This window comes from Stenotrophomonas sp. Ste96, assembly GCF_024519495.1.
Lineage (GTDB): Bacteria > Pseudomonadota > Gammaproteobacteria > Xanthomonadales > Xanthomonadaceae > Stenotrophomonas > Stenotrophomonas bentonitica_A.
Map to the genome: position 1 here is coordinate 340,810 of NZ_JALJRX010000003.1, position 54,870 is coordinate 395,679.

A 54,870-nucleotide genomic window follows, 5' to 3' on the forward strand; every position below is an offset into this window, starting at 1 on the left:
CAGGAACGAGGCATTCATCACTTCGGTGACATACACCGGCGAACCCGGGACCAGCACGCGGCGCACTTCGTTGAGCACCCGCGCCGGCGAAGGCACATGCTCCAGCACCCAGCACAGGAAGGCCGAATCGAACTCGCGCGCACCGAACGGCAGATTGCCGGCGTCGGCCTGCAGCAGGGTGTAGCGCTCGCGGCACCATGGGGTCTTGGCCAGGTTGGTGGCGGCAGTGGCCAGCTGCGCTTCGCTCAGGTCCACGCCGGTGACGTGCAGGTCCGGGAACCGCCGCAGCAGGATGTCCGTCTGTGCGCCCACGCCGCTGCCGACTTCCAGCAGGCGCGTTGCGCCGCCGTAGTCGATGCCGCTGAAGATGCTCGATTCGAACAGGCGCGACTGGGTGACCAGGCGATGCTGCTCGGTATCGGAAAAGCCGTGGAGATAGGTCGGTGCGGTGATCGGCGGGTTCATGACAGAAGGCTCAGGCAGCGGACGACAACGGCTCGCCGGCGGCGAGGGCGTCGAAATAGTCGGTGGTCAGGGCGACCTGGCTGGCGGCATCCTCGGCGCGGTTGACCACCGCACGGAAGGCGGCGTTCTCCGGCCGGTCCTTGGCGTACCAGCCCAGGTGTTTGCGCGCGATGCGCACCCCCTGCTGCTCGCCATAGAAATCGTGCAGCGCGTGCAGGTGGCCCAGCAGCAGATCGCGGACCTCGGTGACCGAGGGCGGCGCCAGCAGCTCGCCGGTGGCCAGGTAGTGCGCCACCTCGCGGAAGATCCAGGGCCGGCCCTGGGCGGCGCGGCCGATCATCACCGCGTCCACGCCCGTCTGCTTCAAGACCTGCGCCGCTTTCTGCGGTGAATCGATGTCCCCGTTGGCGACCACCGGAATGCGCAGCGCCGCCTTGATCGCGGCGATGGTGTCGTATTCGGCGGTGCCGGTGTAATGCTGGTCGCGGGTACGGCCATGCACGGCCAGCGCGGCGATGCCGCTGTCCTCGGCGATGCGGGCGATCAGCGGGCCATTGCGGTGATCGCAGTCCCAGCCGGTGCGGATCTTCAGCGTGACCGGCACGTCCACCGCGTTGACCACTGCGGTCAGGATGCGCGCGACCAGGTCTTCATCGCGCATCAGCGCCGAGCCGGCCCAGGCGTTGCAGACCTTCTTGGCCGGGCAGCCCATGTTGATGTCGATGATCTGCGCACCGTTGTCCACGTTGTAGCGTGCTGCCTCGGCCAGCTGCTGCGGCTCGGTCCCGGCGATCTGCACGCTGATCGGGTCCGGCTCGCCGGCATGGTCCATGCGGTGGAGCGACTTGCGGGTGTTCCAGAAGCGCGGGTCGGAGATGGTCATCTCCGAGGCGGCCAGGCCCGCGCCCAGCTGTTTGCACAGCAGGCGGAAGGGCTTGTCGGTGACACCGGCCATCGGTGCCAGCACCACGTTGGGCTGGATGTTGTACGGGCCAATCTGCATGTGCGCATTGTAGTGCCGGCCGCTGGCCGCCAACCACGCAGGTACCGCTACCTGTTCAGGCCGATCCGGAAGGGCCTGATGCGCTCCGGTCATGAGCATATGCTTGACGATTGGTTCCGCCGCCCCCAGCGGCGGCGGATGCTGGGTGGTTACCGATCGTGCCGACCGCTGGCCGGAAATCGCATGATCAGGCGGGGCCTGCCGCGATTCCGGCGATCGTTCAGGGCGCCGGACCACACGCATAGGCCAACACCGCCAGATGCCGCCGCGGGTCGAGCCCGAGCAGGGCCAAGAGGGCGGCGTCGTCGAACGAGCCGATGGCGCAGCCGGCGGCGTTCATCGACGCCACCTGCTGCCCCAGCGCCCCCAGCCAGACTCCAGCCTCGATCAATACGAAGCGGCCGCCGCGCTCGCCGTATTTGGCCAGCGTCCCGCCTGGCTCGGCGATCAGGAACAGCACGGCCGCCGGCCGCTCCGGCCAGTCCACGCCCAGCAGCCCGGACAGCGCCGGCCATGCGGGGCAGGGCGCCACCGGTACCAGCGCGTGCTCGAGCGGGTCGTACCAATGGATGCCCGGCGCTGATGCGATCGCATCGTCGATGCCGTACAGCGCGGCATAGGCCTGGATCGGGTACTTGGCCCCACCGGACGGCAGACGCCGCGTGTCACTGTCGCCGGGCCGGGCCCGCAGCGGGGCCAGCACGCGCCCCAGTTCCTGCGCGCCCCACTGTGCATCACCGAAACGGCGGCCACTGCGGCGCTGCGCGAGGGCATCGCCGGGGCGTACCGGGTCCGGCAAGGCGACGCCGGCTGCTGCATGCAACGGCCGTGGCGGCGACCAGGCGCGTGCGGCATCTTCGGCGATGCGCGCGTGCATCACGTCTGCGCGCGCGGGATTGAGCTCGCCGTTGTGCCAGAACAGATGGAACAGCGGGGCATCGTCCCAGGGGGAAGGCGGTGACGGCATGCGGTCCTCGGGGATCAGCCCAATGGATGCGGGAAGGGGTTGGGAAACGCGCCGGCGTGCGGCACGCCGGGATAGCGCCATGCCACGTCCCGGCAGCGGCCACCAAGGAACGGCGCACGTTCGTCGGCATGCAGACCGCTGAGCTGTGGCGACAACACCCGCATCACCCGCAGGCCCGCCGCGGCCACATCGGCGGTGGTCAACTCGCGGTAGTACAGCGCGATGCCGGCACGGCCCAGCCGGCGCCGCAGCTGATCGAGCTCGCCCATCGCGCGCGGCGCGGCCGGGCGATCCGCTGCGCCGGGTGGGGGCAACTGCAACGTGCTGCGGCCCGCCTCCCGCAGCAGCGGCAGCTGCGGCCACAGCTCCGGGCGCAGGGTGTAGAAGGCGGCATGCTCGTCGAAGCTGCGCAGCGCTGCGGGTTCACGCGGAAGCCGCGCGCTTTCGCGGCCACACAGATGCGCGGCAAAGGTCAGTGCCTGCTGCCATTCCAGCAGCGCCTTGTGCAGTGCCTCGCCGGGGTCGGCGCGGCAGGCGATGCCGAGGACGTAGCGGGGGCGGCCTTCGAAGGGAATGCCACCGGCGACCGCGATGACCGGGTGCGGATTCCAGTGCTGGGTCAGGTCAAACGCCTGCAGTTCACCACCGCGCGCGTCCACATGGGCGTGCCATTGCGCCGGCAGCGCGATTCGCCGGCCGGCCACGCCATTGAGCCATGTCACTGCCAGCGCATCGCGCTCCAGCAGCTCCTGGGCCGCGCGCAACAGCGCCAGCCAGGCGCCATCGCGCCCATCCCGCCAGGCCGCCAGACCACTGGACGTCGATGGCAATCGCGCCTGGCCGCTGCGCGGCCCCAGTCCCACCAGCTCTTGCGGCACCCAGGCGACCCGGTTGTCGTCCAGCGCATGCACCGCTGCGAACAGGTCTTCGTCGCGTTCGGGCATCGGCCACGGGAAGTCCGGCATGGCGCGTTGGCTCGCCGAGAACAGCGCGAATGCCGATTCGTCCAGACATTGTGCGGGCGTCAGCGCATCGCGACGACGCACTTCCAGGCTCGCCTGCGCCGCCGCCAGCCGCTCCAGCGCCTCGGCGACCGCGCCGTCGGCGGCCGCAGCGGCCTCCAGCGCAACCGCGCCCGAGACGCCCTGCCAGGGATTGGCCGGGTCGGCCGGCGTGGCGGCATTGTGTACGCGCCGTCCCTCGAACAAGGGGCCGGTTGCATCGCACGGGTTGGCCTCGATCGGTTGGGCCGGGCGCACCAGGCCACAGCGCGGACGCGCTGCGCCGTGCAGCAGGTGCGACGACAGCGTGGGCATATCCGGCTCTGCCGCCTGCACGGCGGCGCGGCTCATTTCATCACGCCCAGCCAGAGCATCATCTCGAGCGCGCCCACGGCGAACAGGCCCAGCAGCAGCCCGATGGCGATGCCGATGCCGCGCCCGAGCGAACGCCCCGCGCGCTCGTAGACCAGGGCATAAATGCCGAGATACAGCCCGACGGCGACGAACAGCCCGAATATCGGGTTGGAGGTGCTGATGAAAATGCCGCCGCCGATCGCGGCCAGCGGCAAGGCGAACAGCCCCAGCAGTATCCGGCTGGTGCGGCTCAGGCCGGCTGCAGGGATCACCGGTGCCGGTGCCGCGGGATGATCCGGAGTGACGGCGCTGGGCGGTTCCTGCGGCAACGCAGGTGGCTGGCCGTGGCGCTCGGTGGGGGTATCGACGGTGACGGGGGGGATGTCTGCGGCGCTGCTGATGGCGGCGGGCGCGACGGGTTCCAGCCTGCCGAGCACCACTGCCGACAGTACCGAGGTGCCGAGCAGGGTGACGACGCAGGAACTGCAGGTAGTCGATGTCGAGCCGCCACCTGCCGCAGCAAGGTCCTGGCGCGAGGCACTGGCATCGAACTGGGTCGGCAGGCGATACATGGGGTCACTCCGTTGACCGAGGCGGAAACGCCCGGCGCACGGCCCACATTATCACGGGCGCCCGGTGTCCCAAGGCAGCGGCAGCGGTGCAGGCATCGACATCTCACCGCCCTGGCAGGCGGGGCACCACGGCAGCCGCAGCACCCGGTCGCGTTCCCCATGCAGGCGATGCAGGTCGAGCCAGACGCTGCGTTCGAGATAGCCCAGCAACAGGTGCGGCTGATCCAGCAACGGCGCGACCAGCGCCGCGATCCGTGCCGGTTGCGCTGCGACTTCCGGCAGCGCGGGCACCACCGCTTCGCCCCAGCGGCGCAGTACGCGGTTGCCCAGGCAATACACACAGGCAGTCTGGCCGGGCACCACATAGGGTCCAAGCGCGAGGGTGTGGTGATAGCTGAGGTCCAGCAGCAGATGCGGCTGTGCCGGCATATGTGACACGTAGCGGGCCAAGGCCTGTTCCCAGCCGAGCCCGTGGCGGACCAGCACGAGGAGGTCGGCATCGGCGGCGGCATCGACGCGCTGCAGATCCGCGCTGGCATGCTGGTCGAAGGCCTCGGCCAGCCCAGGCAGCGGTTCCCCGAGCCAATCCAGTGCATAGCGGCGCACAGGCCGCACCGCCTGCGACGGCACCAGTACGCCGAGGCGCATCAACTGGCGGACCGCCGGGCCACAGTCGGCATCGTCCTGCACAAGCGCCAGTGTGTCGTCCTGCCAATGGCCGAGGATGCGTTCGATGAGCGTCGGGGTATCGGCCTCGTCGACCACATACAATTCGTCGGCGCCACCGGACACCAGCAGCAGCGGGCGCTGCGCATGGGTCTGCGAAAACAGGGCCCAGGCCGGATTGCGCGTCCAGCGCGGTGTGTCCGCGTGCGTACCTGCGTGGTGCTGACTGCCTGCTGCTGCCACTGCGTACAGTCCCGGTATCCGCGAAAGCGCAAGGATAGCGGCAAACACGCTTGCCACGTTCTGCTACGGTGCGCGCGTGCCCACCCCGCCTCATGCCAACACTCCGCTCCCGCATCCGCCCTGGCGCGAGGCCATGCTGTGGATGCTGCTGCTCGGCGCGATGTTCATCCATGGCTACAGCTGGACCAATCAATGGGCTGCCAGCCAGGCTCATACCTACAGCCTGCACGGTCGCTGGGACGAGGCGATCCCGTTCTGGCCATGGACGATCTGGCCGTACCTGGCGCTGAACCTGCTGTACCCGCTGACGTTCTTCCTCTGCCCGACCCGATCCGCCCTGCGCCGCCATGCGATGGCCATCGCGCTGGTGCAGGCCGCCTGCATGCTCGCCTTCGTGTGTTGGCCGACCGGCAACGTGCGTGTTTTGCCGCAGCCGGATGGCGCGAGCGGACTGGTGTTCGCCCAGCTGCGCGCGTTCGAGGCGCCGTTCAACATGGCGCCGTCGCTGCATGCCGCGGTACTGGTGGTGGTCTGGCAGGCATGGCGGCGCTGGCTGCTGGCCGATACGGCGGCGTTGCGCTGGCTGTGGCACGGCGCCTGTGGGCTGATCCTGGTCTCGACGCTCACCACCTGGCAACACGATCTGCTGGACGTGCTTGCCGGCCTCGTAGTGGGCGCGCTGGCGCTGTGGATCACCGCGAGCTCAAGGGCCCCGTAGCGACCGGTAGGCCCCTCGGCAAATGTCCCCCGGCCGCCGCCTCACAGCGACGACCTCCTCCTTGATTTTGCCCAGGGGCCTACCGGCCGCTACGGCGCTCCGGCTCGCGGTAGGCAGAAGAGAAGCCGTGCTTTCCATGCAGCGCCAGTGGTCTGGACACGTGGGGCGCGATGCCCTTGTGGGCGAAATAAAGGAGGAGGGGGCGGCCGCAGGCCGACGCCGGGGGACATTCGCCGGCAAGGGCATCGCGCCCCAGCGCTCGACCTACTCGAGGCCTCGCCCGGAAAGGCTCAGAGGGCGCTTCTTGATTTCACGCAGATGGGAGCAGAACAAAAAAAGGCCAGCGCGAACGCTGGCCTTCCGATATCCACGCCGGTGACGCTTACTTGTTCTCGGCATCACCCGGGGTGAAGTGCGGCATCGCCGCAGCGGCGCCTTCCTTCTCGGTCGAACGACCGGCGAACTGGTTGGCGAACCGCACGTGACGGGCGAAGGCCGCCTCCGGGTCCTGCGCGATCGAGGCCACCAGCGCACCGTTGAACGCATCGCCGGCACCGGTGGTGTCCAGCACCTGCACCTGCTCGGCGCCCACGCGGTAATACGGCTGGGTATCGCCACGCAGGTTCTCTTCGGCGTGCGACACGAACACACCCACCGAACCCAGCGTCACCACCACCGTGCCGTTGCCGACCAGCTTGCGGCACAGCGCATGCAGGCTGGCGCCATCCAGCGCGGCGACATCGTTGGCATCCACGCGCTCGCCGACATGACGGCCGAGCAGGGCGGCGAACTCGGTCTCGTTCGGGGTCAGCACATCGGCCAGCTTGAGCAGGCCGATGCTGGAGGGCGCATCGGCAGGCGCGACGTTGAGCACGGTGGTGGCACCGGCCTCGCGTGCGATGGCCAGGGCCGCCTCGATCGTTTCCACCGGCGATTCCAGCTGCGCCAGCACCACCTTGGCACCGGCCAGCAGCGCGCGCTGCTGATCAACGAAACCCAGGCTCAACGCGGCGTTGGCGCCCGGGCCGATCACGATGGTGTTGCGGCCGCGGCTGTCGACATAGATGCCGCCGGTGCCGGTCGGCTCGCTGCTGGCCTCGGCGGTCAGCGCGAAACCGTCCTGCTCGGCCAGGCCGCGGGCCATCGCACCGCCGGCGTCATCGCCCAGCGCGCACAGGAACGTGGTCGGCGCGCCGGCACGGCGGGCGGCCACGGCCTGGTTGAAGCCCTTGCCGCCGGGACCGGTGCTGTAGCGGCCGGCAATGGTCGCACCCGGGGCCGGGAGCGACTCACAACGCCAGACATGATCCACATTGAAGGAACCGATTACGACGACACTGCTACTCATAAAGACTGTTTCTCAGGGAACGGATATCAGCTGAAATGCGTCAGCACGCCGGCGATGGTCGCCGTCATGAAGGTGGCAATGGTACCGCCCAGCACCGCACGCAGGCCGAACTTGGCCAGATCGTGGCGGCGCTCCGGTGCCAGACCACCAATACCACCGATCTGGATCGCGATGGAGCTGAAGTTGGCAAAACCGCACAGCGCGTAGGTCGCGATCAGGCGGCCCTCGTCGGAGAGCACCATGCCCGGCACCTGGCCGTTGACGATCTTGGACAGCTCCGAGTACGCCACGAACTCGTTGATCACGACCTTCTGGCCGATCAGCGAGCCGACCGTGGTGGCATCGGCCCACGGGGTACCGATCACCCAGGCGATCGGGGCCAGCAGGTAGCCGAACAGGGTGGACAGGTCGGTCGGGCGGCCGATGATCGCGGCCAGGCCGGTCACGTCACCCAGCCAGGTCAGCGGGGCGTTCAGCAGCGCGATCAGCGCGATGAAGGCCAGCAGCATCGCACCGATGTTCAGCGCCAGCTTCAGGCCGTCGCCGGCACCGGCCGCGGCGGCGTCGATGATGTTGCTGGAGGTCTTCTCCACTTCCATCTTGACCGTGCCGCGGGTCAGCGGGGTGCCGGTTTCGGGCACCAGCAGCTTGGCCACCACCAGGGTCGCCGGGGCGGCCATGATGCTCGCCGCCAGCAGGTGCTTGGCGTAGAAGGCCTGCTGGGCCGGGTCGCTGCCACCGAGCATGCCCACGTAGGCGGCCAGCACGCCGCCGGCGATGTGCGCCATGCCGCCGATCATCATCGTGATCAGCTCGGACTGGGTCATCTTGGCGATGTACGGGCGCACCGTCAGCGGTGCTTCGGTCTGGCCGATGAAGACGCTGGCGCAGACGCTGGTGGTTTCCGCACCGGACACGCGCATGATCTTGGTGATCGCCCAGGCCATCGCACGCACGATCGTCTGCATCACGTTGAGGTGGTACATGACCCCCATCAGCGCCGAGAAGAAGATGATGGTCGGCAACACCTGGAAAGCGAAGATGAAACCGAACTGCTCGGTGTTCATCAGGCTGCCGAAGATGAAGCCGGAGCCCTCGTTGACGAAGCTCAGGATCTTGACGAAGCCCTTGCCCAGCGCATCGAACACATCACGGCCACCCGGCACCAGCAGCACCACCGCCGCGAAGGCGATCTGCAGTGCGATACCGGTGACCACCAGGCGCCAGTCGACGGCCCGCTTGTTGTTCGAGAACAACCAGGCAATGCCGATCAGCACTGCCAACCCGAACAGGCCGAAGCCAATCCTGCCCAAACCTTCGACCATGAGACTTCCCTTGGGGCGCCGCGAAAAACGGGAAGCCTAGAGCAGCGGCAAGGGCGGGGCAAGGAAAAGCAGCGTCTGCGAGCCGATCGGTCGTGATCGGGCCTGTATCGACAAGGCATGGCCAGCGTGGCGCGTGGTGTGTCACGGGCCGTGAGATCGCCGCGGCCGGCCTGCGCGCGCTGCGCGCCACCCTCTACACTTACCGGCATCGATCCGGCCCGGTCGCGGGCTCGCAGCAGGAGAATCACATGCTCTATCGCCGTCTTGGCTCCACCGGCCTGAAGCTCTCGGCCCTGTCCTTCGGGGCCTGGGTGACCTTCGGCGACCAGATCGGCCGCGATGAGGCCCGCAAGCTGATCGCCACCGCCTGGGATGCCGGGGTCAACTTCTTCGACAACGCCGAGGGCTATGCCCGCGGCCGCGCCGAGCAGGTGATGGGGGATGTGATCGCCGACCTGCGCCTGCCCCGTGATGGCTTCTGTGTCTCCAGCAAGGTGTTCTTCGGGGCGGTCGACGACCCGCGCCCGACCCAGCAGGGCCTGTCGCGCAAACATGTGACCGACGCCTGCCACGCCGCGCTCAAGCGCCTGCGGGTGGACTATCTGGACCTGTACTACTGCCACCGCCCGGATCCGGACACCCCGATCGCCGAGACCGTGCAGGCCATGGATACCCTGATCCGCCAGGGCAAGGTGCTGTACTGGGGTACCTCGGAATGGTCGGCCGCGCAGATCCAGGAAGCGGTGGATATCGCCCGCGCACGCCACCTGCACGCCCCGTCGATGGAGCAGCCGCAGTACAACCTGCTGCACCGCGAGCGGGTCGAGCGCGAGTACGCGCCGCTGTATGCCGAGGCGGGGCTGGGCACCACGATCTGGTCGCCGCTGGCCTCGGGCCTGCTGACCGGCAAGTACAACGCCGGCGTCGACCCGCAGTCGCGGCTGGGCCAGGAACAGCTGGGCTGGTTGAAGGCGCAGGTGCTCGAGGACGGCAGCGACCGCCTGGAGCGGGTCCGCCGCTACACCGCGCTGGCCGCGCAGCTGGGGGTCTCCCCGGCGCAACTGGCGGTCGCCTGGTGCCTGCGCAATCCCAACGTCTCCAGCGTGATCCTCGGCGCGAGCCGGGTCAGCCAGCTGGAAGAGAACCTGGGCGCACTGGCGCTGTTCGAGCAGCTCGATGAAAGCGTCTGGCAGCAGGTGGACGCGGTCTTTGGTTGATCGGCCGGTTGGGTGCAGGGCGCCGGCCAGCGGCCGGCGCTACCGATCCCGTGGCAGGGACATCGAGGTACCCGACCGGTGGAAGGTCGTGCCGGCCGCTGGCCGGCTCCGCAATCCCGTGTAGCGGCACGCGTCCCACTATGCGATTGACGAAACCTATTGATAGATGAAGTTCGATCATTAATGCCATCTATCAAATTGAGAATGGTTGTTGATTGTCAACTGAGAATCATTATCATTTGACTCGCCCCTCGCAACGAGTCCAGACGATGAACACTCAAGCTGCTGTACTGCTGCGCCCCGAAACGCTGACCCTCCGCGACCGTCCGGTCCGCGTGGTCCCGCCCGAAGAAGTGATCGACAGCGAAGCCCTGCTCAAGGGTCGCCGTGAAATCCTGATCCAGCACGGCGACCGCTTCTATCGCCTGCGCCATACCAGCAACGACAAGTTGATCCTGACCAAGTAACGGCGCTGCCTCCCCCGCGTGGAGGCACCGGTGACCGCGTGGCTACGCGATCCGTGCCTTCCCTGGGCAGGCCGTTATCCCAGCTCTCTCCCCCTCGACACTCCGCCGTCGGCTCCGGCCCGCGGCGTGGGTCGAGGGTCTCCCCCGCAACCGCCGATTGCAGGTAGATCCCATGAGCCGCGCCCTTTCCGTCGGCCGCCCACCGGGCCGCCATCCCATCGCCGGCCTGCCATCGGCCGCACAGCTGGCCTCACTGGGCACCGTGCTGTGCCTGTACCGCCCGGACAGCAGTGAACTGGGCGGTTGGAAGCACGCCGTGTCTGCCCACGCCTGCCAGGGCATGGACAGCGAAGGCATCCGCGAAAGCCTGTGCTTCGTCGATGCCCGCGGCCGCTGCTGCTGGCGGCTGTACCTGCTGCCGGACAGCGATTTCCTCGCCTGGGACCGCCTGGTTTCCGCCTTCCCCGCACGCCCCGAACCGGTCAACGACGCCGGCGTCGCCGAGCGCCTGTGGCGGCGCCTGGCCGTGCGCCTGGGCAACGACGCCTGGCGCATGTGCGCACTGCGCCTGCAGGTCGGCGAAGGCCGCGAACTCGCCGCCAGCCTGGCCTCGTTGTCGGCCTTGGGGGCGACCACCGCACGCCGGATCGGGCACGTCGAAGGGGCCGAAGGCGAGCTCTGGGTCGACGACTGCTGCTGCGCCACCGCCGCTCGCCGCGGCGGACCGTGGGCAGCCGACGGCATGCCGGTGATCCAGCTGTAATCTGAAACGACCGGCCAGCCCGGCGTCGATGCCGCGCCATCGCAGCCGTCACCGACGCGAAGCCGGTGGCGGCCCGAATGCGGGCGTCGCCCTCACTCCTTGAACATCAGGAACGCCGCTACCAGGATCAGCCCGAACGCGGCCCAGTGGTTCCACTTCAGCGGCTGATCCAGGTAGAACGCCGAGAAGGCCGCGAACACCACCAGGGTGATCACCTCCTGCATGCCCTTCAACTGCGGCGCCGAATACACCGCACTGCCCAGGCGGTTGCCCGGTACCTGCAGGCAGTACTCGAAAAACGCGATGCCCCAGCTGACCAGGATCACCGTCATCAACGGCGCACTCTTGTACTTCAGATGCCCGTACCAGGCGAAGGTCATGAAAATGTTGCTGCCCAGCAGCAGCAGTACGGGATACAGATAGGCAGTGAACGGGGTGCCGGGCATCCGGGCGATCTCAGGGGGCAGGGGCGTGCAGCATACCGAGGCACGCCCCGTGCCTGTGTCATCGCCGCGTGCTCATGCCTCCCGCAGGGCCAGCGCCGGCGGGGTATGCAGGATCCGCCGCGTGCCCCACCAGCCGGCCAGCATGCTCAACAGCACGCCCAGCCCACCGCCAAGCAGCAACGGCCCCCAGGGCGGGCTGAGCGTCAACTCGAACACCTGCCGCGCCACCACGCTGCCCAGCAGCGCCGCCGTGCCCACCGCCAGCAACGCCGACAACAGGCCCAGCGCCCCGAACTCGACCAGCACCGCGCCCCGCAGCTGGCGGCGCGTGGCCCCCAGCGTGCGCAGCACCGCACTGTCATAGCGGCGCTCGCCGGCCGTGGCCTGCAATGCCGCCAGCAGCACCAGTAGGCCGGCCAGCAGGCTGAAGCCCATGACCAGCTGCACCGCCTGCGTCACCCGGTTGATCACCTCGCGCACGCGCTCGAGGATGCCGTCGATGTCCAGCAGCGAAATGTTGGGGTACGCCCGGGTCAGCCCGGCCAGCGCCGGTGCCTGCGCGCGCGGCAGGTGGAAGGCGGTGATCAGGTTGTAGGGGGCATCGGCCACCGCACCTTCGTTGAGCAGCAGGAAGAAATTGACCCGGAACGAATCCCAGTCCGCCTTGCGGATGCTGGTGACCGTGAAGCTGCGCTCCTGATCGCCCATCTGCAGCGTGACCGTGTCGCCCAGCTTCATCCCGTAACGCTCGGCCCAGCCCTGTTCGATCGAGGCTTCCGCCGCGGTACTGCCGGCCTTCCAGAAGGTTCCGCCGAGCAGCGTGTTGGCCGGCGGGAAATCATGCCGCCACGAGAAGTTGACCGGGCGGTTGGCATCGTCGTCCTCGTTGCTGTTGTCCTCGCGCGCCTGCCGCTGCGGCGGACGCGCGTTGACCGCCAGCAGGCGACCGGTACTGAACGGCTCGATGCCCGGCGAGACCACGCCCAGCCCGGCCAGGGTCGAGAGCACCGCATCGCGCTGCTCCGGCTGGATGTTCATCAGGAAGTAGTTCGGCGTATCGGTCGGCAGGCGGTCGCGCCACTGCGCCAACAACCCTGGGCCGATCACCGACAGCAGCAGCAGCGAACACAGCGACAGCGACAGGCCGACCAGCTGCATCACCGCCAGCCCGCGCCGCCGCGTCAGCGAGGCCAGGCCCAGTTTCCAGCGCCCGCGCAGGCGCAGTTGCACGCCACGCAGCAGCCACAGCAGCAGCGCACCGAGCGCACCGGCCAGTGCCGCCAGCGCGGCCAGCCCGCCCAGCACCCACGCAGCCAGCTTGACGTCGCCGGTGGCCTGCACCGTGAGCGCGACGGTGGCCGCCAGCGCGGCCGCATAGACCAGCATGGAACTCGGCGGCAACGCCGCGAAGCTGCGGTTGAGCACGCGCATCGGCGGCACGCTGCGCAGGCGCAGCAGCGGCGGCAGGCCGAAGCCGAGCAGCAGCACCAGGCCGATGCCGGCACCACTCAGCGCCGGCGTGGCCTGCGGCAGGGGCAGGCGGTTCGGAATCAATCCGCCCAGTGCCTGCACCAGCCCGGCCTGCGCGGCCATGCCCAAGCCGATGCCGACCAGACAGGCGGGCACCGCCAGCATCACCAGCTGCAGCGCCATCGCGCTGAGGATGTCGCGCTGGCGCGCGCCCAGGCAGCGCAGGATCGCGACCTGGTCGATGCGACGCATCGCGAAGCGGTTGGCGGCCAGCGCCGTCGCTACCCCCGCCAGCAGCACCGCCAGCAACGCGGCCAGCGACAGGAAACGGCCGGCCAGATCGAATGCGCCGCGCACCCCGCGCTGGGTATCGTCGATGCCGACGATCCGGTAGCCCTTGGCCTGCGGCGTCAGCCACTCGCGGAAGGCGGCGATCTGCGCCGGCTCGCCGGCGAACATCATCCGGTACGAGGCGCGGCTGCCCGGGCCGAGCAGGCCGGCACGGTCCACATCCATGCGATTGACCAGCAGCGGCGGCGACAGCTGCATCAGCTCACCGGAGGTATCCGGCTCGGCCTGCAGCACCCGCGTCACGGTCAACGTGCCTGCGCCGAATTCCAGGGCATCGCCCACCTGCAGGCCAAGCGCCTGCATCAGCCGCGGATCGGCATAGGCCTGGCCGGGCGGCGGCGTGCCCGCGGTCTCGCTGGCGGTGTCATGCAGGGTGCGGCTGACCCGCAGTTCGCCGCGCAGCGGATAGCCGTCGGCGACTGCCTTGATGTTGGCCATCTGGCTGTCATCGCCATGGAACAGCACGCTTGGGAAGCTGACCATGCGCGTATGGGCCAGGCCGCGTTCGCGCGCTGCCTCGGCGAAGCTCTGCGGTACATCCTCGCGTCCGCTCAGGCCCAGATCACCGCCAAGCATTTCCGCCGCGCTGCTGGTCAGTGCCAGCGTCACCCGGTTGACCAGCGTGCCCACCGCGGTCATCACCGCCACGCCCAGCACCAGTGCGGCGAACACGGTCAGCAGATCCCCCGCCAGGAACTCGCGGCGCAGCGCACGCGCCGCGTGGCGCACGACGTTCATGCGCCCACGCCGGCAACGGTATCGGCCAGGCGGCCACCGTCGAGCTGGTAGATGCGCTCGCAGCGCTGGGCCAGGCGCAGGTCATGGGTGACCAGCACCAGGGTGGTATCACTGGTGGCATTGAGCGCGAAAAGCAGGTCGCTGATCTGCTGCCCGGTGGCCTGGTCCAGGCTGCCGGTGGGCTCATCGGCGAACAGGATGCGCGGCCGTGCCACGAAGGCGCGGGCGAGTGCCACACGCTGCTGCTCGCCACCGGAAAGCTGGCGTGGGTAGTGACGCGCACGGTGGCCCAGGCCGACCTGCTCCAGCACCTGGCGTACCCGCGCGGCATCCTCGCGGCCGGCCAGCTCCAGCGGCAGCGCGATGTTCTCTTCGGCGGTCAGGGCCGGCAGCAGATGGAAACTCTGGAAGACGAAACCCACTTCGCGCGCGCGCAGCTGCGCGCGGGCTTCCTCATCGAGCGTGTTGAGATCGGCACCGGCCAGCGCGATGCTGCCGTGGCTCGGCAGGTCCAGCCCGGCGAGCAGGCCGAGCAGGGTGGTCTTGCCCGAACCTGAAGCGCCGACGATGGCCACGCTCTCGCCTTCATGGACGGTCATGTCAATGTTGTCCAGTATGTGGACTTCACCCTCCGGGCCACGTGCGGACTTGCCCACGTTGTGGGCGGCGATGGCGACGGGCGCGCTGCGGGGGGACAGGCTGTCGATGAGGATTCTCCAATGAACCAAGCAAGTGGAAAGGGCCGTGCGGCCCCGATGGGCTGGCTGCTGGCATGGTTGCTGCTGATGCCGATGCTGGCCTGTGCCAAAGGTCCGGACACCCGTGCGGCGGTGCTGGTGGTCGGCGACAGCCTCAGTGCCGCCCACAATATCCCGGCCGCGTCGGGCTGGGTAAACCTGCTTCAGCAGCGGGTCAAACAACAGATCACGCCGCCGCCGGCGATCATCAATGCCAGCATCAGTGGCGAAACCACCGCCGGCGCGCTGACCCGCCTGCCGGGCCTGCTGGAGAAGCACCGCCCTTCGGTGGTGGTGATCGAGCTGGGTGGCAACGATGCGCTGCGCGGGCTCACTCCGGCCCAGCTGCGCGGCAACCTGGAAAAGATGATCGTGGCCAGCCAGAAGGCCGGCGCCAAGGTGCTGCTGCTGGGCATCGACGTGCCGCCCAACTACGGCCCGGCCTACCGCCAGCGCCTGCGCCAGACCTATGCGGAGCTGGCCCGGCAGTACGACGTACCGCTGCTGCCGTTCCTGCTGGAAGGCGTGGCGCTGAAGCCCAACCTGATGCAGGCCGACGGGCTGCACCCCACCGCAGCTGCGCAGCCGCAGGTGCTGGACAACGTCTGGCCGCTGCTCAAACCCCTGCTTTGATCGGTGTGTGAGGAACTTCACGCCGCGTCCACTGGCGATGCGGCATGTTTCACAAAGCTGAAGAAAGAGGGAATCCCATGCGTCAGACAAAGGAGACCTCCGGCCTGGTGCTGGTGGTCGAAGACAACCGTAATATTTCCGAGATGATCGGCGAGTACCTGGAAGGGCGCGGCTTTGAAGTCGACTACGCCCAGGATGGGCTGGACGGTTATCGTCTGGCGGCCGAGAACAGCTACGACGTGGTCGTGCTGGACCTGATGCTTCCGCGTCTGGACGGCATCGAGGTCTGTCGCCGCCTGCGCAACGACGCCCGCAAGTCGACGCCGGTGCTGATGCTGACCGCGCGCGACACGCTGGACGACAAGCTCACCGGCCTGGGGTTCGGCGCCGATGACTACCTGACCAAGCCGTTCGCGATCCAGGAACTGGAAGCCCGCCTGCGCGCGCTGATCCGCCGCGAGCGTCGCCAGGTCGGCTCGGAAGTGCTCAAGGTCGCCGACCTCGTGCTCGATCCGGTCAGCATGCGCGCCACCCGTGCCGGGACCGAACTGCAGCTCTCGCCGATCGGCCTGCGCCTGCTGACGATCCTCATGCGCGAATCGCCGCGTGTGGTGACCCGCCAGGAAATCGAACGCGAGATCTGGGGCAATGGCCTGCCCGACTCGGACACCCTGCGCAGCCATCTGTACAACCTGCGCAAGATCATCGACAAGCCGTTCGACCGCCCGCTGCTGCACACGGTGCAAAGTGCCGGTTACCGCATTGCCGATATCGCCCAGCCGATGAGCTGACAGGGGATCCATCGCCGCTCGGCCACCTGCCGGTGAGCTGGGCGGCGATCCTCCGGCACCCTCTGGAGCATGACGGCCCGGCGCTTGCCGGGCCGTTGTCATGGTTTGCACGATGGAATCACGGCAAGCTTTCCTATAATCGCCGCGAACCGCCCTGGACCCCGTAATGCCGCACGGTCTGCCGCGCAAGATCCGCATCGTCTTCATCCTCCAAGCCGTGCTCGCCAGCCTGGGCATCCTGCTGGGCGCGTGGCTGGTCTCGTTGGTGATCAAGCACAGCTTGGTCAGCAGCGCGCTGCAGGAAGAGGCCAGCTATTACTGGCAATTGCACGAGGCCTCGCCGGTGCAGCCGCCGCCCAACACCCAGAACATCCGCGGGTACCTTCTCGAGACCGGGCAGTCGCCGCTGAGCCTGCCAGCCAACCTTCGCACGCTCCCTGCCGGCTTCCACGAGCTCAAGGACGACGACCAGCTGGTGCTGGTCGATGCGCGTCCGGAAGGCCGCCTGTACCTGGTGTTCCTGCGCTCGCGCGCGGAGATGCTGGCGTTCTGGTTCGGCGTGGTGCCGGTGCTGCTGACCCTGCTGGCCGTCTATGGCGCCTCCTGGATCACCTACCGCGCCTCCAAACGCCTGGTCTCGCCGGTCAACTGGCTGGCCAGGCGCGTGTCGCGCTGGGATCCCGGGCACCCGGAGGCGGCCGATCTGGCGCCGGCCAAACTGCCGGCTGACATGCAGGGCGAGACCCGCCAGCTGGCCGCCGCGCTGCACTCGTTGGCGACCAAGGTCACCGCGCACGTCGCGCGCGAACGCAACTTCACCCGAGATGCCAGCCACGAGCTGCGCACCCCGCTCACCGTGATCCGCGTGGCCAGCGACATGGCACTGGGCGACCAGGACATGACGCCACGCCTGCGCCGTGGCCTGCAGCGCATCCAGCGCGCCGGGCGTGACATGGAAGCGGTGATCGATGCCTTCCTGATCCTGGCCCGCGAGGCCGATGTCGAGCCGCAGGTCGAGCTGTTCGACGTCAATGAGATCGTCCGCTACGAGGTCGACAACGCCCGCGAGCTGATCGCCGGGCGACCGGTCGAGATCCACCTGCACAGCCACGGCCCGGTGATGCTGCACGCCCCGCCGCGGGTACTGCAGGTGGTGGTCAGCAACCTGCTGCGCAACGCCTGCAGTTACACCGACGAAGGTCGGATCGATGTCGATGTCGAAGACGACCGGGTGGTCGTGCGCGATACCGGCATCGGTATGTCGCCCGAAGCGCTCAGCCGCGCGTTCGAGCCGTTTTACCGTGCCGAACCCAGCCGCCCGCAGGGCACCGGGCTGGGGCTGTCGATCGTGCGCCGGCTGTGCGACCGCTTCGGCTGGAAGATCGGCCTGAGCAGTGCGCCCGGGCAGGGCACCCAGGCCACGATCCACTACCGTTGAGTCGGGGAGGCGTGGCGCCTCCCCGCCTGGTTCAGTCGCACTGCACCTTCGGCGCCAGCGCCTTGCGCCAGATCGCATAGCCTTCCGGGGTCATGTGCAGCATGTCCTCGCGGAACAGCGCGGCGCGTGGCTGGCCATCGGCACCGAGCATCGGCGTGTAGACATCGGTGTAGCCGGTGTTGGGCAGCGAGGCCAGGGCCTTCTGGATCAAGCCGTTGGCTTCCACCACCGCGGGTAGCAGGTTCGCGCACGACGGGCTGGGCTTGATCGAGATGATCTCCACCGTCGTCCTGGGCAGGTCGCGGTGCACGCGCTGCACGAAGGCCACCACGTCATCGCGGACCTGGGCCGGGCTGCGGCCGCTGTTGAGGTCGTTGTCGCCGGCGTAGAAGAACACCTTGCACGGCGCATACGGGATCACGATGCGGTCGGCATACCAGGTGCTGTCGCGCACTTCCGAGCCGCCGAAGCCGCGGTTGAACACCGGCTGGCCTGGGAAATCGGTGGCCAGGCTCTCCCACATCCGGATCGAGGAGCTGCCGATGAACTCGATGCCGCCGCGCGGCGGCGGGTTGGCCGCGTCCTGGGATGCGAACTGCGCCATGTCGCCGGCCCACGCCACGTTGGAGACCTGGGTCGGCACCTGCGGTGCGACAGGGGCGGGGGAGCGCGCCAGCGCGGGCAGGGCGGCCCCCAGGGCAAGAGCGAGCAGAAGGGGGCGGGCACGACGGTGCAGCATGGACGACTCCTGTGGTGGGCGCCTGGGGCGCCCGGACGGGTAGACGTTCATCATAGAAGTTGCGGCCCGGCCGCGCTTTACCACGGACGGGCGTTGGCCGCCTTCGACAATGCCCCGACCGGCTTATGGCAAAATGAGGGATTGCCTGCCCCATTCAGCGATGCCCATGACTGTCTGCCGTGTGCTGTTCCTGCCGTTCCGGCGTGCGTTGCCGACCGGGGTGCCTGCCCATGGCCGATGAAATCGGCCACCTGCCGCGCGGCCCCAAGCGCATCTTCAAGGCCGCGGTGTGGTCCTGGCAGGGGTTGCGTGCGGCCTGGCTGCACGAGTCCTCGTTCCGGCTGGAGGTCTACCTGCTGATCGTGCTCGCGCCGCTGGCACTCTGGCTCGGCCAGACCCCGGTGGAACGCGCGCTGATGATCGGCTCGGTGCTGCTGGTGCTGGCCATGGAACTGGCCAATTCGGCGATCGAGGCGGTGATCGAGCGCTACGGCGCGGAGTTCCACGAGCTCGCCGGTCGCGCCAAGGACATGGGCTCGGCCGCGGTCTTCGTGCTGATGATGAACGTACTGGTGTGCTGGGTCCTGATCCTGCTGCCGCAAATCTTCTGACGCGGTCCTGCCGCGTCATCCCCCCTGTAAGGATGGAAGTCCATGTTCCTTGAGTTGTTGTCCGACCCCAATGTCTGGTTGACCCTGTTCACGCTGAGCGCGCTGGAAATCGTGCTGGGCATCGACAACCTGGTCTTCATCTCGATCGCGGTGAGCAAGCTGCCCGAAGCGCGCCGCCCGTTCGCGCGCAAACTCGGCATCGCGGTGGCCTGCATCACCCGCATCCTGCTGCTGGTCTCGCTGGCCTACCTGGCCCACATGGAAGCGAACCTGTTCACCATCGCCGGCATGGGCATCTCCATCCGCGATCTGGTGCTGATCCTCGGTGGCCTGTTCCTGATCATCAAGGGCACCATGGAGATCCGCGAGCTGATCACCGGCGGCGAAGACGAAGACCCGACCACCACCAAGGCCTCGGCCGTGTTCGGCATGGTGATCGCGCAGATCGCCGTGATCGACATCGTGTTCTCGCTGGACTCGGTGATCACCGCCGTCGGCATCGCCGATCACATCCCGGTGATGGTCGCCGCGATCCTGCTGTCGGTGGCCGTCATGCTGCTGGCCGCCAACCCGCTGGGCCGCTTCATCGACGCCAACCCGACCGTGAAGATGCTGGCCCTGGCCTTCATCCTGCTGATCGGCGTGGTGCTGATCCTGGATGGCCTGGGCGTGCACGTGCCCAAGCCCTACATCTATGCCGCGATGGGCTTCTCGGTGCTGGTGGAATGGCTGAACCTGCTGATGCGCCGCCGCGCCGTGGCGCACAACGTGCCGGGTGCCGGCAACTGGTAAGGGGGTAGGTGCCGACCTTTGGTCGATACCCACATCCGCTTTACCCGGAACATGGCATGCTCCGGATCCCGTTCATCGAGATCCGGAGCCGGCCATGCGATCGTTCTCCCGTTTGTTGTGCCTGGCCGTGCTGGCCTCCCTGTTGTCCGGTTGCGGCTACAACGCCATCCAGCAGAAGGATGAGCAGGTCAAGGCGGGCTGGGCCGAGGTGCTCAATCAGTACAAGCGCCGCGCCGATCTGATCCCCAACCTGGTGCAGACCGTGGAAGGCTATGCCAACCAGGAACGCCAGGTCCTGACCGATGTCACCAACGCCCGTGCACGCGTGGGGCAGGTCAACGTCAACGCCGACGATGCCGACTCCCTCAAGCAGTTCCAGCAGGCCCAGGGTGAGTTGAGCGGTGCGCTGTCACGCCTGCTGGTGGTCACCGAGAATTACCCGAACCTGAAGTCCGACCAGGGTTTCCGCGATCTGCAGGCGCAGCTGGAAGGCACCGAGAACCGGATCACCGTGGCGCGCGGCCGCTATATCCAGATGGTGCAGGACTACAACACCTACATCCGCCAGTTCCCGCAGGTGATCACCGCCAAGCTGTTCGGCTATGCGACCAAGCCGAACTTCACGGTGGAGAACGAAGCGCAGATCTCGCAGCCGCCGGCGGTCAAGTTCGGTTCGCAGCAACCGGCCCCCGCGCCACAGCCGCAGCCGCAGGCCCCGCAGCAGCCACAGCCGGCGAACTGAGCCCGTGACCATGCGCCTGCTGCGCTGCCTGTTGCTGCTCTGCCTGGCGCTCGCGCTGCCTGCCTGGGCGCAGACCCAGGCGGCGATCCCGGCGATGTCCTCGCCGGTGGTGGATACCACCGGCACATTGGATGCGGCGCAGATCCAGGCGCTGGAGGCGCAGGCGCTGGCGTTGCAGCAGCGCAAGGGCAGCCAGCTGCAGATCCTGATGGTGCCGAGCACCGCGCCGGAAACCATCGAGCAGTACACCCAGCGTGTGTTCGAGCAGTGGTCCATCGGCCGCAAGGGCGTGGACGACGGCGTCCTGCTGGTGGTGGCCAAGGACGACCGCCGGGTCCGCATCGAGCCGGGCTACGGCCTGGAAGGCGCGATTCCGGATGCGATCGCCAACCGGGTGATCCAGGAATACCTGGCCCCGCGGTTCCGCAGCAACGACTACGCCGGTGGCCTCACCGATGCCAGCGCCGCGCTGGTCAAGCTGATCGACGGCGAGGCCTTGCCCGCGCCGGTCAGCACGCATCGCGTCCAGGACGCCCCGGCGGGGGGCAACTGGACGATGGCGCTGGGCATCGGCCTGTTTGCCGGCCTGTTCCTGCGCGGCATGCTGGGCTGGCTGCCGCGACCGTTGCGCGCGCTGGCCAGCGGTGCCGGTGCCGGGGTGGCCGCGTTCCTGTTCACCTCGCTGGTGGTCGCCAGTGGCGCAGCCGCCGTGGTGGGCCTGCTGGTCGGCCTGACGTCGGCCGGTCGCGGCGGCGTGTTCGCGCGCAGTGGCGGCTGGGGTGGCGGTGGCTGGGGCGGTGGTGGCGGGTTCGGTGGCGGTGGCGGCTGGGGCGGTGGTGGTGGGCGTTCGGGAGGCGGTGGCGCCTCGGGAGGCTGGTGATGCGCTGGCTCCGGCACGTGTTTTCTCCTTCGGTGCGGCGCGCCTTCCCACCGGCACATCTGCAGGCGATCACCGATGCGATCAGCGCCGGCGAGCGGCGCCACGGTGGCCAGGTGATGTTCGCGGTGGAAGCGGATCTGCCGCTGGCCGCGTTGTGGCAGGGCGTCACGCCCCAACAGCGCGCCGAACATGCCTTCGCCCAACTGCGCACCTGGGATACTGAACACAACAACGGTGTACTGATCTACCTGCTGCTGGCCGACCATGCCATCGAGCTGGTCGCTGACCGCGGCCTGCGCGGGCGCATCGGCGAGGCGCAGTGGCAGGCGATCTGCGCGCACATGCAGCAGCGGCTGCGTGAGGGGGCCCTGCAGGCGGGCGTGCTGCTGGCGATCGAAGAGGTGTCGGACCTGCTGGCCGGGCACTATCCGCCCCTTCCGGGGTCACAGGATGACGGCCTGCCGGACACGCCGCAGATCCTGGGCTGAAGCCTGGCAATCGCACGGTCGGGGCCGCCGCGAGGCCGCTCCCGGGCGGCGCTAGAATATCGGCATCCCTGCAAGGCGCCCTTCATGATCTATTTCCACGACATCGACCCCATCGCCATCTCGCTCGGGCCGATCAAGGTGCATTGGTACGGCATCATGTACCTGCTCGGCTTTACTGCTGCCTGGTGGCTGGGGCGCAAGCGGATCGCCGCCGGTCGCCTGCCCGGGGTCGATGCCAATGGCTTCTCCGACCTGCTGTTCTACGCGATGCTCGGCGTGGTTGTCGGTGGCCGCGTGGGCTACATGCTGTTCTACGCGACCGCCGAATTCCTGCACAACCCGCTGCTGTTGTTCAAAGTGTGGGACGGCGGCATGAGCTTCCATGGCGGCCTGCTCGGCGTGCTGTTCGCCTCGTGGTGGTGGTCGCGCAAGCACCGCCTGCACCTGTTCGACACCCTCGATTTCATGTCCCCGCTGGTGCCGCTGGGCCTGGGCTTCGGCCGCATCGGCAACTTCATCGGTGCCGAGTTGTGGGGCAAGTACACCGACGGCACCTGGGGCGTGGTGTTCCCGAGCGGCCTGCCCGCGCCGTTGAACGGGCTGGACCTGGCCACGCTCAAGGCCGAGTTCGCCACCGGCGCGCTCAACCAGTACGCGCGCCATCCCTCGCAGCTGTATGAAGCGCTGCTGGAAGGCCTGGTGATGTTCGTGGTGCTGTGGGCGGTCTCGGCCAAGCCGCGCCACCGCTACGTGATCGCCGGCCTGTTCGCGCTGATGTACGGCATCTTCCGCTTCGCAGTGGAGTTCGTGCGCATGCCCGACAACGGCGTCTACCTCGCCTTCGACTGGTTCACCCGTGGCCAGCTGCTCAGCCTGCCGCTGGTCGCCTTCGGCCTGGTCCTGCTGGCGCTGTCGCGTCGCGCGCCGGTGCTGCAGCCGGTGGTGCCGGTCGCCCCGGCAGGAGCCAAGGCATGAAGGCCTACCTGGCGCTGCTCGAGCACGTGCTGGAGCACGGCACGGAAAAATCCGACCGCACCGGCACCGGCACGCGCAGCGTGTTCGGCTGGCAGATGCGCTTCAACCTCAATGACGGCTTCCCGCTGGTCACCACCAAGAAACTGCACCTGCGCTCGATCATCCATGAGCTGCTGTGGTTCCTGAAGGGCGATACCAACATCGGGTACCTGAAGGACCACCAGGTGCGGATCTGGGACGAATGGGCCGATGCCAACGGCGACCTCGGCCCGATCTACGGCAAGCAGTGGCGCAGCTGGGGCACTGCCGATGGCGGGGCGATCGACCAGATGCAGTGGCTGGTGGACGAGATCAAGCGCAACCCCGATTCGCGCCGGCTGGTGGTCAGTGCCTGGAACGTGGGCGAGCTGTCGCAGATGGCGTTGATGCCGTGCCACAACCTGTTCCAGTTCTATGTGGTGGACGGCAAGCTCAGCTGCCAGCTCTACCAGCGCAGCGGCGACATCTTCCTGGGCGTGCCGTTCAACATCGCCAGCTATGCGCTGCTGACCCACATGGTGGCGCAGGCCACCGGGCTGGGCGTTGGCGATTTCGTGCACACCCTGGGCGATGCGCACCTGTACTCGAACCATGTCGAGCAGGCCCGCGAACAGCTCGCCCGCGAGCCGCGCGCGCTGCCGACGCTCTGGCTGAACCCCGAGGTGACCGATCTGTTCGGGTTCCAGTTCGAGGACATCCGCATCGACGGTTACGACCCGCACCCGGCGATCAAGGCTCCGGTGGCCGTGTGAGTGGCCCGCGCATGAAGCTCTCGCTGATCGCTGCGCTCGACACCGGGCACGGTATCGGTCGTGACAACGACCTGCCATGGAAGCTGCCGGACGATCTCAAGCGCTTCAAGGCGCTGACCGTCGGCAAGCCGATCCTGATGGGGCGCAGGACCGCGCAGTCGCTCGGTCGCGCCCTGCCGGGCCGCCTGAACCTGGTGCTGACCCGCAGTGGCCAGGTGCCGTTCGAGGGCATGCAGGCGGTGGCTTCGATCGAGCAGGCGCTGCAGGCTGCAGGCGATGCGGGGGCACAAGAGTTGTGCGTCATTGGTGGCGGCGAAATCTATCGCCTGGCCATGGACCAGGCCACCGATCTGCACCTGACCTGGGTGGACACCACCGTGCCGGCTGATACCCATTTCCCTGCCGTCGATCCAGCGCGGTGGGTGGAAGTGGCGCGCGAGCACCACGCGGCCGATGAGCGGCACGCATTCGCATTCGATTTCGTGGATTACCGCCGCGCCTGAGCCGGCGGTGAAGGCAGGCCGGTCGTGTTGACCGGCCTGCGGATCACTCCGCGTCGCTGGTGACGTCGCTGTGCTGCGGCTGCGGTTGTGTGCTTTGTGCGGGCTTGGTGCCGCCACCTTGGCGACCTTGGCCGCCCCGGCCACGGTCGCGCCCCTGGCCTTGGCCCTGCCGCGGCGGGCGCCCGTTCGGCGGCGTGCCTTCGGCGGCCGGCCGGCGTGCCGGCGGACGCGGCGCGGAGACCGGCTTGGGCACGTCGCGGCCCGGCACCTGCACCACGCGCAGCTCGTCGGTATCCAGCTGCAGTGCGGTGAGCTTGCCCCCCCAGACCGCGCCGGTATCGATGGCGTGCACGCCCTGGGTGATGGTCAGGCCCAGGGCGGACCAGTGCCCGCAGACGATCTTCAGATCGCGCTCGGCGCGGCCCGGCACTTCGAACCAGGGATACAGCCCCTGTTCCTGCGTACCCGGCGTGCCCTTGTCCTCGATCCCGATCCGGCCACGCGGCGTGCAGTAGCGCATGCGGGTGAACAGATTGATGATCGCGCGGGAGCGGTCGTAACCGGCCAGGCCGGGCGACCAGCTCGGCTTGTCGCCGTACATGTTGCGGAACAGCTTGCGGTAGCCACTGCCATGCAGCTGCTGCTCGACCTCGCGGGCGTGCTTCTCGGCCAGCTGGGTGGTCCATTTCGGGGCCAGCCCGGCGTGGATCATCATCCAGCCCAGCTCACGGTCCACATGGGCCAGCTTCTGCATGCGCAGCCATTCCAGCAGTTCGTCGCGGTCCTCGGCCTGCACGATGCGCAGCAGGTCCGGGTTGACCTTGCGCTGCTCTTCCTCGGTGCGTGCACCGACCGCAAGCAGCGACAGGTCATGGTTGCCCAGCACGATCACGCTGCTCTCGCGCAGCGAATGGACCAGGCGCAGGGTTTCCAGCGACTGCCCACCGCGGTTGACCAGGTCACCGCAGAACCACAGCTTGTCGACCGCGGGGTCGAAGTTGATCTTTTCCAGCAACCGCTGGGTGACGTCGTAGCAGCCCTGCAGGTCGCCGATGGCCCAGACACTCATGCGTGCGCCTCCATCAGTGCAGTGTGCGCGGAACGGTCAGGACGAACGGCGCGATGGGGGCGGCGAACTCGGTGCCATCATCGGCCACCATGTCGTAGTGCCCCTGCATCGTGCCGTGCTCGGTCTCCAGCATGACACCGGAGGTGTAACGGAAGTCTTCACCGGGACGCAGCCGCGGCTGCTCGCCGATCACCCCGTCGCCGTCGACCCGCTCGGTGCGGCCATTGGCATCGGTGATCCGCCAGTGGCGGGCCACCAGGCGTGCGGCGACGCGCCCCTGGTTGAGGATGCGGATCGTGTAGGCGAACGCGTAGCGCCCGTCCTCCGGCGTGGACTGGTCATCGAGGAAGCGGGGGGCGACCTCGACGGAGATCACGTAATTTGCAGCGTCGTTCATGCAGGCAGTGTAGTAAAAGTTGTGCACGATGAGATGAGTGCTGCCCGGCTGGCAGCGCCCCGTCATGAAGGTCAGGCGGTTCCACGTGCGCGCGGCGCCCGGGGGCCGCGGGCGAGGCGCTCATCCCTGCGCGGCGTCGTCACCGTCGGTGTACGGCACGTTCGCCAGCGCGATGAACTGCGCCACGTCCAGCTGCTCGGCACGGGCATCGCTGCGCACCCCGGCTGCTTCGAACTGCTCGGGCGTGCATACGTTCTGCAGTGCATTGCGCAGGGTCTTGCGGCGCTGCCCGAAGGCGGCCTTGACCACGTGGGCAAATCGCTTGCGGTCCAGGATGCCGACCGTGGCCGGATCGCGCGGGACCAGCCGCACCACGGCCGAATCGACCTTCGGCGGCGGCCGGAACGCACCCGGCGGCACCACGAACAGCGAGGTCACCTTGCAGAACGCCTGCAGCATCACGCTCAGCCGGCCGTAGACCTTGCTGCCCGGATCGGCGGCCATGCGGTCGACCACTTCCTTCTGCAGCATGAAGTGCATGTCGGTGATCACCGCCGCGTGGTCCAGCGCATGGAACAGGATCGGCGAGGAGATGTTGTAGGGCAGGTTGCCGACCAGGCGGATCGGACTGCCGGCGGCCAGCTCGGTGAAATCCACCTGCAGCACGTCGCGGTGGATGATGGTCATCTCACCCAGCGGTTCGGCGGCGGCGGCCAGCGGCCCGACCAGGTCGCGATCGAACTCGATCACGGTCAGTTTCGGGTGGCGGCGCAGCAGTGGCAGGGTGATGGCGCCCTGGCCGGGGCCGATTTCGACCAGGCGGTCGCCGTCCTTCGGGTTGACCGCCAGGACGATCTTGTCGATGTAGCTGCGGTCGGCGAGGAAGTGCTGGCCGAGCTGCTTCTTGGCGGGGCCGGAGAAACCGGGCGCGCCGGAGGAGGAATACGAAGAAGTCATGGCACCAGTGTACGTTGGCGCGCCAGCCGGGCACACAGCGCGGTGGCAGCGAGGAGGCTGGAGGGGTCGGCGATGCCGCGGCCGGCCAGGTCCAGGGCGGTGCCGTGGTCGACCGCGACGCGCGGGTAGGGCAGGCCCAGGGTGATGTTGACGGCCTGCTCGAAGCCGCTGTACTTGAGCACCGGCAGGCCCTGGTCGTGGTACATGGCCAGCACCGTGTCGAAACCGGCCAGCTTGGCCGGCAGGAACGCGGTATCGGCCGGCAGCGGGCCGACCAGGTCCATGCCCCGGGCGCGCAGGCGCTCCAGCAGCGGGATGATCAGGTCCAGCTCTTCGCGGCCCAGATGGCCGTCTTCGCCGGCATGCGGGTTGAGCCCGAGCACGGCGATGCGCGGCGAGGGCAGGCCGAAATCGCGCTGCAGGGCGTCGTGCACGATCTGCAGGGTCAGGGCCAGGCTCTCGGCGGTGATCGCATCGGCGACCGAGCGCAGCGGCAGGTGGGTGGTCGCCAGGGCGACCCGCACGATCTCGTTGGCCAGCATCATCACCACCGGGGTGCGGGCCTGGTCGGCCAGCAGTTCGGTGGTGCCGCTGTAGGCGATGCCGCCTTCATTGATGACCGCCTTGTGCACCGGGCCGGTGACCACGCCGGCCAGTTCACCGGTCAGGCAGGCCTGGCCGGCCTGGCGCAGGGCGCCGATCACCGCGCCGGCATTGGCCGGGTCGGGGGTGCCGAAACGGGATGGCACCGCATTGGGCACCACCCGCAACGGCAGATCGCCCGGCTGGCGGGCGATCGCGTCTTCAGGCAGGAGCTGCAGCGGCAGCGACAGCGCCGCGGCGGCGGCGTGCAGGGTATCCGGGTCGGCGAAGGCCAGCAGCCGGCAATCGGCGCGCGGCTGCTGGATCAGGCGGAGGCAGAGCTCCGGGCCGATCCCCGCCGGCTCGCCCGGTACCAGCGCGAGCTGCGGGAGCATGGATCAGGACTGCGGCGGCGTGGTCGCCGCGGCACCCGGCGCATAGCCGCGCATGTCCACGTAGGCTTCGCCACGCAGTTCCTGCAGGAAGCGGTTGTACTCTTCCTCCAGCTTGCGGCGGCCGATCGTTTCACGGATCTGGGCACGCTGGTTGTCGGTGGTGGCATCGGTCTGGCGCGTGGCAACGCGCTGGACGATATGCCAGCCGGCATCGGTGCGGAACGGCTGGCTCACGCCGCCGTCGGCCACGCCTTCGACCTGCTTGCCGAAGTCCGGGCCGAATGCATCGACCGGGAACCAGCCCAGATCGCCGCCCTGGCCCTTGCTGTTGTTGTCTTCCGAGGATTCCTTGGCGACCGCGTCGAACTCGGCGCCACCGGCGATGCGGGCGCGCAGCGTGTCGATCTTGGCCTTGGCCGCCGCGTTGTCCTGCTGGTCGGTGATGCGGACCAGGATGTGACGGGCGTGGTACTCGGTGATGGTGTGACCGCCGGCGGCGGCCGCGCTGGCATCACGCACCTCCACCAGCTTCAGCAGCTGGAAGCCGCTGGGGCCACGCAGCGGACCGACCACGTCGCCGGTCTTCATTTCCTTCATCATCTGCGCGAAGGCATTGGGGATCTCATCCAGCGAACGCCAGCCCAGGTCGCCGCCTTCCAGCGCGTTCGGGCTGTCCGAATAACGGACCGCCGCGGCGTTGAAGTCAATCTCACCCTTGTCCAGCAGTGCCTTGACGCCATCGGCCTTCTTCTGGCCGGTGGTGATCTGCTCGGCGGTGGCACCTTCGGGCAGGCCGATCAGGATGTGGGCCAGGTGGTACTGGGTGCCCACGGTGGCCTGCTGCTTGAGCGCGCCGTCCACTTCACCTTCGCTGACGGTGATGCGGCTCTGCGCGAAGCTCTGGCGCAGGCGCTGGACGGTGATCTCGTCACGCACCGAATTGCGGAAATCGTTGAAATCCAGACCGTCGCTGGCCAGACGCTGGCGCAGGGCATCCAGGGTGGAGCCGTTCTGCTGGGCGATGGCGTTGATGGCCTGGTTCAGTTCCTGGTCGCTGACCTTGATGCCGCTGCTCTCGGCACGCGCCACCTGCAGCTTGACCAGGACCAGACGCTCCAGCACCTGGCGGCTGAGCACATCATCGGGCGGCAGCTGGTTTTCGCGACCGGCGTACTGCGCCTTGATGTTCTGGACGGCACGGTCCAGTTCGCTCTGCAGCACGACGTCCTCATCGACGATCGCCGCGATGCGGTCCAGCGGCTGACTCTGCTGGGCCAGCACCTGCAACGGGGCCGTCGCGGAGGAGACCGCCAGCAGGGAGGCGAGGAGTACGGGAAGGGTCTTGGTCATGGGATCTGATTCGGATCGTAGTCGTCGCGGGCTGCACCGGTGTTGCTGGGCGGCACCAGATAGAGGTCGTCTCGGTAGTAGCCGAGAATAGCACGGCGCAAGGTGCGGTCCGTGTTCTGGCCGATGGAGCTCAGGCCCTTGAGCACGAACTCGATCTGGAAGGAGTTGTTGAGTTCACCCTCGCGGTTGCGCACGTAGCGGCGGGCGATGGCGCGAACGGCCAGGCAGCAGCTGTCCCACTGCACACCGCCGATGATTTCCAGCGGGGCGCGGTCCTGGATGGAGTAGTAATAGCGGCCGACCAGGCTCCAGCGCTCATTGAGCGGGTACAGGAAGGACAGGTCGGCCTGCTCCAGCAGGGTCCGGTCGCGGCGGGTCGCCGTGGTCGAGGCCTGCGGATTCAAACGGCTGCGGTAGGTCAGATTGACGATGCCGTCGTTGGACATCAGGTAGCGCGCGCGCACGCTGGCCAGGTCCTCACGCTTGTACTTGGGGTCCCACTGGTAGGTGGCGCCCAGCGTCCAGCGGTCGTTGATCATGTAGTTCGTATCGGCGATCCAGGCCGACTTGCCCTGCTCGACCGGGGTTTCACTGCTGTTGAGCGTGACCCGTGAATCATCGAAATACAGGATCTGGCCGATGCTGCCGGAGAAGCGCTCCTTACCGGTGTCCTGGTCGATGAAACGGGTGCTCACCGCCATGGTCAGCTGGTTGGCATCGTTCTGCCGATCGGCGCCGGAATAGCGCGAATCGCGGAACAGCTGGCCCCAGCTGAAGGTGAAGTCACGCGTATCGAACACCGGCAGATCGCTCTGGTCGCGGTACGGCGTGCGCAGGTAGAACAGGCGCGGTTCCAGGGTATGCAGGAAGCGGGTATCGCCGATTTTGGTCTCGCGATCGAAGAACAGGCCGGCGTCGATGGTGCCGATCGGCAGGCTGCGGCTTGGCGAAGTATTGCCGCGCAGCTGGTCGGGGGTCGCGGTGGCCGGATCGATACCGGCGGCGATCAGGTTCTGCCGGCGGATGTCGTCGGCCAGGCCGCGTTCCAGGTCGTACCCGGTGTAGCGGTAGGCCAGGGTCGGGGTGACGTACCAGGCCGCGCCACTGAAGGGCATGGAGACATATGGCTTCACGTCCAGGCGCGAACCGCCGTCCATGCTGCGTGACACGCCGGTGCGCTCGTACTCCTGGTCGGCGCCGAACTTCTCATGCACATCCAGGTGCGTGAAGTTGACGGCTTCGGCGTACACGCCGGTTTCCAGCCAGGGCAGCAGCGGCTTGTCCCAGTTGACGAACAGGCGCGGCTGGCGGGCGTAGGGCAGGGACGCTTCGGTCAGGGTGTAATCGGTGAGCTGCCAGTAATCGGCCATCAGGCCGCCGGTCCAGTTCTCGCCGGTGCCGTAGATGCCGATCTGGCTCTGCAGGTTGGAGGTGGTCACGCCGAGCAGCCGGTTGGAGAAATCCTCCAGATAGCGCTCATCGCTGACCCAGGCCAGGCTGGCACGGGCCTGCCAGTTGGCGTTGATGTTGTGATATCCGCTGAACTCCACGCGGCCGCGATCCTTGTCGCGCAGCTTGTCGTTGGGCAGGTAGGCGGTCAGCAGTTCGCCGCGGCCACCGTCGTAGAGGTAGCGGAATTCGTTGTCGAGCATGAAGCCGCGCTTGCTCATGTAGCGCGGCATCAGGGTGTCGTCGAAGTTCGGCGCCAGGTTCAGATAGATCGGCTGGGTGTAATCGAAGCCGTTGCGCCCGGACAGGCCCACCTGCGGATAGAGGAGGCCGGTCTGGCGGCGATCATCGATCGGGAACTTGAAGTAGGGCGCCCACAGCACCGGCACCTTGCCGATCCGCAGCACCGCGTTGCGTGCGGTGCCGAAACCGGCGTCGTTATCGACCTCGATCTGCGGTGCCGACAGCTTCCATACCGGCTGCGAGGGATCGCAGGTGGTGTAGGTGGAGCGGTGCATCTGGCCGACCGCACCCTGCAGGTCGATCGACTCGGCGCCGCCATTGCCGCGGCGGGACACCAGCTGATACTGGATATCGCTGATCTTGTGGGTGTCGCTTTCCTGGTTGCCCTCGGCGCGACGGGCCTTCATCCGGATCGAGGAGTCCTGGTAACGGACATTGCCCTCGGCGATGTAGTTGCCGCTTTCGGTATCGAAGCTCAGGTTGTCGGTGCCCAGGAACTGGTCGCCGCGCTTGAGCGCGACATTGCCCTGGTAGTTGGGCACCACGGAGGTACCGGTCAGTTGGTCGCCTTCGATGTCCGTCGGCTGCTGGTCACGCGTCGCGGCCGCGGCTTTGTCGGCCTTGGGCGCGTCGTCGAACACGGGCAGCACGTCGGTCACCGGGCACAGGCCCCAGTTCACCGGCTTGTCGTCGGCCAGGGCCGGCAGGCAGATGGCGATACTGAGGGGGAGGGGCAGCAGGCGGAGGGCTCGGCGCACGCGGTATCGGATTCGGACGAAAACGGATCGTAGCTTGCCCCATCCCTTGCATAGGGGCAATGAAGGTCCGGCCCAGGCAGGGGGCCGGGTTCATTCGCCGGGCGGCGCCGCGCGGCTCAGCGCAGCTGGCCGACGTGGGCCACGCTGCACTCGGCCAGGGCCTGCAGGTCGTAACCGCCCTCGAGCATGGAGACGATCCGGCCGGCCCCGTGGCGCCGGGCCAGGCCGCGCAGCTCGGTGGTGATCCAGGCGAAATCCTCGGTTTCCAGCATCAGGTCGGCCTGCGGATCGCGCATGTGCGCATCGAAGCCGGCCGAGATCAGCAGCAGTTGCGGGCGGAAATCATCGATGGCCGGCAGCATCTCGTCGGCCCAGGTGTTGCGGAAGCGGAAGCCGCCGCTGCCTGGCGGCAGCAGGATGTTCATCAGGTTGCCGGCCCCGCGGTCGCGGCGCAGGCCGGAGTTGGGGAACAGCCCGGCCTGGTGGGTGCTGTAGTAGGCCACGCCGGGATCGGCGATGAAGATGTCCTGGGTGCCGTTGCCGTGGTGCACGTCGAAATCGACGATGGCGATCCGCTCCAGCCCATAGCGGTCGCGCGCGTAGGCCGCGGCGATGGCAATGTTGTTGAACAGGCAGAAGCCCATGGCGGTGCTGGCGCTGGCGTGGTGGCCGGGCGGGCGCACCGCGCAGAAGGCGACCGGGTCGTCGCCGAGCATCACCGCATCCACCGCGGCGACGCCGGCACCGGCTGCATGCAGGGCCGCGCTGGCCGAGCCGGGCGAGGTCATGGTGTCCATGTCGATCAGGCGCAACGGCTCGGTCTGCGGCTTGAGGACCAGGTCGATCAGTTCGCTGTCGTGGACCCGGGCCAGCTCGCCGAGCTTGGCGGGCGGTGCTTCGCGCCAGTCCAGCTGGTCCGGATAGGCCGCCTTCAGCGCATCGAGTACCCCCTGCAGGCGCGCCGGGCATTCGGGATGGCCGCGGCCGGGATCGTGTTGCAGACAGGCGGGGTGGGTGAAAACCAGCATGCGGGCAGGATATCCGGTGGGGCGGCGGGGCCGCTCAGGCGTGGCGGCGCTCGTGGCGCCAGAGCACCTCGCCGTGGCCGTCGGCACGGGCCAGTACGCGCGCGAGCACGAACAGCAGGTCCGACAGGCGGTTGAGGTAATGCAGCGCTTCCGGGCGGACCGTCTCCCGGCGCGCCAGGGTGACGGTCTCGCGCTCGGCGCGGCGCACGATGGTGCGGGCCAGGTGGCAGCGCGCGGCGGCTTCGCCACCGGCGGGCAGGATGAACTCCTTGAGCACCGGCAGATCGGCGTTGTAGTGATCCAGCTGCTGCTCCAGGGCCTGGATGTCGGCCGCGTGGATGGCGGCATGGCCGGGGATGCACAGCTCGCCGCCCAGATCGAACAGCTGGTGCTGGATCATCGTCAGCAGGGTGCGCACATCGGGCGGCAGCGGCACCGCAAGCAGCACGCCCAGCGCCGAGTTGGCTTCATCGACGGTGCCGTAGGCGGCCACCCGGGCGTCGTCCTTGGCTACGCGGCTGCCATCGCCCAGGCCGGTGCTGCCGTCGTCACCGGTGCGCGTATAGATGCGGGACAAGCGGTTGCCCACGGTCGCCTCCGGCCGCGGTCAGCGCAGCACGTCGCGGCGCGCCTGCAGCAGCTTGCCGACCTGTTCGGTCGCCAGCTGCAGGGCGGCGGCCAGACCGACGTAGACCGCGGCGGTACGCAGGTAGGGCAGGAACCAGTCGCCGTAGTTCTTCGCCCAGCCGCTGAAGGTGGGCGTGGCGACGTTGTCGCTGGTCCAGTAGAAACCGCCCTGGGCGAACAGGTGGCAGACCGCCACCGCCGCGACCAGCAGCAGCGCGCCCTTGCCCAGTGCGGCCCAGCTGGCGCCGTGATAGCCGGCGCGCAGGAGCATGCCGCCGCCCCACATGGCGAAATAGGCCGGCAGCAGCATCCAGTAGCCCGGTGACACGCAGTAGTGCTGCCAGAAGTCCAGGCCGCTGCGGCGGATGACGATCCAGTCCACCAGCACCGCCACCGCCATCAGCAGCGGAAACGCGCCGCGGGTCCACGCGCGCAGGTAGAAGCCGCCGATGAAGAACACCGCCCAGGACGCATCCGGAATCGCCGCGAAATGGTTGACCCGCGTGGCCGCCATCAGCAGCACGAGCACGGACAGGACGAAGGCGCGGTGGGCAGTGGAGGTCATGGCGGTGACGGGTGGGGGCAGGCATTCATTCTAGCGCCTGCTGCGGCACCCCGCCGCACGCCGCCCGAACGGGCGAACCCTTATCATGGCGGGCATGAGTGAACGACATGATGTAGTGATCGTAGGCGGCGGGCTGGTCGGTGCCAGCCTGGCCATCGCCCTGGACCGTGCCGGCCGTGATGTCGGTCTGGTCGAGGCTTCGCCGCTGGGCACGCTGCCGGCAGTGTTCGACCAGCGCAACCTCAGCTTCGCGGCCGCCACGGTCAACGCGCTGACCGCACTGGGCGTGATGCAGAAGCTGGCTACTGCGCCCGGCCCGATCACCCGCATCCATGTCAGCCGCGCAGGCGATTTCGGTCGGGTGCAGATGGCGGCCGCGCAGTACCAGCGCCCGTGGTTCGGCCAGGTCGTGGTCGCCCGCGATTTCGGCCAGGCGCTGGAGGCGCGGCTGGACATGCTGGCCCACCTTACCCGCTATCGCCCGGCCCGGTTCGTGCGCCTGGGTGCCACGGTGGACGGGTATCGCCAGGTCTTCATCGCCGATGACAGCGGTGAGCGCTGCCTGCTGGCGCGCCTGGTGGTCGGTGCCGACGGCACCCGCAGCGGGGTGCGCGAGGCGCTGGGGATCGAGGTGGACGAGCATGATTTCGAGCAGACCCTGTTCGTTTCGCGGGTGCGCGCCGCCCGGGCGCCGGACGGCACCGCGTACGAGCGTTTCACCGACACCGGCCCGACCGCGTTGCTGCCGCGTGGCGACCGCCACTTCGGTGCGGTGCACGGCGTTGCCCGCGACCAGGCCGAGGCGGTGATGGCGCTGGACGATGCCGCCTGGGTGAGCCGGCTGCAGGGGGCCATCGGCTGGCGTGCCGGCCGCCTGCTGGAGAGTGGGCCACGCAGCGCGTACCCCTTGATCCAGGTGCTGTCGCGCGCGCTGGTCGGTGAGCGCACGGTCCTGCTGGGCAATGCCGCGCAGACCATCCATCCGCTGGGCGCCCAGGGCTTCAACCTGGGCCTGCGCGATGCGCTGACCCTGGCCGAACTCGTGGCCGACGCCGACGATGCCGGCAGCGATGCGCTGCTGCGCGAACACGTGGCACGACGTCTTGAAGACCGCGAGCAGACCATCGCCTTCTCCGGTGGGCTGGCGCGCCTGACCAGCAACCCGGCGCCGCTGATGCGGCCGCTGCGGTCGCTCGGCCTGCTGGCGGCACAGGCGACGCCGATGCAGTCGATGCTGGTGGGTGGCGCGATGGGCTTCCGCGGTCAGGTGCCGGCGCTGTGCCGCGGAGCCGGCCTGTGAGCCGGCGCCTGCAGGACGTGGTGGTGGTCGGCGGCGGCGTGGTCGGTGCGGCCTGCGCCCTGGCCTTGGCCGAGGCCGGATTGACGGTGACGCTGGTCGAAGGCCGCGAGCCCGCCGCGTGGCAACCGCAGCAGCCGGACCTGCGCGTGTATGCGTTCGCGCCGGACAATGCGCAGCTGCTGGCCGCGCTCGGCGTGTGGCCGGCGGTGAGCACGGCGCGGGCGTGTGCCTACCGCCGGATGCGGGTCTGGGATGCGGCCGGTGGCGATGAACTGCGCTTCGATGCCGACACGCTCGGCCGTGAACAACTGGGCTGGATCGTGGAGAACGATCTGCTGGTGGACCGCCTGTGGGCGGCGCTGCCGGCGGCCGGCGTGCAGCTGTGCTGCCCGGCGCGGGTGGAAGCCCTGGAGCAGGACGCCAACGGGGTGCGCCTGCGCCTGGATGACGGCCGCAGGCTCGAGGCGTCGCTGGCGATTGCCGCCGACGGGGCCGAATCCACCCTGCGCCGGCTGGCCGGGCTGGAGGTCACGCGCCAGGAGTACGGCCAGCGTGGCGTGGTCGCCTACGTGGATACCGAAAAAGCCAACGAAGCCACGGCCTGGCAGCGCTTTCTGGTGACCGGCCCGCTGGCGGTGCTGCCGATCGGCACGCACCGCAGCTCGATCGTGTGGACCCTGCCCGACGCCGAGGCCGAGCGCGTGCTGGCGCTGGATGATGCGGCGTTCGGTCGCGAGCTGACCAACGCCTTTGCCGGCCGCCTGGGCGCGATGACGCTGGCCTCCAGGCGCGCGGCCTTCCCGCTGCGCCGACAGCTGGCGACCGGTTACGTGGCCGGCCGCGTGCTCGCGCTGGGGGATGCGGCCCACGTGGTGCATCCGCTGGCCGGGCAGGGCGTCAATCTCGGCCTGCGTGATGTGGCTGCGTTGCGGGCAATGGTGCTGGCCGCACAGCAGCGCCGCCAGGACTGGATGTCACCGCACCGCCTGCAGCGCTGGGCGCGCGAGCGCCGCAGCGAGAACACCGTCGCTGCGTACAGCTTCGATGCGATCAATACGGTGTTCTCCAACGATGAAATGCACCTGACCCTGGCGCGCGGGCGCGCGCTGGGCTGCGCCGGCAAGCTGCCGCCGCTGGTGTCGATGTTCTGGAAGCGCGCCGCGGGGCTGTGACCCGCGCGCTCAGTCGATCAGCCAGCCGGCCAGGTCGGCGCGGTCCAGCTTGCCGCGCCGCTTCACGTCCAGCGCGTTGAACTCATCGGCCAGGGTCGGGTTGGCCTGCGCTTCGGCGCGGCTGATGAAGCCGTCGCCGTCGACATCCAGCGCCGCGAACGCGATCCGGTACTGACCGACCACGCTCACCGGCTGCACCGAACGCACCGTTACCGCAGCTTCGCCGGCCGGCGCGGCCAGCGTCACCTGATGGGTCACCTCGCCCTGCGAGAGCGGCTGTGCGCGCACGCTCGCGGGGACCTCGCGCAGCGGTTCGCTGATCGCCGGTGACGGCGGGCGGACCTGGGCCAGGGCGAGCGTGGGCAGCAGCGTCAGCAGCAGGATGAGGCGGGATCGGCGTCGCATGGAATCTCCGTTCTTGACGTAGGGACGCCGGGGGGCCGGCGCGTGCTTCGATCATTGCCGCGCGTTGCGCGGCCAGTCGGGCATGGCCCGGCTCTACCGGCGGTGCGCGTGGTTCAGCGCAGTGGCGAGGCCAGCACCGTGATTTCTTCGCGGTCGTGGTACAGCTGCTTGGCGCGTAGATGCAGCGGCTTGCCGGCCTGTTCCTGGAACAGCTCCAGGCACATGCGGGTTTCATCCCAGCGCTTTTTCATCGGCAGCTTGAGGTTGAAGATCGCATGCTTGCACCAGCCCTCGCGGAACCAGGTGGCCATGCGTTCGGCCACGCGGCGGGGCTGTTCGACCATGTCGCAGACCATCCAGTCCAGCGGGGTCTCCGGCTGCCAATGGAAGCCATCGGCGCGCAGATGCTCAACCAGCCCGGTCTCCAGCACGTGCTCGCGCAGCGGGCCGTTGTCCACGCTGATCACCTTCAGGTGCTGGCGGGTCAATACCCAGGTCCAGCCGCCCGGCGCAGCGCCCAGGTCGGCCGCGTGCATGCCCGGCTTGACCAACAGTTCGCGCTCTTCGGGCGTCATCAGGGTGAGCAGGGCTTCATCGAGCTTCAGCGCCGAGCGCGAGGGCGCGTCGGGCAGCAGCTTCAGGCGTGGAATGCCCAGCGGCCAGGGCGCGCTGTCGCGGGTGTCGGCCACGCACACGAAGGCATGACGGCCATCCACGAACACGATGTGCAGGCGCGGCAGGCCGGTGTTCGGCTTGTCGGTCAGCAGGCCGGCCTTGCGCAGCGCCGGGCGCAGCGCATTGCCGAACGCGCGGGCCAGGCCGGCCAGCGGCTTGCCTTCGTCCGAGTCCGGATGTTCGACCCACATGTCGCCGAAGCGTTGCTGCCCCTGCAGGGCGGCGATGATCGGGGTGATGCGGTCGGCAGCATCGAGCTGCGGCAGCTCGGCCAGCACCTGCAGCTTCTGCCGGGCGAAGATCAGCGAGCGCCAGGACAGGGCCTTGGACAGCGCCGCACCTTCGTCGGTGACGAACACCACGTAACCGTCATTGCGCTGGGTGCGCGCATAGCCGGCCACGTTGGCATAGGCCGCACGCTCGGACAGCTCGGCGGCCAGTTCCGGTTCAAACCCCTGGCGGCACAGACACAGCAGGCCGCTCATCGCATCGCGCCCGAAGCGCGGATATCAGTAATGGGCACCGTTGATCTCTCCGTACTGGCGCAGCACCGCGCGCGCGGCGTCGCGCTCGATGTCGCGCACGACCTCGATGCCACGCTTGTTGAGTTCGCCGATCCAGTCCGCCGGCAGCGGGCCTTCATCGAAGGGGGTCAGTTCTTCCACGTCCTGTGCGCTGGCACCGATCAGCAGCCGATCGATGCCGGCCCAGATGGTGGCGCCGTAGCACTGGCAGCACGGCTGCGAGGAGGTGGCCAGGGTGATCGGTGACAGCACATCGTTCAGGCGCGGGGTCTGCAGGCGCTGCTGGGCCAGCATGTAGGCCATGTTCTCGGCATGCGCCAGCGAGGTCGTATGCGGCACCACGCGGTTCACGCCGGCGGCGATCACGCGATGATCCGGCCCAAACACCACGGCGCCGAACGGGCCGCCGCTCTGTGCCTCGACATTCAGGCGCGACAGTTCAATCGCCAGCGCGACCTTGTCGGCGTCCTCGGGATAGACACGGCCCAGATCGATCTGGTCGTGGATCCAGGCGGGCAGGGTGAGATGGACTTGCGCGTACAGCATCGGGACATGAACCTCTTCAAAGATGGAGCAGCGGCAGTGTATCGGGCCGCGCCCGGGGATGCCGTGCCCGCGCTGAACGCGGCCACGCGCACGCCGGCGCAGGGCTGCGCCGGTCGCAGGGAATCTGGAGCGCAGGCCCTGCCGATGCAGGGCCGCGCCGGGGTCACGCGGTGGCCGGTGCCTGGCACCGGCCGGGTGCAGCTTACGCCGACCAGGTATCGCGCAGGGTCACGCTGCGGTTGAACACCGGCTTGGCGGAGGTGTGGTCGCGGCGGTCGGCCACGAAGTAGCCGGTACGCTCGAACTGGAACGACTGCTCCGGCGCGGCGCTGGCCGCGGCCGGCTCGACATAGCCGGTGACGGTGCGGCGTGAGTCCGGATTGAGGTAATCGCGGTAGGTCTTGCCGTCGGTTTCGTCGTCCGGGTTCGGCACCGAGAACAGACGGTCGTACAGGCGGATCTCGGCCGGCACCGCATGCACGGCGCTGACCCAATGGATGGTGCCCTTGACCTTGCGGTTGGCGCCTTCCATGCCCGGGCGCGATTCCGGATCCAGCCAGCCGCGCAGTTCGGTGATGGTGCCGTCGGCGTCCTTGATCACCTCATCGCAGCGGATGATGCCGGCACCGCGCAGGCGCACTTCGCCACCCGGCACCAGGCGCTTCCATCCCTTGGGCGGAACCTCGGCGAAATCCTCGCGCTCGATCCACAGCTCGCGGGCGAACGGCACCTCGCGGGTACCGAAGGCCTCATCCTTGGGATGGTTGGAGAAGGTCAGGGTTTCTTCGTGGCCATCGGGCAGGTTGGTCAGCACCAGCTTGACCGGATCGACCACCGCCATGCGGCGCGCGGCGGCGCTGTCGAGGTCTTCGCGCAGCGCGCCTTCGAGCACGCTGAAATCGATCAGCGAATTCTGCTTGCTGATGCCCACACGCTCGGCGAACAGGCGCATCGCCGCCGGGGTATAGCCACGGCGACGCAGGCCCTGCAGGGTCGGCATGCGCGGGTCTTCCCAGCCATCCACCAGCTGCTCGGTGACCAGCGCCATCAGCTTGCGCTTGCTCATCACCGTGTAGTTGATGTTCAAACGCGAGAACTCGATCTGGCGCGGCTTGGCCGCCTCACGCGGCAGGCCGCGATCGACCAGCGGCTGGGTCAGCGCGTCGTTGTGGGCGAAATCGACGTTGTCCACGCACCAGTCGTACAGCGGGCGGTGGTCTTCGAATTCCAGCGTGCACAGCGAGTGGGTGATGCCCTCGATGGAATCGCCCAGTGCATGCGCGAAGTCGTACATCGGGTAGATCGGCCATGCATTGCCGGTGTTCTGGTGTTCAACGTGCTTGATCCGGTACAGGGCCGGGTCGCGCAGGTTGATGTTGCCGCTGGCCATGTCGATCTTCGCGCGTACGGTGCGCGCACCATCCGGGAACTCGCCCGCGCGCATGCGGCCGAACAGGTCCAGGTTTTCCTCGACGCTGCGGTCGCGGAACGGCGACGGGCGACCCGGCTCGGTCAGGGTGCCGCGGTAGGCACGCACTTCCTCGGCCGAGAGGTCGCACACGTAGGCCTTGCCGTCGCGGATCAGCTTTTCGGCGGCCAGGTAGTACGCATCGAAATAATCCGAGGCATGGCGCAGCTCGTTCCACTCAAAGCCCAGCCAGCGCACATCGTCCTGGATCGCGGCCACGTACTCCGGGTCTTCCTTGGCCGGATTGGTGTCGTCGAAACGCAGGTTGCACACGCCGTTGAACTCGCCGGCGATGCCGAAGTTCAGGCAGATCGACTTGGCGTGGCCGATGTGCAGGTAGCCGTTGGGCTCGGGCGGGAAGCGCGTCTTGATCGCGGCATGCTTGCCGCCGGCCAGGTCCTCACGGACGATCTGACGGATGAAATCCCGTTTTTCCTGGGTTTCCGGAAGGGCGTCGGTGGGGGCGGCGGTAGACTCGGACATGATGCGCGGTCGCAGTTAAAAGGTAGAAAGACCAACAGTTTAGCCTGTCGGGGGACGCGCCACCGCATTCGCGCTGTCGCCCCACGTTTTGCTGCGCAAACCGCGGGCCCCATCTCACCATCACCCAGACCCCCGCGCCTTCGGCGCCGCCCCCTGACTCAGGGGGCTTCCCCGCCAGATGCAGTCGGTAGTGCCGGCCGCTGGCCGGCGCTGCACATTGCCGGCGATATCGGGAGCCGACCAGCGGCCGGCACGACCGGATCCGGCTGCGCCTGGAAGATGACCGCCGTGGGTCGGCACACCTTCAGCCCCCGGGCGTATGCTGGCCCCATGCCCTCCGGAGCCCGCCCATGCACGTGATCTACCAGGCCGACAACCTGTTCGACGCCCATCTGGTCAAACACGCCCTGGAGGATGCGGGAATCCCCGCGTTCGTCTTCGGCGAATCGCTGCTGGGCGGCATGGGCGAACTCCCGTTGTTCGGCGTCCTGCGCGTGTGCGTTCCCGACCTGGCCCGTCCCGAAGCCGAAGACATCGTCGCCCAGCTGGACTTGGGCGCGGCCCCGGACGCCCCCATGTTCGATGGAGACGAAAGCGCCGGCCTGTTGCCGGCCTAGGAGAACGCCATGTTGGGTATTGGAAACGGTCTGTTGGGCATCGGCGCCTTCAAGCAGCGCCTGCCGCGCCCGGAAGAGGCGTTGCCGGGCCGCGAGCACCCGCTGCCACTGCTGCACAACCAGCATTACGTCAACAGCCACCCGCTGAAAGACAGCTTCACCGGCCTGGAGCGCATCCGCTTCGCCATGGGCTGCTTCTGGGGCGCTGAACGCAAATTCTGGACGATCCCCGGCGTCTACTCGACCTCGGTCGGCTACGCCGGCGGCGTCACCCCGAACCCCACCTACGAAGAAGTCTGCTCCGGCCTTACCGGGCACACCGAAATCGTCGAGGTCGTCTACGACCCGGCCATCGTCCCGCTCGAGCGCCTGCTCCAGGTCTTCTGGGAAAGTCACGATCCCACCCAGGGCATGCGCCAGGGCAACGATACCGGCACCCAGTACCGCTCCGCGCTCCATGCCACCACCCAGGCCCAGCTCGGCGCCGCCCTGGCCAGCCGTGATGCCTACCAGCAGCGCCTGAACGACAGCGGCTACGGCGCGATCACCACCGATATCGTCTTCCCGGCGCCCGAGTACTACTACGCCGAGGATGACCACCAGCAGTACCTCGCCAAGAACCCCAACGGCTACTGCGGCATCGGTGGCACCGGCGTCAGTTGCCCGATCGGTGTGGGTGCCTGATACCCCAGAGCCGACCAATGGTCGGCTCTACCCGGTCCAATGGACGGCCTTGGGTTCACCGCTGTGCTGCGCACCCGGAAGCACCCGCCATGTGTCGACGGCGCGTCCAGCAATCACGCCCACATCGCGCCAACCCCGACGAAAGTGAGCGGTTGCGGTTGCGGTCGCAGTCGCAGTTGCCGCAAGCGCCAAAAACGAAAGGCCCCGCAGTGCGGGGCCTTTTGCATAGCGAGCCAACGGCCAGCGCTTACAGGCGCTCGCGGATCGTCTGGCGCAACGCCTCCAGATCCTTGGCGAACGCATCGATACCGCTTGCCAGCTTCTCCGTCGCCATCGGGTCGGCCGCCAGATCCGCCGCGAAGCGCGCCGCATCGATCGGTGTCACCTGCACCGACTCGGCCGCACCGGCTACCAGCTTGCGCGGCAGCTCGCCATGATCGGCGTCCAGCTTCTCCAGCAGGTCCGGCGAAATCGTCAGGCGATCGCAGCCGGCCAGCGCCTCGATCTGCGCCGTCGAACGGAAGGAGGCACCCATCACCACCGTCGGCGAACCACGGCGCTTGAACTCGGCATACACGCCGCGCACGAACACCACGCCCGGGTCTTCATCGATGCTTGCCGGCGCCTGCCCGTTGGCCACATACCAATCCAGGATGCGGCCCACGAATGGCGAAATCAGGAACGCACCGGCCTCACTGCAGGCCAGCGCCTGGGTGGGATTGAAGATCAACGTCAGGTTGCAGTCGATCCCTTCGGCCTGCAGCTGGCGCGCTGCCTCCACGCCTGCCCAGGTTGCTGCGATCTTGATCAGCACCTTGCTGCGCGGCACGCCGGCCGCCTCGTACATGGCGATGAACTGGCGCGCTTTGGCGACCGTCGCTGCGGTGTCGTGCGCCTGGTCGGCGTCGACCTCGGTCGAGACCCGGCCCGGCACCAGGGTGCTGAGCAGGGTGCCCACGCCCACGGTCAGGCGATCGGCCACCGCGTGGACAACCGCCTCGCGCTCGCCACCCTGCTCGCGGCCCCAGGCCAGCGCGCTCTCGATGAGATCGGCGTACACCGGCAGGTCCAGCGCTTTCTTCACCAGGGTGGGATTGGTCGTGCAGTCGACCGGCTTCAAGCGCTTGATCGCCTCGTAATCGCCGGTATCGGCAACCACCACGGACAGATCACGCAGCTGGGAGAGTTTGGACAGCGAAACGGTGCTCATTGCAACTCCTGGGACGAAACGGTGGAACCTGCGCGACGACGCAGCAGGCGGGGTCAGGCGTGGGGCTGGTGGTGGACGGCGGTCACCCGCAGGCGCAGCTTGCGGCCGCCCGGTGCCACCCAATCCATGGTCTGGCCGATCGACAGGCCCAGCAGGGCGGTGCCCACCGGTGCGAGGATCGATACCTTGCCCTGTTCAACATCGGCCTCGCGCGGATAGACCAGCGTCAGAACGTGCTTTTCGTTCTGCAGCTCATCTTCGCACTCCACGCGCGAATGCATCATGACGGTGCCCTCGGGAACCTGGTCCGGCGCCACAACGGTCGCCCGGTTGAGTTCTTCGGCCAGGGCGATCCCGGCGGGGGTCTGGCTGACAGCGGGAGACTCGAGCATGGCGTCCAGGCGGTCCATGTCGTGGCTTGAAACAATGATGGAAGGGGGCAGTCCGCTGGAAGTGGACATGGTGTAGCTCCTTGCGTTTGTGGAAGACCCATGCAAAAAGGCGGCGCCTGCTGGCACCGCCTCGTCCTATTGTGCTGACAATCGTAGACGGATGCGACCCGTCCGGCGTATCGGCCCCGCCGGCCGGTTCAGCCAGGCTCAGCCAGCGCGTTGCAGCGGCGTGGCCGTGGCACCCGGAACGTCGGTGGACTCCAGCGCGAGCAGGCCCTGCGGCAGCCGTTTGAACTGCTGGGCCAGCTGTTCCAGGAACCCGGTCATCGCCGAACTGCGGCGCCAGGCCATCGCGATGCGGCGGCTGGGGCGGTCATCGCCGCTGAAGTCCAGCAGGCGGATGTTGTCCGAGCGCGGCACCGGGGGCTTGACCGACAGCGTCGGCAGCAGGGTGATGCCCACATCGGCAGCCACCATCTGCCGCAGCGTCTCCAGGCTGGTGGCGCGGAACTCCGATTTCTCGTTGGCGCCAAACAACCGGCAGACGGCCAGCGCCTGGTCGCGCAGGCAGTGCCCATCCTCGAGCAGCAGCAGCTTCTGCGACGACAGCTCCTGCACGTCCAGATGCTGGCGGCGGGCCAGCGGGTGCTGCTGGGAAACCGCCAGCAGGAAGGGCTCTTCGAACAGGAACTCGGCGTGCAGCTGGTCATCGTCCAGCGGCAGTGCCAGCAGGGCGGCATCGAGCTTGCCCTCGCGCAGCCGGGTCAGCAACTCATCGCTCTTTTCCTCGACCAGCAGCAGTTCCAGCTGCGGGAAACGCTCGCGGATGTTGGGGATCACATGCGGCAGCAGATACGGGCCCAGCGTCGGGAAGATGCCGAGCCGGACGGTGCCGGCTTCGGGATCGCGGCTGCGCCGCGCGGCTTCCTTCATCTGCTCCACCTCGGCCACGATGGTGCGCGCGCGCGCGGCCGCTTCCACCCCGGCCGGGGTGAGCATGACCTTGCGCGGGGCACGTTCCACCAACGGCAACCCCAGCTCGTCCTCGAGCTTGCGGATCTGGGTGGACAGGGTGGGCTGGCTGACGAAGCAGGCGGCGGCCGCCTTGCCGAAATGGCGGTGGTCGGCCAGCGCCACCAAATACTTCAAATCACGTAGGTTCATTTCCTTGGACCTCTTGCGGCAATGGACCGGGTGATGGCGTGGCTACCCAGCAGACAGACAAGGTTCCCGGCGAACCGGGAACCGAAACGTTTCAGGCAGCTTCGGCGACAGCGCCGCTGCTCTTGGGAACGGAGGTGCGGATCAGGTGATCAAAGGCGCTCAGTGCCGCAGTGGAACCGGCGCCCATCGCGATGACGATCTGCTTGTACGGAACGGTCGTGCAATCGCCTGCGGCGAAGACACCCGGCACGCTGGTCTGGCCGCGGTCGTCGATCAGGATCTCGCCACGCGGTGACAGCGCCACCGTGTCCTTCAACCATTCGGTATTGGGCAGAAGACCGATCTGCACGAAGATGCCTTCCAGTTCCACCCGGTGCGAATCGCCACCGACGCGGTCCTGGTAGACCAGGCCCGTCACCTTCTGGCCATCGCCCAGCACTTCCTGGGTGAGGGCGCTGGTGATGATGGTGACGTTGCCCAGGCTGCGAAGCTTCTTCTGCAGTACTTCATCGGCGCGCAGTTTGTCATCAAATTCCAGAAGGGTCACATGCGTCACAAGGCCCGCCAGATCGATCGCTGCTTCCACGCCGGAGTTGCCGCCACCGATCACCGCCACGCGCTTGCCCTTGAACAACGGACCGTCGCAATGCGGGCAGTACGCCACGCCCTTGTTGCGGTACTGATCTTCGCCGGGCACGTTCATCTGGCGCCAGCGTGCACCGGTGGAAAGGATCACCGAACGCGATTTCAGCGATGCACCGTTTTCCAGTTTGATTTCGACCAGGCCATCATCGCCGGCGGGCACCAGGGCGGTGGCGCGCTGCAGGTTCATGATGTCCACCTCGTACTCGCGCACGTGCTGTTCCAGCGCGGCGGCCAGCTTCGGACCTTCGGTTTCCTTGACCGAGATGAAGTTCTCGATCGCCATGGTGTCCAGCACCTGGCCACCGAAGCGTTCGGCGGCCACGCCGGTGCGGATGCCCTTGCGTGCGGCGTAGATCGCTGCCGCTGCGCCGGCCGGGCCCCCCCCCACCACCAGCACGTCGAACGGTGCCTTGGTGCTGAGCTTTTCGGCATCGCGCTTGGCCGCGCCGGTATCGAGCTTGGCCACGATCTGTTCCAGCGTCATGCGGCCCTGGTCGAACACTTCGCCGTTGAGGTACACGGTCGGCACGGACATGATCTGGCGCGCTTCCACCTCGGCCGGGAACAGGCCGCCATCGATCGCCACGTGCTGGATGCGCGGGTTCAGCACCGCCGCCAGGTTCAATGCCTGCACCACGTCAGGGCAGTTCTGGCAGGACAGCGAGAAGTAGGTTTCGAAGCGGTACTCGCCTTCCAGGTTGCGCACCTGCTCGATCAGCTCGGCCGTGGCCTTGGACGGGTGGCCGCCGACCTGCAGCAGGGCCAGCACCAGCGAGGTGAACTCATGGCCCATCGGCAGGCCCGCGAACACCAGATGGATGTCCTGGCCGGGCGTGGTCAGCGCGAAGGAGGGCGTGCGCTCGCTGCTGTCGCGACGCACGTCCAGGCTGATCTGCGCCGACAGCGTGGTCAGCGTGTTGAGCAGCTCGAGCATCTCCTGCGACTTGGCGCCGTCATCCACGTGCGCCGTGATCTGGATCGGACGGGTGACACGTTCCAGATAGGTCTTCAGCTGGGACTGGAGGTTGGCATCCAACATCGAAAAACTCCTTGATTCAGGCAAGGGAACAGCGTCGACGAACCCCGCGGGTGCATCTGCGCGTCATGGGGGTGAACCGAAACCGGCGCGTGGGGCACCGGCTTGGGTTCACCCCCATCCCCGGCGGGCGGGGATGGGGATGGGATACGGCTTAGATCTTGCCGACCAGGTCCAGCGACGGGGTCAGGGTCTTCTCGCCTTCCTTCCACTTGGCCGGGCAGACCTGGTTCGGGTTGGCGGCGGTGAACTGGGCAGCCTTCAGCTTGCGCAGGGTCTCGGAGACGTCACGGGCGATCTCGTTGGAGTGGATCTCCAGGGTCTTGATCACGCCTTCCGGGTTGATGATGAAGGTGCCGCGCAGGGCCAGGCCTTCTTCTTCGATGTGTACGCCGAAGGCGCGGGTCAGCTGGTGGGTCGGATCGCCGACCAGCGGGAACTGGGCCTTGCCGACGGCCGGCGAGGTTTCGTGCCACACCTTGTGCGAGAAGTGCGTGTCGGTGGTGACGATGTAGACCTCGGCGCCAGCCTTCTGGAACTCGGCGTAATGGTCGGCGGCGTCTTCAATCTCGGTCGGGCAGTTGAAGGTGAACGCGGCCGGCATGAAGATCAGCACGGACCAGTGACCCTTCAGGGTGCTGTCGGAGACCTTGATGAACTCGCCGTTCTGGTAGGCGTTGGCTTCGAACGGCTGGATCTGGGTGTTGATGAGCGACATCGTTGTTCCTCTTGGTGAAGGGGGTGGGTGAAGCGACCAACACAGGTTAGCGGCTCCGTTCCCATAAGGACAATCCATTGATTGCATCTATGCGATAGTCATAGGCTATCAAAAGGGTCTGATCCTGCGATGAATGGTGATGGCCATGGCCGTCAAAAGCGTTGCAGCGCAATGACCGGCGGGTGGTGGCGAATGATCGCTTCAATAGCTTCTGCATATGCGCCGCGGTGGGAACCTGAACGGCGCGGGGCGCCTCAGTGCTGGAACGCCCGGTTTTCCCACGGAATCCGATAGCGCCTACGAATCTATATATGTAGTGGCGATGCGTGGTTTCAATCGCGTTGCTGCCGCCGAAGGCCCCTGGCGCACGCCTGGCCGACCGCTGCCGGTGCACTACACTGCGCGCCCCGACGTTGCTCCGATCCGCCATGACTGCCGCCCCGCCAGACGTCCGCCAGCTGCTCGCCGATGCCGCCACCCGCCTGCCGGGTGTGGAAGGCCGGCACGAGGCCGAACTGCTGCTGCTGCAGGTGCTGGAGCGTGAGCGCAGCTGGTTGTTCGCCCACGCCACCGATCCGGTCGCGCCCGCGCAGGTGGCCGCGTTCGAGGCCCTGCTCGCCAAGCGCCTGGCCGGCGAACCGGTGGCCTACCTGCTGGGCCGACGCGGCTTCTGGACCCTGGACCTGGAGGTCAGCCCGGCCACCTTGATCCCGCGCCCGGAGACCGAACTGCTGGTCGAGCTGGCGCTGGCGCGGTTGCCCGCGGATATCCCGCTGCGGGTCGCGGATCTGGGCACCGGCAGCGGCGCGATCGCGCTGGCCCTGGCCAGCGAGCGGCCGTTGGCGCAGGTGATCGCGACCGACCTCAGCGAGGCGGCCCTGGCCGTGGCAGCACGCAACGCGCAGCGCCACGCACTGGACAATGTCAGCTTCCGGCAGGGGGCGTGGTACGCGCCCCTGGCGGGCGAGCGCGTCGAGCTGATCGCCACCAACCCGCCGTACATCGCCAGCGACGACCCGCACCTGGCGCAGGGCGACCTGCGTTTCGAACCGGCCACCGCGCTGGCCTCCGGCCCCGATGGGCTGGACGACATCCGCCTGATCATCGACGGTGCGGCAGCGCACCTGCTTCCCGGCGGCTGGCTGCTGATCGAACACGGCTGGGACCAGGGCGAGGCGATCCGCGCGTTGTTGCAGCAGGCCGGTTTCCAGTCGGTCGGCACCGAGCGCGACCTGGAGCAGCGCGACCGGGTGAGCCTGGGCTGTCTGGCGGCCTGACCGCGTGCCGGCCCCGCGCCGACCCCGGGGCTAGAATGACCTGTCCACCGGGCCGCCGCGCAGCGTGATGCGGCGACTGTCATTCCACATGGAGTTCCTGTCATGCGTACGCTGTATCCCGCCATCATCCCTTACGACGTCGGCACCCTGAAGGTCGATGACCGCCACACGCTGTATTTCGAGCAGTGCGGCAATCCCGATGGCAAGCCGGTGGTGATGCTGCACGGTGGCCCGGGCGGCGGCTGCAGCGACAAGATGCGCCAGTTCCACGACCCGGCCAAGTACCGGATCATCCTGTTCGACCAGCGCGGTGCCGGCCGTTCCACGCCGCATGCGGATCTGGTCGACAACACCACCTGGGACCTGGTGGCCGACATCGAGACGCTGCGCGAGCACCTCAAGGTGGATCGCTGGCAGGTGTTCGGCGGCAGTTGGGGCTCGACCCTGGCACTGGCCTACGCGCAGACCCACCCGCAGCGCGTGACCGAGCTGGTCCTGCGCGGCATCTTCATGCTGCGCCGCTGGGAGCTGGAATGGTTCTACCAGGAAGGCGCCAACCGCCTGTTCCCGGATGCGTGGGAGCATTACCTCAAGCCGATCCCGGCGGTGGAGCGCCACGACCTGATCTCGGCCTTCCATCGCCGCCTGACCAGCGATGACGAGGCCACCCGCCTGGCGGCGGCCAAGGCGTGGAGCGTGTGGGAAGGCGCAACCAGCTTCCTGCACGTGGACGACGACTTCGTGAACAGCCACCAGGACCCGCAGTTCGCGCTGGCCTTCGCCCGCATCGAGAACCACTACTTCGTCAACGGCGGTTTCTTCGAGGTGGAAGAACAGCTGCTGCGCGACGCGCACCGCATCGCCGACATTCCGGGCGTGATCGTGCACGGCCGCTACGACGTGGTCTGCCCGCTGCAGAGCGCGTGGGAACTGCACAAGGCGTGGCCGAAATCGACGCTGGAGATCAGCCCGGCCTCGGGTCACTCCGCGTTCGAAGCGGAGAATGTCGACGCGCTGGTGCGTGCGACCGATCGCTTCGCGGGTTGATGGAGAGGTGCCGACCAACTGTCGGCACCTGGCGGGTCACCCCCAGACGTCGCGCGGTGGATCACGACCGTTGGTCGTGATCGCCATCGCGCCGTGCACCATGCGGTAGATCACGACCGTTGGTCGTGATGCGCCGGGTTACCAATCACCACCCAACAACGCCTCCGCCAACACCTGCAGCTTCGGTGAGGCCTGCCGCGAGGGCGGGTAGACCAGCGACAGCACCCGGCTGCGGCCTTCGAAGGGCTGCAACACCCGCTGCAGCCGGCCGTCTGCGAGTGCATCGGCCACCGCGAAATCCATCACCTGCACGATGCCGATCCCGGCCAGGGCGCCCTCGACCAGCGGGTCGCCGCTGTCGAACACCATCCGCGCCGGCGGGGTGAACTCGCGCAGCTGGCCCTCGGCCTCACGGAACTGCCAGTCCACCAGCCGCCCGCTGCGCAGATTGCGCACCGCCAGGCAGGCGTGATCGTGCAGCGCATCCACCGTGGCCGGTTCACCGTGCTGCGCGAGGTAGGCGGGGGAGGCGACGGTGACCCAGTTCAACGGCCGCAGGGGGCGCGCCACCATGCGCACATCGCTGATCGGCCCGGTGCGCAATGCGGCGTCGAAGCCTTCCTCGACCAGATCGACCAGCCGGTCGTTGAGCACCAGCTCGAACTGCAGTTGCGGGTGTGCCGCCATCAACTGCCCGGCCAGCGGCACCAGCACCTTGCGCCCGAACATCGACGGCGCCGTCAGCTTCAGCACGCCCGACGGCGTGGAGGGGCGATCACCCAGCCGACGCTCGGCATCCTCCAGCCCACTCAGCAGCGGCGCGCAGTGCTCGACGAACTGGCGGCCATCCGGGGTCAGGCTGACGTTGCGGGTGTTGCGGTGAAGCAGGCGCACGCCAAGCGCGCTCTCCAGCCGCCCGATCGCCCGCGACAACCCGGATTGACTGATCCCCAGCTGACCGGCGGCGAGGGTGAAACTGCGCGCCTCCGCCACCTGCACCAGCATGCGCACGGCGTTGAGATCCATGACATCCTCCGATTCATGCGGATATGCATGACAGATATCGAAGTATCCGGGTTTATTTATGAAGCGTCATCAATGAGACTGCCCACCTTCTTACGCAGTACCGAGTCGGCATGACCTCCCCACTGTCTCCCGCTGGCGCGCCGGCGCCCGCATTTCCACGCCTCGCCCTGTCTTTGCTGGCGATGGCCCAGCTGATCATCGCGCTGGATTCCACGATCATCTTCGTCGCCCTGCACGAGATGGGCACGCAGCTGCAGATCAATGCCCAGCAGCTGCAGTGGATCGTCAGTGGCTATACGGTGGCCTTCGGCGGCTGCCTGCTGCTTGGCGGCCGCGCGGCCGATCTGCTGGGCCGACGCCGCATCTATCGGCTTGGCATGGCGCTGTTCGCGCTGGCCTCGCTGGTGGGTGGGTTCAGCAGCAGTGCGTGGTTGCTGATCGCCGCCCGCGCGGTGCAGGGCATCGGCGCGGCGCTGCTGTTCCCGGCCACGCTGGCGCTGATCAACACGATCTACGCCGAAGGCGCGCCGCGCAACCGCGCGCTGGCGATCTGGTCGATGGCCAGCGCCGGCGGCCTGGCCTTGGGCACCCTGCTCGGTGGCGTGCTCACCCAGAGCTTCGGGTGGGCCTCGGTACTGCTGGTGATCGTCCCCTTCGCCGGTGGCTGCGCGCTGCTGGGCGGCTGGTGGCTGCCGCGTGATCCCGCGCCGCTGGCGGGCCGCTCGTTCGATCTGGCCGGCTGTGTCACGGTGACCCTCGGCGGCAGCCTGCTGGTCACCACGCTGGTGCAGGGCCCGGAGTGGGGCTGGCTGGCGCCGCGCACGCTGATCTGTCTGGTGGTATCGGCGGTGATGCTGGCCGCCTTCGTGCAGATCGAACGCCGCAGCCGCGACCCGCTGATGCAGTTCTCGCTGCTGCGCCTGCGCAGCCTGCGTGCGGCGATGCTGCTGACCATGCTGTTCATGAGCAGCTACGGCGTGCAGTACTACTTCCTGGCGCTGTATTACCAGGATGGCTACGGCTGGAGTGCGCTGCAGGCTGGCCTGGCGTTTCTGCCACCCACCCTGGTGTGCACCTTCGGCATCCGCATCGCCGAGCGCATGCTCGCGCAGCGTTCGCCCCGCCAGGTGCTGGCGGTGGGCATGCTGGCCGGTGCGATCGGCATCGCTGCGGTCGCCGTTGCGTTGCCGTATGGCGCGACCTACTGGGCGCTGCTGCCGGGCATCGTGGTGCTCAGCCTCGGCCAGGGCATCACCTGGACCTCGATGTGGATCGTGGCCGGGCAGGGCGTGCCGGCCGCGCAGCAGGGCGTGGCCTCGGGCATGGCCGCCACCGCGCAGCAGATCGGCGGTGCGCTGGGCCTGGCGCTGCTGGTGATGGTGGCCAATGCCGGTTGTGGCAGCGCCGGTGCCAGCAGCGACGCGGCCCTGCAGGGCATGATCCACGCGCAGTACGGTGCGGCACTGTTCGCGTTGCTGGGCGTGGGCGTGGCGCTGTGGCTGAGGCCGCAGCAGAGCCGTGCAGCGCCCACGCCGGTGTGCGCGGGCGAAGGCTGAATCGATCACCAAGCCTTACGCAGGCGGCAGTGCGTCCAGTTGCGGCTGCAGGGCGGTGAAGATCCGCGCCAGGCGCTGTGCCCACGCCTGCTGGCCAGCGGCATCGGCAATCAGGTCCTGGCGGATCTCCAGCTCCACGTGCACCAGCCCGCGGCCTTCGCCATGCACCGGCACGGCGTAGTCGCTGGTGCTGCTGACGGCGTAGGGCTGGTTGTCGCCCACCACCAGGTCGCCTTCATCGCGCAGCGCCTGCAGCAGGGGAAGCGCGAATCGCGTGTCGCGGTGGTACAGCACGCCGGCATGCCAAGGCCGCGCAGCGTCATTCATCACCGGGGTGAAGCTGTGCATCATCACCAGCACCGTCGGCCGGGCCTGCGCTTGGCGGGTATCGAGCTCGGCATCGATGCGCGCATGGTAGGGCGCGTGGATCGCGTCGATGCGCTGCTGTCGCTGCGCCGCTGTCAGGCGCTGATTGCCGGGAACGACGGTAAGGTCACTGACCGCCGGCATCAGCGTGGGCGAAGCCAACGGCCGGTTGCAGTCGATCACCAGCCGCGAATATGTCTGCGTGATCGCCCAGGCATCCAGCAGCCGTGCCAGTTCCACGGTGACCCCGGCGATGCCGATGTCCCAGCCGATGTGGCGGTCCAGCTCGGCCTGCGGCAGGCCGAGCTCGTCCAATGCGGCCGGCACCTGCTGGCCGGCGTGGTCGGCGATCAGCACGAAGGACGAACGGCCCTGCGCCTGATGCACGGTGAACGGCGCCGGGTCGGCCGGCCCGAGCAGTGATGCGCCGGTCTGTGGATGGAACAGCGAATCAGCCACGCGGGGTCCCGTCCAGGTGGTGTTCGATCATCCACAGCCCGGCCCACAGCTTGGCATCCAGCTCGTAGCCCTGGCCCATCTTTTCGACCAGCCACGCCGCGGCGCGGGCGCGGGGAATCTCGTGCACGGTGATGTCTTCGCTGGCATCGCCGCCGCCTTCACCGACCTTGCGCAGGCCGGTGGCACGCACGAAGGCGATCTTCTCGCTGCTGGCACCGGAGGAGGTCGGGCCGATCATCAGCACTTCAGCGTGGTCGGCGGTCCAGCCGGTTTCTTCCTCCAGCTCGCGCACCGCCGAGACCTCGATGGATTCACCGGCATCGATGTCGCCGACCAGGCCGGCGGGCATTTCGATGGTCCTGGCCTGCAGCGGTATGCGGAACTGCTCGACGAACAGAACGGTATCTTCGGGGGTGACCGCAATGATGATCGCGGCCAGGCCACCGGCGTGGGTACGCTCGCTGTACTCCCACGTGCCGCGCACGACCATGCGCTGGTATTTGCCTTCAAAAACGACCTTGGGGGCTTGCGTATCGGGGCTCATGCGAACTCGCTGGCAACGGAAGAGGAATCGGACAGGCCGGCGGCGGCGAACAGGCGGCGCCGGGTCAACGGGCCGAAACGCAGCGCATCGCACAGGCCCTGCAGCATCTGTGCATCGGCCACGCCCCGGCTGAAATCGGCAGCGGCGCCCTCCAGCGGCGCATCCAGCGCGATGGTGGTCAGCTGACGCCACAGCAGCGCATGCTCGCGTTGTTCGCGCAGGCGCACGGCCATCTGCGCGGCACCGCGCAGGCGCAGGAACGGCACTTCATCCAGGCGCTCATACAGCACGTCCAGGCTGCCGAAGTGGGCCAGCAGCACGGCGGCGGACTTGGCACCCACGCCGGTCACGCCAGGGATGTTGTCGACCGCATCGCCGCACAGCGCCAGGTAGTCGGCGATCTGGTGCGCATGCACCCCGTGGCGCGCCTTGACCCCGGCCATGCCCCAGCGCTGGTTGCGTGCGTAGTCCCACTGTTCGTCATGCTCGAACAGCAGCTGCGAAAGATCCTTGTCGGCGGAGATGATCACCCCGCGCATGCCAGCGTCGCGGCGTGCGTGCAGGGCGCTGCCGATCAGGTCATCGGCCTCGTATTCGTGGTGGGCCAGCACCGCCAGGCCCAGCGCGGTGCACAGCGCCTTGCAGTGCGCGAACTGGCGGCGCAGCGCATCGGGCGCGGGATCGCGGTTGGCCTTGTAGGCAGCGTAGATCCGGTGGCGGAAACAGCTGTCCAACGCTTCATCGAAGGCGATGGCGATGTTGGCCGGGCGCTCGCGTTCGAGCAGGTCGAGCAGGAAGCGCGCGAAGCCGTGCACGGCATTGGTCGGCCAGCCCTGCTGGTCCTGGAATTCGTCGGGCATCGAGTGCCACGCGCGGAACACATACAGGCTGGCATCGACCAGATACAGCGGCGAACGCAGCGGCGGCGTGGGCATGCCCGGGCCGGCGGGAAGGGCGGACATCTCAGCCCTCCCAGTCCTGCAGCAGCGCGGCCGGGTCCGGACGCTCACGCTCGGGTACCTCGGTTTTCGGGGTGCCGATATGGATGAAGCCGGCGATCTGCTCGCCCTCTGCCAGGCCCAGGCGGGCATGCACGACCGGGTCGAACGCCATCCACGCGGTCAGCCACTGCGCCCCGAAGCCCAGCGCCTGGGCGGCCTGCAGCAAGGCAAAGCAGACGCAGCCGGCGGTCATCAGCTGCTCTGCCTCGGGCACCTTGGGGCTCGGGCGCGGGCTGGCGATGACGGTGATGATCAGCGGGGCATGGGAGAAACGCTGGCGATCCTTGTCCAGCTGGGCCGGCGAGACGTGGGGGTCGCGCTGGACGGCGCGCTCGGCCAGGAACGCACCCAGACTGTGACGCGCATCGCCGGCGATCCGCAGGAAGCGGTAAGGCACCAGCTTGCCGTGGTCGGGCACCCGCACGGCCGAGGTCAGCATCCGCAGCACGGTGGCCGGGTCGGGGCCGGGTTCACCCAGTTGCTTGGCGGGGACCGAACGGCGTGCATCCAGGGCGTGCAGGGCGGAGGGGACGGACATGGGTTCTCAATCAGACTTAACGATGCCCCGATTATAGTCGCGACCGTTTGTGACACGGCCTCGGACGATCTCGGTGCAATTTGCGACAAAACGTGATGAACATCACCTAATCAGCGGACTTCCTTCACGTGGCTGTACTCGCTTCCACGGCCTGCTGCGCTTACGATACAAAGCCTGCCGGGCCACCGGTGATGAGGTTTAAAGTGTCGACTGCTTCACTGTCTTTGATCGGTCGGCCGGCCTACCATCCGAGCGTGGGCGCATGGGGTGCGCCGGCGTTCGTTGTATCCATGTTGTACTCAGTGCCTGCGAGGGTGGGGAGCCTTTTCGCATGATCGCCACGCCCAATGTAGGGGGGCACCC

Annotated in this window: 58 protein-coding genes (2 of these 58 cut by a window edge); 23 read left to right on the top strand and 35 right to left on the bottom strand. The window is 68.1% G+C overall.

The window, feature by feature from the left end:
* The 6 genes from OC373_RS10835 to OC373_RS10860 all read right to left on the bottom strand — a co-directional run.
* Positions 1 to 465, bottom strand: partial view of a methyltransferase domain-containing protein gene (locus OC373_RS10835; protein WP_046273661.1) — the 5' portion only. 363 nt of this gene lie to the left of the window's left edge; the window shows 465 of its 828 coding nt (coding positions 1-465); it begins with the start codon at positions 463 to 465; the stop codon falls past the left edge of the window.
* A 10-nt stretch (positions 466 to 475) separates the two neighbouring features.
* Positions 476 to 1,468: a tRNA dihydrouridine synthase DusB gene (dusB, locus tag OC373_RS10840; protein WP_070427536.1), complete on the bottom strand. Its 993-nt coding sequence runs from the start codon at positions 1,466 to 1,468 to the stop codon at positions 476 to 478.
* A gap of 220 nt (positions 1,469 to 1,688) precedes the next feature.
* A complete protein-coding gene (locus OC373_RS10845) occupies positions 1,689 to 2,435 on the bottom strand; it encodes a SagB/ThcOx family dehydrogenase (protein ID WP_261997674.1) in 747 nt (248 codons plus the stop codon).
* A 14-nt stretch (positions 2,436 to 2,449) separates the two neighbouring features.
* Positions 2,450 to 3,787 carry a YcaO-like family protein gene (locus tag OC373_RS10850; RefSeq protein WP_261997675.1) on the bottom strand — a complete coding sequence of 446 codons (1,338 nt, stop codon included), beginning with the start codon at positions 3,785 to 3,787 and terminating at the stop codon, positions 2,450 to 2,452.
* Entirely contained in the window at positions 3,784 to 4,362 is a 579-nt protein-coding gene (locus tag OC373_RS10855; RefSeq protein ID WP_261997676.1) for a hypothetical protein, read from the bottom strand. The genes OC373_RS10850 and OC373_RS10855 overlap by 4 nt, the downstream gene beginning before the upstream one ends.
* Positions 4,363 to 4,413: 51 nt before the next feature.
* Entirely contained in the window at positions 4,414 to 5,271 is an 858-nt protein-coding gene (locus OC373_RS10860) for a hypothetical protein (protein ID WP_261997677.1), read from the bottom strand.
* Positions 5,272 to 5,404: 133 nt separating this feature from the next.
* Here OC373_RS10860 and OC373_RS10865 point away from each other — a divergent pair, with 133 nt between their 5' ends.
* Positions 5,405 to 5,989 (top strand): phosphatase PAP2 family protein, encoded by a 585-nt coding sequence (locus tag OC373_RS10865; protein WP_261997678.1) that lies wholly within the window; start codon positions 5,405 to 5,407, stop codon positions 5,987 to 5,989.
* A 382-nt stretch (positions 5,990 to 6,371) separates the two neighbouring features.
* On the opposite strand, the gene OC373_RS10870 is transcribed toward OC373_RS10865, so the two are convergent.
* Together OC373_RS10870 and OC373_RS10875 are read right to left on the bottom strand one after the other, a co-directional pair.
* Complete coding sequence (locus OC373_RS10870) at positions 6,372 to 7,337, bottom strand: ribokinase (RefSeq protein ID WP_019182451.1); 966 nt, start codon at positions 7,335 to 7,337, stop codon at positions 6,372 to 6,374.
* Between the two features lie 26 nt (positions 7,338 to 7,363).
* Positions 7,364 to 8,662 (bottom strand): nucleoside transporter C-terminal domain-containing protein, encoded by a 1,299-nt coding sequence (locus tag OC373_RS10875; RefSeq protein ID WP_019182450.1) that lies wholly within the window; start codon positions 8,660 to 8,662, stop codon positions 7,364 to 7,366.
* Between the two features lie 248 nt (positions 8,663 to 8,910).
* Here OC373_RS10875 and OC373_RS10880 point away from each other — a divergent pair, with 248 nt between their 5' ends.
* The 3 genes from OC373_RS10880 (at position 8,911) to OC373_RS10890 (ending at position 11,109) form a co-directional block, all read left to right on the top strand.
* The gene (locus OC373_RS10880; protein WP_261997679.1) at positions 8,911 to 9,879 is read left to right on the top strand and encodes an aldo/keto reductase; all 969 of its coding nucleotides are present in this window, start codon (positions 8,911 to 8,913) and stop codon (positions 9,877 to 9,879) included.
* Between the two features lie 269 nt (positions 9,880 to 10,148).
* Positions 10,149 to 10,346 (top strand): hemin uptake protein HemP, encoded by a 198-nt coding sequence (locus OC373_RS10885; protein WP_019182448.1) that lies wholly within the window; start codon positions 10,149 to 10,151, stop codon positions 10,344 to 10,346.
* 172 nt (positions 10,347 to 10,518) lie between these two features.
* Complete coding sequence (locus tag OC373_RS10890) at positions 10,519 to 11,109, top strand: Hemin transport protein (protein ID WP_070426644.1); 591 nt, start codon at positions 10,519 to 10,521, stop codon at positions 11,107 to 11,109.
* Positions 11,110 to 11,201: 92 nt separating this feature from the next.
* Here the strand turns inward: OC373_RS10890 and OC373_RS10895 are convergent, their stop codons facing one another.
* From OC373_RS10895 to OC373_RS10905, 3 genes are all read right to left on the bottom strand, one after another.
* Positions 11,202 to 11,555, bottom strand: a complete 354-nt coding sequence (locus OC373_RS10895; protein ID WP_019182446.1) for a DMT family protein — start codon at positions 11,553 to 11,555, stop codon at positions 11,202 to 11,204.
* Positions 11,556 to 11,627: 72 nt separating this feature from the next.
* Positions 11,628 to 14,114 (bottom strand): FtsX-like permease family protein, encoded by a 2,487-nt coding sequence (locus tag OC373_RS10900; RefSeq protein ID WP_261997680.1) that lies wholly within the window; start codon positions 14,112 to 14,114, stop codon positions 11,628 to 11,630.
* Positions 14,111 to 14,713 (bottom strand): ATP-binding cassette domain-containing protein, encoded by a 603-nt coding sequence (locus OC373_RS10905; protein WP_070426646.1) that lies wholly within the window; start codon positions 14,711 to 14,713, stop codon positions 14,111 to 14,113. The genes OC373_RS10900 and OC373_RS10905 overlap by 4 nt, the downstream gene beginning before the upstream one ends.
* Before the next feature lie 120 nt (positions 14,714 to 14,833).
* Here OC373_RS10905 and OC373_RS10910 point away from each other — a divergent pair, with 120 nt between their 5' ends.
* The 3 genes from OC373_RS10910 (at position 14,834) to OC373_RS10920 (ending at position 17,713) form a co-directional block, all read left to right on the top strand.
* Positions 14,834 to 15,484 (top strand): arylesterase, encoded by a 651-nt coding sequence (locus OC373_RS10910; RefSeq protein ID WP_315985458.1) that lies wholly within the window; start codon positions 14,834 to 14,836, stop codon positions 15,482 to 15,484.
* Positions 15,485 to 15,561: 77 nt separating this feature from the next.
* On the top strand, positions 15,562 to 16,275 hold the full coding sequence (locus OC373_RS10915; protein ID WP_019182442.1) for a response regulator transcription factor: 714 nt from the start codon (positions 15,562 to 15,564) through the stop codon (positions 16,273 to 16,275).
* A 166-nt stretch (positions 16,276 to 16,441) separates the two neighbouring features.
* A complete protein-coding gene (locus OC373_RS10920) occupies positions 16,442 to 17,713 on the top strand; it encodes a HAMP domain-containing sensor histidine kinase (protein WP_261997681.1) in 1,272 nt (423 codons plus the stop codon).
* A gap of 31 nt (positions 17,714 to 17,744) precedes the next feature.
* Here OC373_RS10920 and OC373_RS10925 read toward each other — a convergent pair whose 3' ends face one another.
* Positions 17,745 to 18,452 carry an SGNH/GDSL hydrolase family protein gene (locus OC373_RS10925; RefSeq protein ID WP_261997682.1) on the bottom strand — a complete coding sequence of 236 codons (708 nt, stop codon included), beginning with the start codon at positions 18,450 to 18,452 and terminating at the stop codon, positions 17,745 to 17,747.
* A gap of 230 nt (positions 18,453 to 18,682) precedes the next feature.
* On the opposite strand from OC373_RS10925, the gene OC373_RS10930 reads away from it, so the two are divergent.
* The 8 genes from OC373_RS10930 to OC373_RS10965 all read left to right on the top strand — a co-directional run bounded on the left by OC373_RS10930 (position 18,683) and on the right by OC373_RS10965 (position 24,234).
* Positions 18,683 to 19,063 carry a diacylglycerol kinase gene (locus OC373_RS10930; RefSeq protein ID WP_019182439.1) on the top strand — a complete coding sequence of 127 codons (381 nt, stop codon included), beginning with the start codon at positions 18,683 to 18,685 and terminating at the stop codon, positions 19,061 to 19,063.
* A 42-nt stretch (positions 19,064 to 19,105) separates the two neighbouring features.
* Entirely contained in the window at positions 19,106 to 19,855 is a 750-nt protein-coding gene (locus OC373_RS10935; RefSeq protein WP_046273668.1) for a TerC family protein, read from the top strand.
* A 94-nt stretch (positions 19,856 to 19,949) separates the two neighbouring features.
* A complete protein-coding gene (locus OC373_RS10940) occupies positions 19,950 to 20,597 on the top strand; it encodes a LemA family protein (protein ID WP_261997683.1) in 648 nt (215 codons plus the stop codon).
* A gap of 4 nt (positions 20,598 to 20,601) precedes the next feature.
* Positions 20,602 to 21,477, top strand: coding sequence for a TPM domain-containing protein (locus tag OC373_RS10945; protein WP_261997684.1), 876 nt, complete (start codon positions 20,602 to 20,604; stop codon positions 21,475 to 21,477).
* The gene (locus OC373_RS10950; RefSeq protein WP_070426651.1) at positions 21,477 to 21,965 is read left to right on the top strand and encodes a TPM domain-containing protein; all 489 of its coding nucleotides are present in this window, start codon (positions 21,477 to 21,479) and stop codon (positions 21,963 to 21,965) included. Before OC373_RS10945 ends, OC373_RS10950 begins: the two co-directional genes overlap by 1 nt.
* Positions 21,966 to 22,049: 84 nt before the next feature.
* Positions 22,050 to 22,940 (top strand): prolipoprotein diacylglyceryl transferase, encoded by an 891-nt coding sequence (gene lgt / locus OC373_RS10955; RefSeq protein ID WP_070426652.1) that lies wholly within the window; start codon positions 22,050 to 22,052, stop codon positions 22,938 to 22,940.
* A complete protein-coding gene (locus OC373_RS10960) occupies positions 22,937 to 23,731 on the top strand; it encodes a thymidylate synthase (RefSeq protein WP_019182433.1) in 795 nt (264 codons plus the stop codon). Before lgt ends, OC373_RS10960 begins: the two co-directional genes overlap by 4 nt.
* 11 nt (positions 23,732 to 23,742) lie before the next feature.
* Entirely contained in the window at positions 23,743 to 24,234 is a 492-nt protein-coding gene (locus OC373_RS10965; RefSeq protein WP_070426653.1) for a dihydrofolate reductase, read from the top strand.
* 43 nt (positions 24,235 to 24,277) lie between these two features.
* On the opposite strand, the gene OC373_RS10970 is transcribed toward OC373_RS10965, so the two are convergent.
* The 9 genes from OC373_RS10970 to OC373_RS11010 form a co-directional block, all read right to left on the bottom strand.
* On the bottom strand, positions 24,278 to 25,303 hold the full coding sequence (locus OC373_RS10970) for a symmetrical bis(5'-nucleosyl)-tetraphosphatase (protein WP_261997685.1): 1,026 nt from the start codon (positions 25,301 to 25,303) through the stop codon (positions 24,278 to 24,280).
* Between the two features lie 13 nt (positions 25,304 to 25,316).
* The gene (gene apaG, locus OC373_RS10975) at positions 25,317 to 25,700 is read right to left on the bottom strand and encodes a Co2+/Mg2+ efflux protein ApaG (RefSeq protein WP_261997686.1); all 384 of its coding nucleotides are present in this window, start codon (positions 25,698 to 25,700) and stop codon (positions 25,317 to 25,319) included.
* Between the two features lie 120 nt (positions 25,701 to 25,820).
* Positions 25,821 to 26,657: a 16S rRNA (adenine(1518)-N(6)/adenine(1519)-N(6))-dimethyltransferase RsmA gene (gene rsmA / locus OC373_RS10980; RefSeq protein ID WP_019182429.1), complete on the bottom strand. Its 837-nt coding sequence runs from the start codon at positions 26,655 to 26,657 to the stop codon at positions 25,821 to 25,823.
* Entirely contained in the window at positions 26,654 to 27,634 is a 981-nt protein-coding gene (pdxA, locus tag OC373_RS10985; protein WP_261997687.1) for a 4-hydroxythreonine-4-phosphate dehydrogenase PdxA, read from the bottom strand. Before pdxA ends, rsmA begins: the two co-directional genes overlap by 4 nt.
* Before the next feature lie 3 nt (positions 27,635 to 27,637).
* Positions 27,638 to 28,984, bottom strand: coding sequence for a peptidylprolyl isomerase (locus OC373_RS10990; RefSeq protein WP_019182427.1), 1,347 nt, complete (start codon positions 28,982 to 28,984; stop codon positions 27,638 to 27,640).
* Positions 28,981 to 31,434 (bottom strand): LPS-assembly protein LptD, encoded by a 2,454-nt coding sequence (gene lptD / locus OC373_RS10995; protein WP_261997688.1) that lies wholly within the window; start codon positions 31,432 to 31,434, stop codon positions 28,981 to 28,983. The genes OC373_RS10990 and lptD overlap by 4 nt, the downstream gene beginning before the upstream one ends.
* 116 nt (positions 31,435 to 31,550) lie before the next feature.
* Positions 31,551 to 32,462, bottom strand: a complete 912-nt coding sequence (locus tag OC373_RS11000) for a histone deacetylase family protein (RefSeq protein WP_019182425.1) — start codon at positions 32,460 to 32,462, stop codon at positions 31,551 to 31,553.
* A gap of 34 nt (positions 32,463 to 32,496) precedes the next feature.
* A complete protein-coding gene (locus OC373_RS11005) occupies positions 32,497 to 33,051 on the bottom strand; it encodes a cob(I)yrinic acid a,c-diamide adenosyltransferase (protein ID WP_261997689.1) in 555 nt (184 codons plus the stop codon).
* An 18-nt stretch (positions 33,052 to 33,069) separates the two neighbouring features.
* Positions 33,070 to 33,654 carry a hypothetical protein gene (locus OC373_RS11010; protein ID WP_070426657.1) on the bottom strand — a complete coding sequence of 195 codons (585 nt, stop codon included), beginning with the start codon at positions 33,652 to 33,654 and terminating at the stop codon, positions 33,070 to 33,072.
* Between the two features lie 94 nt (positions 33,655 to 33,748).
* Here OC373_RS11010 and ubiH point away from each other — a divergent pair, with 94 nt between their 5' ends.
* Positions 33,749 to 34,954 (top strand): 2-octaprenyl-6-methoxyphenyl hydroxylase, encoded by a 1,206-nt coding sequence (gene ubiH / locus OC373_RS11015; RefSeq protein WP_261997690.1) that lies wholly within the window; start codon positions 33,749 to 33,751, stop codon positions 34,952 to 34,954.
* Complete coding sequence (locus OC373_RS11020; RefSeq protein ID WP_261997691.1) at positions 34,951 to 36,126, top strand: UbiH/UbiF family hydroxylase; 1,176 nt, start codon at positions 34,951 to 34,953, stop codon at positions 36,124 to 36,126. Before ubiH ends, OC373_RS11020 begins: the two co-directional genes overlap by 4 nt.
* A 9-nt stretch (positions 36,127 to 36,135) precedes the next feature.
* Here the strand turns inward: OC373_RS11020 and OC373_RS11025 are convergent, their stop codons facing one another.
* The 4 genes from OC373_RS11025 to OC373_RS11040 form a co-directional block, all read right to left on the bottom strand.
* Positions 36,136 to 36,531 carry an EF-hand domain-containing protein gene (locus tag OC373_RS11025; RefSeq protein WP_261997692.1) on the bottom strand — a complete coding sequence of 132 codons (396 nt, stop codon included), beginning with the start codon at positions 36,529 to 36,531 and terminating at the stop codon, positions 36,136 to 36,138.
* 113 nt (positions 36,532 to 36,644) lie between these two features.
* Positions 36,645 to 37,691, bottom strand: coding sequence for a 23S rRNA (cytidine(2498)-2'-O)-methyltransferase RlmM (rlmM, locus tag OC373_RS11030; protein WP_261997693.1), 1,047 nt, complete (start codon positions 37,689 to 37,691; stop codon positions 36,645 to 36,647).
* Positions 37,692 to 37,715: 24 nt separating this feature from the next.
* Positions 37,716 to 38,276 (bottom strand): nucleoside deaminase, encoded by a 561-nt coding sequence (locus OC373_RS11035; RefSeq protein ID WP_019182418.1) that lies wholly within the window; start codon positions 38,274 to 38,276, stop codon positions 37,716 to 37,718.
* 202 nt (positions 38,277 to 38,478) lie between these two features.
* Complete coding sequence (locus tag OC373_RS11040; RefSeq protein ID WP_261997694.1) at positions 38,479 to 40,227, bottom strand: glutamine--tRNA ligase/YqeY domain fusion protein; 1,749 nt, start codon at positions 40,225 to 40,227, stop codon at positions 38,479 to 38,481.
* Between the two features lie 350 nt (positions 40,228 to 40,577).
* Here OC373_RS11040 and OC373_RS11045 point away from each other — a divergent pair, with 350 nt between their 5' ends.
* Together OC373_RS11045 and msrA are read left to right on the top strand one after the other, a co-directional pair.
* On the top strand, positions 40,578 to 40,844 hold the full coding sequence (locus tag OC373_RS11045; protein ID WP_019182416.1) for a DUF2007 domain-containing protein: 267 nt from the start codon (positions 40,578 to 40,580) through the stop codon (positions 40,842 to 40,844).
* 30 nt (positions 40,845 to 40,874) lie between these two features.
* Entirely contained in the window at positions 40,875 to 41,528 is a 654-nt protein-coding gene (gene msrA, locus OC373_RS11050; RefSeq protein WP_261997750.1) for a peptide-methionine (S)-S-oxide reductase MsrA, read from the top strand.
* Positions 41,529 to 41,775: 247 nt separating this feature from the next.
* Here msrA and OC373_RS11055 read toward each other — a convergent pair whose 3' ends face one another.
* The 5 genes from OC373_RS11055 to ahpC all read right to left on the bottom strand — a co-directional run bounded on the left by OC373_RS11055 (position 41,776) and on the right by ahpC (position 46,693).
* Positions 41,776 to 42,738 (bottom strand): transaldolase, encoded by a 963-nt coding sequence (locus OC373_RS11055; RefSeq protein WP_019182414.1) that lies wholly within the window; start codon positions 42,736 to 42,738, stop codon positions 41,776 to 41,778.
* Between the two features lie 53 nt (positions 42,739 to 42,791).
* Positions 42,792 to 43,199 (bottom strand): nucleoside diphosphate kinase regulator, encoded by a 408-nt coding sequence (gene rnk, locus OC373_RS11060; protein WP_019182413.1) that lies wholly within the window; start codon positions 43,197 to 43,199, stop codon positions 42,792 to 42,794.
* Between the two features lie 138 nt (positions 43,200 to 43,337).
* Complete coding sequence (gene oxyR / locus OC373_RS11065; protein WP_019182412.1) at positions 43,338 to 44,294, bottom strand: DNA-binding transcriptional regulator OxyR; 957 nt, start codon at positions 44,292 to 44,294, stop codon at positions 43,338 to 43,340.
* A gap of 91 nt (positions 44,295 to 44,385) precedes the next feature.
* A complete protein-coding gene (gene ahpF, locus OC373_RS11070; RefSeq protein ID WP_070471484.1) occupies positions 44,386 to 45,978 on the bottom strand; it encodes an alkyl hydroperoxide reductase subunit F in 1,593 nt (530 codons plus the stop codon).
* Positions 45,979 to 46,129: 151 nt separating this feature from the next.
* Entirely contained in the window at positions 46,130 to 46,693 is a 564-nt protein-coding gene (ahpC, locus tag OC373_RS11075) for an alkyl hydroperoxide reductase subunit C (protein ID WP_019182410.1), read from the bottom strand.
* A gap of 428 nt (positions 46,694 to 47,121) precedes the next feature.
* On the opposite strand from ahpC, the gene prmC reads away from it, so the two are divergent.
* Positions 47,122 to 47,970: a peptide chain release factor N(5)-glutamine methyltransferase gene (prmC, locus tag OC373_RS11080; protein WP_261997695.1), complete on the top strand. Its 849-nt coding sequence runs from the start codon at positions 47,122 to 47,124 to the stop codon at positions 47,968 to 47,970.
* A 102-nt stretch (positions 47,971 to 48,072) separates the two neighbouring features.
* A complete protein-coding gene (gene pip / locus OC373_RS11085; RefSeq protein ID WP_261997696.1) occupies positions 48,073 to 49,017 on the top strand; it encodes a prolyl aminopeptidase in 945 nt (314 codons plus the stop codon).
* A 138-nt stretch (positions 49,018 to 49,155) separates the two neighbouring features.
* On the opposite strand, the gene OC373_RS11090 is transcribed toward pip, so the two are convergent.
* Positions 49,156 to 50,043 (bottom strand): LysR family transcriptional regulator, encoded by an 888-nt coding sequence (locus OC373_RS11090; protein WP_046271989.1) that lies wholly within the window; start codon positions 50,041 to 50,043, stop codon positions 49,156 to 49,158.
* Positions 50,044 to 50,153: 110 nt separating this feature from the next.
* Here OC373_RS11090 and OC373_RS11095 point away from each other — a divergent pair, with 110 nt between their 5' ends.
* Positions 50,154 to 51,599: an MFS transporter gene (locus OC373_RS11095; RefSeq protein WP_261997697.1), complete on the top strand. Its 1,446-nt coding sequence runs from the start codon at positions 50,154 to 50,156 to the stop codon at positions 51,597 to 51,599.
* Positions 51,600 to 51,614: 15 nt separating this feature from the next.
* Here the strand turns inward: OC373_RS11095 and OC373_RS11100 are convergent, their stop codons facing one another.
* The 4 genes from OC373_RS11100 to OC373_RS11115 are packed head-to-tail and all read right to left on the bottom strand — an operon-like array spanning position 51,615 to position 54,507.
* Positions 51,615 to 52,424, bottom strand: coding sequence for an N-formylglutamate amidohydrolase (locus tag OC373_RS11100; RefSeq protein WP_261997698.1), 810 nt, complete (start codon positions 52,422 to 52,424; stop codon positions 51,615 to 51,617).
* A complete protein-coding gene (locus OC373_RS11105) occupies positions 52,417 to 52,968 on the bottom strand; it encodes an NUDIX hydrolase (RefSeq protein ID WP_019182404.1) in 552 nt (183 codons plus the stop codon). Before OC373_RS11105 ends, OC373_RS11100 begins: the two co-directional genes overlap by 8 nt.
* Positions 52,965 to 53,903: a 5'-3' exonuclease H3TH domain-containing protein gene (locus tag OC373_RS11110; protein WP_261997751.1), complete on the bottom strand. Its 939-nt coding sequence runs from the start codon at positions 53,901 to 53,903 to the stop codon at positions 52,965 to 52,967. Before OC373_RS11110 ends, OC373_RS11105 begins: the two co-directional genes overlap by 4 nt.
* A 28-nt stretch (positions 53,904 to 53,931) precedes the next feature.
* Positions 53,932 to 54,507 (bottom strand): nitroreductase, encoded by a 576-nt coding sequence (locus OC373_RS11115; protein WP_261997699.1) that lies wholly within the window; start codon positions 54,505 to 54,507, stop codon positions 53,932 to 53,934.
* Between the two features lie 331 nt (positions 54,508 to 54,838).
* Between OC373_RS11115 and OC373_RS11120 the strand changes: the two genes are divergently transcribed.
* Positions 54,839 to 54,870: the start of a DUF1631 domain-containing protein gene (locus OC373_RS11120; protein ID WP_261997700.1), read on the top strand. Its footprint extends 2,290 nt past the window's final position; 32 of the gene's 2,322 nt are visible here — the first part of the coding sequence; its start codon is at positions 54,839 to 54,841; the stop codon falls past the right edge of the window.

Coding starts and splice junctions, on each gene's coding strand:
- dusB (WP_070427536.1), bottom strand. CDS start 1,468: ATGCAGATTGGCCCGTACAACATCCAGCCCAACGTGGTGCTGGCACCG.
- OC373_RS10845 (WP_261997674.1), bottom strand. CDS start 2,435: ATGCCGTCACCGCCTTCCCCCTGGGACGATGCCCCGCTGTTCCATCTG.
- OC373_RS10850 (WP_261997675.1), bottom strand. CDS start 3,787: ATGAGCCGCGCCGCCGTGCAGGCGGCAGAGCCGGATATGCCCACGCTG.
- OC373_RS10855 (WP_261997676.1), bottom strand. CDS start 4,362: ATGTATCGCCTGCCGACCCAGTTCGATGCCAGTGCCTCGCGCCAGGAC.
- OC373_RS10865 (WP_261997678.1), top strand. CDS start 5,405: ATGCTGTGGATGCTGCTGCTCGGCGCGATGTTCATCCATGGCTACAGC.
- OC373_RS10870 (WP_019182451.1), bottom strand. CDS start 7,337: ATGAGTAGCAGTGTCGTCGTAATCGGTTCCTTCAATGTGGATCATGTC.
- OC373_RS10875 (WP_019182450.1), bottom strand. CDS start 8,662: ATGGTCGAAGGTTTGGGCAGGATTGGCTTCGGCCTGTTCGGGTTGGCA.
- OC373_RS10880 (WP_261997679.1), top strand. CDS start 8,911: ATGCTCTATCGCCGTCTTGGCTCCACCGGCCTGAAGCTCTCGGCCCTG.
- OC373_RS10885 (WP_019182448.1), top strand. CDS start 10,149: ATGAACACTCAAGCTGCTGTACTGCTGCGCCCCGAAACGCTGACCCTC.
- OC373_RS10890 (WP_070426644.1), top strand. CDS start 10,519: ATGAGCCGCGCCCTTTCCGTCGGCCGCCCACCGGGCCGCCATCCCATC.
- OC373_RS10895 (WP_019182446.1), bottom strand. CDS start 11,555: ATGCCCGGCACCCCGTTCACTGCCTATCTGTATCCCGTACTGCTGCTG.
- OC373_RS10900 (WP_261997680.1), bottom strand. CDS start 14,114: ATGAACGTCGTGCGCCACGCGGCGCGTGCGCTGCGCCGCGAGTTCCTG.
- OC373_RS10905 (WP_070426646.1), bottom strand. CDS start 14,713: ATGACCGTCCATGAAGGCGAGAGCGTGGCCATCGTCGGCGCTTCAGGT.
- OC373_RS10910 (WP_315985458.1), top strand. CDS start 14,834: ATGAACCAAGCAAGTGGAAAGGGCCGTGCGGCCCCGATGGGCTGGCTG.
- OC373_RS10915 (WP_019182442.1), top strand. CDS start 15,562: ATGCGTCAGACAAAGGAGACCTCCGGCCTGGTGCTGGTGGTCGAAGAC.
- OC373_RS10920 (WP_261997681.1), top strand. CDS start 16,442: ATGCCGCACGGTCTGCCGCGCAAGATCCGCATCGTCTTCATCCTCCAA.
- OC373_RS10925 (WP_261997682.1), bottom strand. CDS start 18,452: ATGCTGCACCGTCGTGCCCGCCCCCTTCTGCTCGCTCTTGCCCTGGGG.
- OC373_RS10930 (WP_019182439.1), top strand. CDS start 18,683: ATGGCCGATGAAATCGGCCACCTGCCGCGCGGCCCCAAGCGCATCTTC.
- OC373_RS10935 (WP_046273668.1), top strand. CDS start 19,106: ATGTTCCTTGAGTTGTTGTCCGACCCCAATGTCTGGTTGACCCTGTTC.
- OC373_RS10940 (WP_261997683.1), top strand. CDS start 19,950: ATGCGATCGTTCTCCCGTTTGTTGTGCCTGGCCGTGCTGGCCTCCCTG.
- OC373_RS10950 (WP_070426651.1), top strand. CDS start 21,477: ATGCGCTGGCTCCGGCACGTGTTTTCTCCTTCGGTGCGGCGCGCCTTC.
- lgt (WP_070426652.1), top strand. CDS start 22,050: ATGATCTATTTCCACGACATCGACCCCATCGCCATCTCGCTCGGGCCG.
- OC373_RS10960 (WP_019182433.1), top strand. CDS start 22,937: ATGAAGGCCTACCTGGCGCTGCTCGAGCACGTGCTGGAGCACGGCACG.
- OC373_RS10965 (WP_070426653.1), top strand. CDS start 23,743: ATGAAGCTCTCGCTGATCGCTGCGCTCGACACCGGGCACGGTATCGGT.
- OC373_RS10970 (WP_261997685.1), bottom strand. CDS start 25,303: ATGAGTGTCTGGGCCATCGGCGACCTGCAGGGCTGCTACGACGTCACC.
- apaG (WP_261997686.1), bottom strand. CDS start 25,700: ATGAACGACGCTGCAAATTACGTGATCTCCGTCGAGGTCGCCCCCCGC.
- rsmA (WP_019182429.1), bottom strand. CDS start 26,657: ATGACTTCTTCGTATTCCTCCTCCGGCGCGCCCGGTTTCTCCGGCCCC.
- pdxA (WP_261997687.1), bottom strand. CDS start 27,634: ATGCTCCCGCAGCTCGCGCTGGTACCGGGCGAGCCGGCGGGGATCGGC.
- OC373_RS10990 (WP_019182427.1), bottom strand. CDS start 28,984: ATGACCAAGACCCTTCCCGTACTCCTCGCCTCCCTGCTGGCGGTCTCC.
- OC373_RS11000 (WP_019182425.1), bottom strand. CDS start 32,462: ATGCTGGTTTTCACCCACCCCGCCTGTCTGCAACACGATCCCGGCCGC.
- OC373_RS11010 (WP_070426657.1), bottom strand. CDS start 33,654: ATGACCTCCACTGCCCACCGCGCCTTCGTCCTGTCCGTGCTCGTGCTG.
- ubiH (WP_261997690.1), top strand. CDS start 33,749: ATGAGTGAACGACATGATGTAGTGATCGTAGGCGGCGGGCTGGTCGGT.
- OC373_RS11025 (WP_261997692.1), bottom strand. CDS start 36,531: ATGCGACGCCGATCCCGCCTCATCCTGCTGCTGACGCTGCTGCCCACG.
- rlmM (WP_261997693.1), bottom strand. CDS start 37,691: ATGAGCGGCCTGCTGTGTCTGTGCCGCCAGGGGTTTGAACCGGAACTG.
- OC373_RS11035 (WP_019182418.1), bottom strand. CDS start 38,276: ATGCTGTACGCGCAAGTCCATCTCACCCTGCCCGCCTGGATCCACGAC.
- OC373_RS11040 (WP_261997694.1), bottom strand. CDS start 40,227: ATGTCCGAGTCTACCGCCGCCCCCACCGACGCCCTTCCGGAAACCCAG.
- OC373_RS11045 (WP_019182416.1), top strand. CDS start 40,578: ATGCACGTGATCTACCAGGCCGACAACCTGTTCGACGCCCATCTGGTC.
- OC373_RS11055 (WP_019182414.1), bottom strand. CDS start 42,738: ATGAGCACCGTTTCGCTGTCCAAACTCTCCCAGCTGCGTGATCTGTCC.
- rnk (WP_019182413.1), bottom strand. CDS start 43,199: ATGTCCACTTCCAGCGGACTGCCCCCTTCCATCATTGTTTCAAGCCAC.
- oxyR (WP_019182412.1), bottom strand. CDS start 44,294: ATGAACCTACGTGATTTGAAGTATTTGGTGGCGCTGGCCGACCACCGC.
- ahpF (WP_070471484.1), bottom strand. CDS start 45,978: ATGTTGGATGCCAACCTCCAGTCCCAGCTGAAGACCTATCTGGAACGT.
- ahpC (WP_019182410.1), bottom strand. CDS start 46,693: ATGTCGCTCATCAACACCCAGATCCAGCCGTTCGAAGCCAACGCCTAC.
- prmC (WP_261997695.1), top strand. CDS start 47,122: ATGACTGCCGCCCCGCCAGACGTCCGCCAGCTGCTCGCCGATGCCGCC.
- pip (WP_261997696.1), top strand. CDS start 48,073: ATGCGTACGCTGTATCCCGCCATCATCCCTTACGACGTCGGCACCCTG.
- OC373_RS11090 (WP_046271989.1), bottom strand. CDS start 50,043: ATGGATCTCAACGCCGTGCGCATGCTGGTGCAGGTGGCGGAGGCGCGC.
- OC373_RS11095 (WP_261997697.1), top strand. CDS start 50,154: ATGACCTCCCCACTGTCTCCCGCTGGCGCGCCGGCGCCCGCATTTCCA.
- OC373_RS11105 (WP_019182404.1), bottom strand. CDS start 52,968: ATGAGCCCCGATACGCAAGCCCCCAAGGTCGTTTTTGAAGGCAAATAC.
- OC373_RS11110 (WP_261997751.1), bottom strand. CDS start 53,903: ATGCCCACGCCGCCGCTGCGTTCGCCGCTGTATCTGGTCGATGCCAGC.
- OC373_RS11115 (WP_261997699.1), bottom strand. CDS start 54,507: ATGTCCGTCCCCTCCGCCCTGCACGCCCTGGATGCACGCCGTTCGGTC.